Below are 57,671 nucleotides of genomic sequence, written 5' to 3'. Positions count from 1 at the left end.
GCCTGGACGACTACTCTCTCTGCTATCCAGGCTTTCAATATTTATGTACCTACCTACTCGGCAAAAAAATGCTCCAGGACCTCCCCTCCCATAAGCTCAATGTCATCTCGGCACATTTCGGCATCCGGCTGAAGCACCATGATGCCCTGGAGGATGCCAGAGCTTCTGCACTGATTCTCCTGAAATTGATGGAGCAGTGGCAGCAGTTCGATCCGCTGCTGTTAGCCAGTAGCCAGGGCTACAAGGCCGGGACGATGTATGACGGCGGGTATACGCCGTTCAAGGCAGCGCCCAAGAAGGCCGCGAAGAAGCCGGCCGCCGGGAAGAAGGCTGCTGCCAAGACAACCAGCAAGGAGGCCAGCACAACACCGATGCCCGCAGCATCCGGCCTGCTGGATAGCGAGGCTCCCGTTGTAGCTGCTCAGGATGTCACAGCTTCTGTGACTCACCCGGCTACAGTCAAGGAGCCTACTCCTGCAGCTCTGCTGGTCCCTGAGCTGGTTCGCGGCCAGCGAGTCGATATCGGCGACAAGCTCAGCGCCTCCAGACTCCTTGCCGCTGTGGAGTGGGACGCTCCGGCTTCGCACCTGGAAGTCAGCCAGCCGGAGACCGCTGCCTTCCTGCTCCGGGAGAGCGGACGCTGTGAGCAAGAGCGGGAGCTTATCTTCTCTGGGAATATGGAAGACCCTAGCGGCTCCGTCTTCTGCTCTAAGCCCGCTGCGCACATGGGGCATCTGTATCTTCAGCTGACCAGCCTGCCTGCAGCCATCACGCGGATTGCGCTGGCCTTTACGGTTGCGGAGTTCAGCGGTGACCGGAATCCGGGCCCGATCTGGAACGCTTCCGTATCCCTGATTGATTCCCGGACGGGAGTCAGACTGGCCGTATTCCCCTTCGTCCAGAACATTATGCCAGGCATGTCCGTTGTTATCGGCGAGTTCTACCGCTACAAGGACAAATGGAGATTCGCTGCTATCGGAGAGTTGCTGCCGGGCGGCCTTCCGGCCCTGTGCAGCCACTACGGCCTGGAAGCTGACAGCGTCACGAAGGCACAGGCGGAGTCCGCCGCAGCGGCGGACTGAAGATCCCAAATAAAGCAATCCCCCCAAACCGCAACTACGGGAGGGGGGGATTGCTTTATTTTCAGCGATACCAGTGTCTCAATCGTTATATCTTCAGCCGGTAGACGGCCTTATTCTCCAGTCCACGGATGAATGGCGTCCATTCCTCGGTCTCCGGAGTGGTATCAAGGGCGTCCTCCACCATTTGCAGCTTCGCATCCATCGCATCGATATGATGCAGGGCAACTGCTTCAGCCGTCTGGGGCTGGACCGGGCTTCCCCACTCGCCCAGATTATGATGGGATAAGACGAGATGCTGAAGCGCCATGACCTTCTCGGATTCCAGATCAATGCCGGTGCGGATGGCCGCTTCTGTAATCCAGCTTGAAGCCATCGAGATATGTCCAATCAGTTTTCCGTGCACACTGTAGTCTGAGACAATGCCGTACTGCGAGATCATCTCTTCCGGCTTGGCGATATCATGGAGGATAATGCCCGCTCTCATCAGATCAGGATTCAGGAACGGACGCTGCTTACACAGGAAATCACCAATCTCCAGCATGCGGACCATGTGATAAGCAAGCCCGGCGAAATAGGCATGATGATGGGTCTTGGCCGCCGGATAATGCATCAGCTTCTCCTCAACCTTCCCTACACAGAAGTTCACAATCGCTGCAATCTCCGGATCGGCAATACTCGCCATCTCGTTCTTAATCGTATGGACCAGGTCCACAGGACGCACCGGGGCTGAGCGGATGAAGTCGGTCAGCGATACGCCGTCGGATTCATTGACCAGTCTTAGCTTGGTGATTTTGACCTGAAGCTTCTCGCGGTACGTATGAGCCATCCCCCGGACCTTCACCAGCGCCATCGGGAAAAAAGTCTCCTTATCCGTCACGCTGACGTCCCAGTATTTCGCCGAAATCTGGCCGCTGGCATCACCTAGTACAATATCGAAGTAATCCTTGGGAGGAGTCCCGTTCGTCTGTTTCAGCACCAGTTCTCTAAGCAGATAGAAGCCGGTGAATTCATCCTGCGGGGCTAGCTGTTTGATTAATGTCATTGTGAAGCCTCCTATGACTTACAGGCCTGGGCCTGCTGGGTATATTAGTGTGTATATTAGAGGTTTGACACTCCCTTCCCAAATCCCTTTAAATTACTATACGATTGGCATTCCTATTTATGTCCACACCTGCAAAAAGGGCTGTCCCGGCCATTTGCATGACCCAAGACAACCCTTAGTGAATGGATTCTGTTATTTGCCGGCAGATTCGAGCGCTGCTTTGATCGCTTCTACCGCTTTGGCGGAGATGGCTTTCTGGGCATCATTCGCTCCGAAGGCTGCTGCACGGTACCCATACTTATGCAGTCCCTTGCCGTTCGAGGTATTCTCTATCTCGTATTTCACCAGCAGCTCATCATCCGTCAGATTATATCTTACTTTACCTTTATCATCCAGGTAGTACACAGCCATAGTTACAGGAACATTATACTTAGTAGTAACCATGACATTTACAGTCTTATCCACACTTGCACCGATGAAAATGCCATCGAAATACGCAGCCTTATCCGTTTCCGTAACTTCCGCTTTACCATAAGCTCTGTCAACGGCTGCCTTCAGCGCATTGCTGCTGCTGGTAGCGCCGGATACGGCATCCACATCCTGAGCGCCTTCTCTTGTGCCTGCGGCCAGGAAGCTGGCGGTCAGCACCGGAATAGCTTTTTGCACCTCAGCATATGCGGATTTACCCAGATCCACCATGTTCATGCCTACACGGGAAAGGGCCACATTTACGATCTTGCCGTTACGCAGTGTAACATCTGCTTTGTTCGTGCCTTTGTCATAAGCATCACCATAAGCGGTGAAAGTGCCGTCTTTATAAGTGCCTTGTACCTTGGACGCATTGGTCAAAGCATCCGTCAGTGCTGCCTTCGCTGCAGCCGACAAGGCTTCCTGTCCGGCGATATCTGGAGCCTGCACGCCGCTTGCGAGCAGTCCTGCGGTCAGCTTGTCGACCAGTGATTTCTGTCCTTCGGTCCGCTTGTCATCTGCAATCAGCTTACCGTCTGCGCCGAACAGGCTCAGCTTGATGCCCGTTACCTGATCCGCATCGATATCAACCAGCAGCATAACCTTGGACTGATTATCCACACCGGCAAATTTACCATCGAAGGTTTGACCTTCACCCGGAGTCTTCAAGGCTTTCTCAAAAGCGCGCTCTACGGCCTGGTTCCAGCCATGGCTGCTCTCCGTAGCGCCGGAGATTCCATCTACCTTCTCATTATAGTTAGCGATAAAGAATCCGTTAGCCAGCAGTTTGGCGGTCATCGGAGCATTCGCCTTCACAACTTCCGCATAAGCGGTTGCCCCTCTGTCGATCAGGTTGCTGCCCAGTCTGAACAACTTCACATCTACCAGCTTACCGTTACGGATCACAACATCCGCTCTCTCCACGCCCACACTTCTTGCTGTACCGTAGGAAGAGTAGAATCCGTCAACATAAGCAGCCTTGTTGTTGATGCTGGCATTCTGTTCGGCATCCCAGAAGGCGTTCACTGCGGCTTTGGTCTCTGCCTCGAAGCCGGCTACCGGCTGCGCACTAGCACCTTTGGCGAGCAGTGCAGGAGTGATTGCTGCAATCGCTGCAGTCTGTTCAGCCGTATATGTCTTCTCATCCACGAAATCTCCGGTAGCGCTCAGCGGATACAATTTCACCGCAGTCAGCTTGTTTGCTTCATAGGTAGCGAACACTGCATATTTGGCCTCAGGGTCGACACCCATGTGGACTCCATTGAAATAAGTAGCGTCAGCCGCTTGGTGCGCAAGCGATCGCTCAAAAGCTCTGTCTACGGACAGCTTCCAGCCATTGCTCGTACGGGTTGCGCCGGATACAGCGTCAACCGCAGCCGCGCCGTCTCTGGTTTTGCCCATCAGTCTGTCTTTCATCAGACCGTAAGCTGCCCATACGCCGCTGTAATTCTCACGGGCATTGCGGTCGATGATCTTCGGGCTGGTTCTGAGCAGCTCGATATCGGCAATCTTGCCGTCTTTAATCGTCACCTTAGCACCCTCTGTACCTTTGGAATACGCATCTCCATAGGCCACATATACTCCGTCCTGATATACATCTTTGTGCACAGTAACGGGTGCTGCTGTTGCTACAGGCTTTGCAGTTGCCGCTGGCTTCGCAGAAGCCTTGGCGGATGCTGCCGGTGCTGCTGTTGCTTTAGCCGATGCTGCGGGTGCAGCTGTCGCTTTCGGAGTGGCTGCCGGTTTGGCTGTCGCCTTCGGGGTTGCTGCCGGTTTGGCTGTTGCCTTCGGGGTTGCCGCCGGTTTGGCTGTTGCCTTCGGAGTGGCTGCCGGTTTGGCTGTTGCCTTCGGAGTGGCTGCCGGTTTGGCTGTTGCCTTCGGAGCTGGTTTAGCAGTCGCTGCCGGCGCTTCTTCCGAGGCTGCTGAAACCGCATCCACCTTCAGGTTCAAGGCCGGTGCGTTAATCGTGTAGGCTAATGGCGCGAGCAGCAAGGCTGCGCTTACAGTCAAAGAAATTAATTTTTTCAAATGCGTATTCTCCTTTATTATTCCCCAGTAGTATGTAGCGTTTTCAAACCGTCTTGTTCCGTATCATTTCCTTCTGATTACGAAGAGCAGCCAACTCTTCCTGAACGTCACCCACTCCTTCCTTCATTCCTGCTCGGCCCAGCCCGTGTAAGAAAAGATTCATCTATATATACAATCTTTCAAAAGGTGAAACAATTCACATAATGGAGTGAATTAATTCACATAAGTGGACTTCACGCTGCTGGTGAATATTTCTGGCTTGATGGTAACAAAATTGAAACTCTTTTCTCTGTGTAGAAAATCACATACCCTATAAGAAACATCACTTTTTTGCAATAGCACAAAATATATACTCCTCCAACCTCTCATAATCTCCCATATCCTCCTTCATATGATAACGGTGAGATATATTATATTGTGTGATTGGGCTTGAATATGATATTTTAAAACGATGTCATGTTCATGGAAGGGAGTAACAGCTGCTGATGAATCAGTCGTGTATAGGCGTTATTCTTGCTCAGATCGGAACCCCTGACGCCCCGAGCGCCAAGGCGGTCCGTCCTTATCTGAAGCGGTTTCTGTCTGACCGCAGAATCATTGATTATCATCCGCTGCTCTGGCAGCCGCTGCTGCGCGGCATTATTCTGCGTACCCGTCCGCGCCGGTCCGCGAAGCTCTATCAGGAGATCTGGATGGAAGAGGGATCACCGCTGCTCGTCCATTCCAGAGCTCAGCAGGCAGCGCTCCAGGCACTGCTGGGCAGCAGTTATCAAGTCGAGCTGGGGCTTGCTTACAGCACACCCGGCATGGCCGAAGCCTTCCGCAAGCTGGAAGCTTCGGGAGTGACCCGTATCATAGTTCTTCCGTTATTTCCCCAGTATTCCTCAACAACAACAGCTTCCGTCTATGAAGCTGCAAGCTTCGCCGCTCTGGGACGGCATAGCCGCTACGGGCAGGTATCCAAGCGTTTCGTACCGGCGCTGCGGTTCGTAGAAGCCTACCATGATGCCCCCGGCTACATAGCAGCAATGCAATCCTTATTGCAGCGGCAGATCCGCGCGATGAGTGAAGAGCCGGATTATTATGTCCTGTCCTTCCATGGCATTCCCCGCCGTTATGCCGAGACCGGAGACCCCTACCCGCAGCAGTGCCAGGAGACAGGCCGTCTGCTCGCAGAAGCGATGGGCTGGACCCCGGAACGGTGGCAGCTCTCCTTCCAGTCCCGTTTCGGGCCGGAGACCTGGGTAGGGCCGTCGACTGCGGACACGCTGAAGGAGCTTCACGGACGCGGAATCCGGCGGCCGCTGATTTTCTCACCCGGACTTGTCACAGACTGCCTCGAAACACTGCATGAGTTAGCCGTAGAAGGCCGGGAGCTTTTCGCAATGGGCGGCGGGAACGCTGAGATGCTGGAGGTGGCCCCTTGCCTGAACGATACGGAGGAATGGATCAGCTTCCTTGCGGAACGGGTAGACTGCTCGGCCCAGGGCTGGCTGTCTTCCGCCGAATGAAGATAACAAGAACGCCCGGTCTCACGGATGCCATCATCCTGTGAGCCGGGCGCGTTTTATTTTAATAGTACGGCTATTGAACCGTGAGCTGTTTATATTTGGCAGTCAGTTCCTCGAACCACTGCTTATCCTGCAAAGTCAGGGCAAAATCGATCAATTCGGCAATTTCATCAGGCTGCAGATCCGGGGAATCCTTGAAGCTGATCTCAGCCGAAGCCGCCGCATTCCCCTCCGAGCCCTCCGCAAAATCATAGGAGAACATCAGCTTGATGTCACTTTCCAGAAACTCATTGCGCAGGAAGTAGAGCACCTCACACATCAGAACAGGTCTGACATGGTTCTCAAACACACAATCCATAACCTTAGCCCAATAATGCTGGTTGCTGAGATGCAGCTTATCGTTGGTCAGCAGATACTGCTCACCCTGATAATCATTGACAAATTTCAGTTCAACCGGCTCCATTTTAAAAATACCGGCAATTTGCTTCCTGGTGATATTCAAGATGTCCTGTGTTTCTAATCTCAACATTCTCATGCACCCCGTTCCTCAGGTTTGGACGATCTGTATATGCTGAATTTTCATGATTCGACAATAATTTTAACTAATTTAAAAGTATTATCGTCTTTTCCGCCCCTATTGTTAATGCTTTTTCATTAAAAACTTAAAATTTTCTGTTTCACACTGCAAAAAATCGGTTAATTATTATCTTTTTTATGCCCACAGAGTAAGGACAAAGCGGTGCAGGATATGGAGTATGAATTACGGCGGCGCTTAGGAGCACGCTCCGCAAACGGAATGTTGTTCCAATCGCTCTTGTATCCAGATTTTTCTCATTCCCCTAATCGGTGAAAATCCGGATACAAAGGCGACCGCTCCACTTTTTCACAATCATTCCGCCCGCTCCGCTGTTTAAGAGTGGGAGTATCAAACCCTAATACAAGTGCACTTCTGCTCTTTACTTACGTTCGCCCACCTCCGGCGAGTTTAGGTGAACTATACGTGGATCCAATGTTGTCTCTTCCTTTCCTGGCGGTGCTCCGCCTATCTCTTGCCAATTCTAAGTGTTTTCTCTCACCGCCCGATTGTATGGATAGCATTGTTGCATTTTTTGCAGGAATTCTCTCCAAATGTTACTGGCTGCGGTACAATGTTGCATTATTTGCACAAATTTCGGTGTTTAGAGCAAGTTAGCGCTGGCTTTGTTGCATTTGTTGCAGGATTTCAGCATCAGCCGCTTCCATGGGGCAGTATTGTTGCACTTCTTGCAGGATTTCTTTATAAATGTTATTGGCTGTGGAGCATGGAGCCATACGTCATCGCAGCAGCACCGATTGTACTCAGTTTTTCGCATAATTTCCTAAACAACAAACAAAAAGCCACCCAGTCTGTGAAAGACTGAATGGCTCAAGATTAGAATACTAGTATATCTTCCCCGACAGGATGTCCCGCTGCCTTAGCTGACGAACAACGGTACCAGCTGAATTCCCTCTTCGGGGGAGATCCGCACCAGGCCTTTATCGGAGATCCGCAGTGCGGGAATAACCGCCAGGGCCAGCAGAGACAGGGTCATAAAAGCATAGTTCAGCGTACAGCCCGCATCATGTAGCGCTTTGCTGATGGCAGCGGATTGCGCGGCGGCAATCTCAAATGGCTCTGCGGACATCAGTCCAGCAATCGCCAGCGGGAACAAGGTGGTCCCGGCAGCGGTAATCACCGCAACACCACCCTGCGCTTCCGCCACGGCAGCCGCCGCCTGCGCCATCAAGCCATCATCATTGCCGATGACCAGCACATTATGGCTGTCATGAGCTACAGTCATCGCTATAGCCGCAGGCTCGCGGAAGCCAATGCCCTGCACAACCCCTACGGATTTGTTGCCGGTTCCCTTGTGCCGCTCCAGAACAGCGATTTTGCACAGACCGCCCTGCACAACCAGCTCCGATCCAGCCACTGGCAGGCTCATGATCAGCTCGCCGGTTTCCACATGGTTCTCAATGACCTGGATGACCCGCGTAGCTAGAACACCTTCCTCAATGGGCGCGTGGATCACGAAGTCTGCCGGAACCGGAGGCTGCTGCAGATGCACAGAGGCCAGTACTTCATCCGGGTAGGTGTAAGGACTCAGCTCAGCCGTCATGCTGCCGTTCTCAGCCACAACAACGCCAGCCGCAATTGTCATGACCACATGAACATCGGCCAGATTACCGTCCAGCAGAATGATATCTGCGCAGGAGCCCGGCGTGATGGAGCCGATATCGCGGGCTACGCCGAAGCGCTCGGCTGTGTTGATCGTTGCCATCTGAAAAGCCGTGACCGGCTTCACCCCCTGGGAGATCGCATGGCGCACGACAAAATCCATATGCCCCTCATCGCGCAACGATTCGGAGCTGCGGTCATCTGTCACCAGCATCATCCGGCGCGGGTCCAGCCCGTGCTCGGTATGCGCCGTGATGGTTTTGGCGACATCATGCCAGGCAGAGCCGCGGCGCATTTTGGCATACATCCCCAGACGTACGCGTTCGATCACATCCTCCGCTGTCACACACTCATGATCCCCAGTCACCCCTGCTGCGACATAGACCGGAAGTCTCCAGTCACTCGCCGGCCAGGTGAAATGCCCGTCAACATACCGTCCCGCGCGCAGCGTGGCCTGGATCTCTCCGATCATCTTCTCATCGCCGTAGACTACACCCGGGAAGTTCATGACTTCGCCGAGCGCGATCACATCCTCGCCCCAGGTGTAGGCTTCCGCTACTTCCTCCGGTCCGATGGACGCGCCGGTTGTCTCAAATTCTGCGCCCGCAGAAGGGACACAGGAAGCCACCTGCATATAGGCAGCCAGCGGTGTTCCCCGCATCTCGTCCAGCATCAGCTTAATTCCCTTAAGCCCGAATACATTGGCTATCTCATGGGCATCGAAGAAGCCTCCGGTCGTCCCTAGCGGCAGCACTGCGCGGGCGAATTCAGTCACCGTCAATTGAGTGCTCTCGATATGGCAGTGTCCGTCAATCAAGCCGGGAGCAATGTATCTGCCCGCCGCATCAATAACCTGCGTTCCCTCCCCGATCGTATGAGAGACATCCTTGCCGACATAAGCAATGCGCCCGCCTTGTACAGCGACGGACATGCCGTCCAGAATCTCCCCGGAGCATACATTGACCAGCTTGCCGCCTGTAATTACCAGTGTAGCCTTCTGATCTCCGCGGGCTGTAGCTACCAGTTCAGGCACGCAGTCTGCCAATGGTTGTCGTGTATAAGTCATCATGTGCACTCCCTTCCGGTTATTATATAAATTGTACTTGATTGTTTTCCGTTCTGGGATGGCCGTGACTCCAGAGAATGTTTGGCCCTCCGGCCGCTGTTGTCCCCAGATTTCTTTAATTCAAACCACTAATCGCGGTAGAAATCCGGGGACAAAGGCGGACGCTATCGCTCCTACAGTTCCAAAATTCTCTTCCGCCACTTTTCCCTGTCTGTTTTTTTCAAGTTCAATCTATATTTTTTCTTTTCTTTTAGAAAAAACGGCCCTGACACCCCTTTAGGGGGTGCAAGCCGTCACTTAAACAAATCGCATTGTATGATTATCTTACTTTTGAATCATATACGTCAAGTGCCGCCTGAACGCCCTGTCCGGCAGGTACCGCGTACCCGTGGCGGATAAGCACCGCCTCCAGCGCACCAAGCAGACGCAGCACATTATTCTCCCGGCAGCTGAAGCCCATGGTACCGATCCGCCAGATCTGGCCTTGTAACGGCCCGAAGGAGCTGGCGATCTCAATACCGAAACGCTGCAGCAGCATGGAACGGACGGCTTCCCCGTCTATCCCCGCCGGAATGAGCACACAGGTGACTACCGTCAGCTTGCTCTCCGCCTCCCCGTACAGCGCAAGCCCCATAGCTGACAGTCCGGCAGTAAGGGCTTGCTCATGGAACCTGTGCCGGGCATGCCGCGCTTCCAGCCCTTCCTCCAGGACCAGCCGCAGGCCTTCACGCAGAGCATAGAGCATGGAGGTCATCTCCGTATGGTGATTGAGCCGCCGGGGACTCCAGTAATCCTGCAGCATACTCAGGTCGAGGTAATTACTGCGCACTACGGGCAGCTCGCTGACAGCAGCGGCGTCAGTTCTAAGTCCACGCTCAACCTGCTTGCGCCTGAGCAGCTTGGCCTCGGCCCGGTCATTATACGTCACCGGGGCCATGCCCGAAGGGATGGACAGGCATTTCTGCGTTCCGCCGACCACGGCATCCAGCATCCAGGCATCTGTCTCTACCGGCACCCCGCCGATCGTCGCCACCGCGTCTACAATCAGCAGCGCATCCTGCTCCCGGCAGGCTTGCCCGATCCCGTCCAGCGGCTGCACACGGCCTGTAGAGGTCTCACCGTGAACCATCGCCACCACATCCGGCTTGAAGCTCCGTATAGCCGCAATTACCTCTTCCGGCGGAAAGACACGGCCCCAAGTCTGTTCAATCGTGAGCACTTCAGCGCCGCAGCGCTCAGCAATCTCATGGAGCAAATGGCCGAAACGGCCAAAGACTGGAACCAGCACCCGGTCCCCCGGCGCAATCAGGCTGACCATCACCGCTTCAATGCCGGAACGCGAAGTCCCGTCTACCGGATACGCCCACTGATTCTTGGTGGCGAACAGCTCACGCAGCATCTCCATCGTCTCATTCATGATCTCTGTGAATTCAGGATCGAACTGTCCCAGCACCGGATAAGACATCGCCCGCAGCACACGCGGATCAACCTCCACGGGGCCGGGGGTCATAATGCACCGCAAGGACGGCGACAAATCTTCGTACCGCTTCATGATTCTCTCCCCTCCAGACTTTCAGGTGATCAGATCTCGCGATTTATAGCGAAATTAAAATTACAACTCCAAGCTTGGTCGTCGCTGCGGTGAACAGTGTCTCTTATTCGTAAGCTAATCTATATAATATGGCTGTCAGCACTTCCAGTCCAGCAGCGAGTTCCTCCGGGGAGGTATACTCCCCGGGGGAATGGCTGATCCCGCCCCGGCTCGGCACGAAGATCATCGCAGCCGGGCAGCGCGGGGCGAACAGCTGGGCGTCATGCCCCGCACCGCTGACCATGCTCAGATAAGGCTTCTCCTGCTGGAGACAGATCTCTTCAAGAGCCGCTCGCAGCTCCTGGTCCATAGGAGCAGGGGCTGTCTCCAGCAGCATCTGTACCTCAAGCGTAAGGCCGCGCCTGCGGCCAAGCTCTGCGAACTCCGCCAGGACCGCTGCGCAGAAGCGCTCCAGCACCCCAGCTTCGCTATGCCGGATATCCAGCGTGAACTGCACTTCGCCGGGAATCACATTGGATGTACCCGGATAGACCTCTAGCCGCCCCGTTGTGGCTACCAGCGGATCACCCTCCACCAGAGCGGAGCGCTCCAGCGCCAGCAGCATCTCCGCACTCCCGGCGAGTGCATCCTGTCTTAACCCCATCGGCGTAGTCCCTGCATGATTGGCCGTCCCGCCGACCTTGACAAGATACCGCCGCTGTCCGGCGATAGCCTGCACGACCCCGATTCTCCGGGACGTCCGTTCCAGAATGATCCCCTGTTCAATATGCAGCTCGACATATGCGGCAATATCACTGCGCACAGGACTATTATTACGCCAGAAGCTTCCCTCCAGACCTGCCATAGATTCAACTTCTGACCCCTCACTCCCACATCCGCCACTCCTACTTCCGCCACTCTGCTCCAGACCCGCCGCAGCTTCAGCAGCCAACCCTTCATCCCCTGCCAGGCCACAGGCCGCCATCGCTGCCCCCAGCGTGATACCATCCGCATCTGTGCAGTCTATACATTCCTTCCCGCTATACAGCCCGGTCACATTCCCCGAGCCCCAGAACGTCAGCGGAAAGCGGCTGCCCTCTTCCTCGCAGAAGGATACCACTGCAAGCGTCCGCAGCGGCGGACCGAAGGTCTCCAGAAGATAGTGCAGCGCAGTTACAGCTGCCGCTACACCATAAGCACCGTCATACCGCCCGCCGTTCACCACCGTGTCAATATGCGAGCCGGTCAGGATAACCTTGTCGCTTACCTGAGAACCGGCCAGTGTGCCATAGACATTCCCTACCTGATCCATCCTGACCTCAAGCCCGAGCCCGGCCATTCTCTCCTGCAAAAAATGCTGAACCCCTTGCCACTCCGGCGTATACAGCAGCCGGGTAACTCCAGGACCCGGAGCGCTGTAGGCTGCGAGTTCATCCAGCAGCTTCAGCATCTCCCCGGCGGGGACATGCGGGACCGGCGGCTTCATATCCCCGGCTGGCTGTGCCGGATACGCAGCCATTCTCCTCCGCCGCCGGCAACTACGCCTTCCGCGGCAGTATAGACAATTTTGCCCCGGCAGATCGTTGCCGTTACCTTGCAGGATAAGGTCATCCCGACATAAGGGCTATGCCGGTGGCGGTACAGCAGATCCTCTGCACGCAGGGTATAGGCCGCATCTGGATCAAGCAGCACCAGATCGGCATCCAGCCCCGGCGTGATGGAGCCCTTGCGCCCCTCCAGCCCGAACCGCCGGGCAGGAAGTCCGGAGATCAGCGCTGAGATTTGCGTAACCGGCAGGCCGCGCACATGAACGCCTTCATGGAACATCAACTCCAGACTGCTCTGGGCTCCCGATATCCCGCCCCAGGCTTCCATGAACGACAGCCCGGGCGCCAGCTTCAATTCAGGCGGACAGGGGGAGTGATCGGAGGCGACCAGATCTACCCGGCCCGCAGCCAGCGCCGCCCACAGCCGGTCCCGTTCACTGCTGCTGCGCAGGGGCGGAGCGCATTTCGCCAGCGCCCCGAGAGTCTCCATGCTGTCTTCATCCAGGATGAGATAATGAGGACAGGTCTCTGCGGTCACATCCAGACCGCGCAGCTTGGCCTCATGAATCAGCTCCAGGGCTGCCGCTGTGCTGATATGGACAAAATGCAGCTTACAGCCGGTCCGCTCACTGTACAGCAGTGCCCTGGCTACAGCCTCCAGCTCCGCTTGCGGAGGGCGTGAAGCCGCAAAATCCCGCGCACTGCTGCGCCCGGCACGGAGTGCCGCCGCCCCCAGCGCCGAGGTTATCGCTTCGCTCTCCGCATGCAGGGCGAGAATCCCGCCGGTTGCAGCGATCCGAAGCATCCCCTGATACAGGGTATCATCGTCCACCTCACGGAACCGCCCCTCGCCTTCACCGCCGGGATTCGAGATGAACGCCTTGAACCCGGTAACGCCCGCTGCCGCCAGTCCCTCCAGCTCCTCCAGATTCCCGGGCATAAGGCCGCCCCACAGCACATAATCCACCGCCGAGTTCCCGGCTGCGGCCTCCGCCTTCAGCCGGAGCGCCTCCAGATTCACCGTCGGCGGATTGCCATTTAGCGGCATATCTGCATAACAGGTGCAGCCGCCAGCCGCAAGAGCAGCCGACCCGCTGCGGAACCCCTCCCAGTGACCGAACGCAGGCTCATTGAAGTGAACATGCATGTCGATCATGCCGGGCAGCACATATTGTCCTTCCGCATCCAGAATTCTGGTCCCGGGCGATGCCTGTAAGGCTTCGCCCAGTGCAGCGATTTTGCCATCCTTCACCCCGATCTCAAGCCTGCGGACTTCTCCGGGCAGGACCACCTGTCCGTTCCTGATGATAAGCTCATAACCTTCTTCCTTCATGATAGGCCCACCTCCGGTCTATTGGCTTAAGATTAGATGCAGCGGTACAGTGAATTGCCACGTTAACTCCCGCGATAAGTGCTATATCCTCCAGGTGCAACCAGCAGCGGTACATGGTAATGGGCGGAGGGGTCCGGCATATTGAAGCGGATCGGAATCTGGTCCAGGAACGGGACTACAGCGCCTGCTCCCTCCTCCTCAGCCTCCGGTTCCCCGGCACCAGCCTGAGCGCCCCGGAAATAATCCCCTGCCATGAACAGCAGCTCATAGCTTCCGGCCTGCATTTCTTCTCCCGCCAGCAGCGGAGCGTCCAGCCTGCCATCCTCATTCGTCACCGCCTCACGCAGCAGTACAGGCCCTCCGGTACTCAGCCGCCAGAGCTGAAGCGACAGGCCCGCAGCAGGCTTGCCCTGTGACAGATCCAGCACATGAGTTGTCAGCCGTCCGTTCCTTCCAGACATTTGCGTCACCCTCCTCCTATAATATGCAGTGCCCTGCTCTATTCCGCCCCCAGCAGATCCTCCAGCCGAAAACGAGTAATCGCACCAATCTCCAGCAGCGCCTGTTCCTGCTCCTCTTCAAGCGAACGATCCACACGCTCACCGATGGCGCTAAGGATCTCTTCTTTAGTTTTGCCCCGTACGGCGAAGATGAACGGAAAGCGGAATTTCGCTGTATAGGCGGCGTTCAGCCCGGTGAGCTCCGCGAATTCCTCCGGTGTCAGCCGGTCCAGTCCGGCCCCCTGCTGCTCGGCCGCCGACAGCGGACTGACCGCAAGCCTTGTCGCCAGATCCGGGTGAGCTCTCAGCAGTGCCAGCACCTGGTCCGGCTCCGCCTGCCGTGCTATCTCCATCATGGCAGCATGCAGCTCCTGCACGGAATCGAACGGACGCCTGCTGTACACCTCCTCTGCAACCCAAGGGGAGTGCTCGAAGATGCCGCCGAGCTGCTCCACGAAGTCTTTTTTTACCATCGAGTTCATCTGCTCCAGAGTCAACCGGTCCGCCGGTATAGTCATAGGCCAGCCCCCATCCCTCTAATTTGTATATTTCCGCCTGCGCCCTTCCGGCCTAGAACCGCTGTTCGCGGATATATGGTGTTCCCAGTGATTCCGGCGTACCGGAGGGCTTGTTGCGGTTGCGGTATCCCAGATACATCAATACGAGAATCGTTACGACGTAAGGAATCATTTTCAGAAAATAAGACGGCACCGCACTCCCCAACAGCTGAATACGGAAGCCCAGCGAGTCGAGTGCTCCGAAGAAGTAGGCGCAGAAGAGAGCGCGCAGCGGATTCCATCTGGCGAAAATCACCAGACCCACGGCGATCCAGCCCCGTCCGGCGGTCAGCCCTTCATTCCAGGTCGGCGCATACGCCAGCACCATATCCGCACCGGCCAGACCAATCAGCGCCGCCCCGGCAGTAACATAGCAGTAACGGATCAGCTGCACACGAATCCCCATGACGTCCGCAGTAGCCGGATTGTCGCCGACCGCCCGCAGATGCAGCCCCCACGAGGTATGGTGAATCAGCAGATGCAGCACAAGGACGAGCAGAAGACTGAACCAGGTCAGCAGATCCAGCCTTCCAAAAAGCTCCCCGAGCACCGGCACCGGCTTCAGTATATCCAGATCCAGCTTGGGCAGACTGCCGGGAAGCGGAATGCCGCTGATCGACTTGCCCACATAAGCGCTAAGGCCGCTGCCGAACAGCGTCATAGCCAGGCCCGACATCGTCTGATTCGCCCTCAGCGTGACACACAAGAACGAATGAACCATACCCAGAAGAGCGGTAATGGCTACCGCCGAGAGCAGCGCAAGGATCAGATTCCCGCTGCGGATGTAGACGATGCAAGTCGTCACTGCCCCCATCAGCATCAGCCCCTCCGCGCCGAGCTGGATAATGCCGGCCCGTTCGGTCAGAATGCCTCCCAGCGTAGCCAGCAGCAGCGGTGTTCCGGCGGAGATAGCGGCGATTAATAACTGTGTAGTGAAATCCATGAGTGAACTCCCTCCTGTACGAGAATGCTGTTATGCGCTCCGGCGGATGCGGAACCGGTGAATCATGTCGCCGGCAATCAGGAAGAACAGGATCGCGCCCTGCAGCATTTCCGATATGGACGAAGGCAGTCCGATAGTCTGAACACTATAGCCGCCCACAATCAGGCCGCCGAACAGAATCGAAGTCACAATCAGGCCCAGCGGGTTCAGCTTGGCAAGCCAGGCTACGATGATCGCCGTATAGCCATAGCCCGGAGAGATCCCCTGCATCAGCTTATGCGTAACCCCCGACACTTCAGCCATGCCGGCAATCCCGGAAAGACCGCCGCTGATCAGCATGACGATGATAATATGCTTCTTGATATGGATGCCCGCATAACGGGCTGCTGTGGGATTGGCGCCGATCAGACGCAGCTCATAGCCCCAGCGGGTGAACCGGATCATCAGATAATAGATCAGCACAGCCACAAGGCCGAAGACCAGCCCGATATGCAGCCGGGTGCTGCCAAGCACCGGCAGGGACTGGGCGGCCGTGAACATCGGCGAACCCGGGAAGTTGAAGCCCTTCGGGTCCTTCCAGGGGCCGAACACTACATAATCCAGAGCCAGCAGGGCCACGTAGTTCAGCATCAGCGACGTAATCAGCTCATTGACACCGAAATGGGTTCGCGGCACTGCCGTCATCAGACCCCACAAAGCTCCGGCTGCTGTACCGAAAACCAGCATCAGCATGATGGACCAGAAGGAAGACAGGTCCGGGAAATAGATCGTTACCGCAGTAGCCGCCATAGCGCCTACTGTCAACTGACCCTCTGCCCCAATATTCCACACAGAGATCCGGTAAGCTACAGCAATACCTAGCCCGCAGAGCAGCAGCGGAATAGCCTTGACCATGGTTTCAGTGAAGCCGTAGGAGGTGCCGAAGGCTCCCCGGAACATTTTCTCGTAGACGACCAGCGGACTCATTCCATTAGCGGCGATGAACACCGCACAGAGCAAGAGTGCCAGAACAACGGACAGGATGGGCGTCCACCACGGTGAACGGGTACGGCTTGAATCATATTCCAGCCTGAGGGAGTACCACCTCCCGCTGCGGCCCGCCATCGGCGTAAACGTTGCAGATTGATTTCCAGGCTTCGGACTCATACGGCACTTCCCTCCCTGCTCCGGATACCGGCCATCATCAGGCCGATTTGTTCCCGGTCCGCCTGCTCATGATCGCTCTCGCCTATAATTGAACCGCCGTAGATCACCAGAATACGGTCGGATAACTGCAGCAGCTCATCCAGATCCTCGGAGATCAATAGCACTCCGCTACCGGAGCTGCGCAGCTCCATCAGCAGCTCATGCACCCCTGCCGCTGCGCCGACATCCAGCCCTTGCGTCGGATGCACGGCCACCATCAGCTTCGGACGGTGGCTGACCTCGCGGGCGAACAGCAGCTTCTGCTGGTTCCCGCCGGACAATTGCTGCACGGGGGTATCCAGCTCAGGCGTCTTCACATTGAAGCGGCGGACCAGCTCCTGCGACCAGGAGCGGTTCCTCGCCGCCTTCAGGAAGCCGAACCGGGAATGCTCCCCGCTGCGGTAAGACTTGAACAGCAGGTTGTCAACGGACCCCAGCCGTCCGGCCAGACCGCTCTTCATCCGGTTCTCCGGCACATGCGAGATGCCCGAATCGATCGCTCCTCTTACCGAAGCTGTTTTTACCGGACTGCCGTCAAACCGGATCTCGCCCGTCCTCCATGCTCTTAGCCCTGTCAATACCTCCGCCAGCTCCTTCTGCCCGTTGCCCGCGACACCGGCCACGCCCACAATTTCGCCTTCATGAACCGTAAGCGACAGGGCATCCAGCGCCTTGCGGCCATGATCCGCAGCCACCTCCAGATCGCGGACGATCAGCAGCGGCTCTCCGGCCGTCGCCGCGCGCTCCTGACGGCTAATCGTAACCTCCCGGCCCACCATCAGCCGGGCCAGCTCCAGCTCATCCGTCTCGCCCGTCATCAGCGAAGCAATCATTTTCCCCTTGCGCATCACGGAGATCCGGTCCGAGGAGGCCATGACCTCCTTCATTTTATGCGTGGTCATGATCACTGTCTTGCCCGCCTGCTTCATCACCTGAAGGGTCTCGAACAGCTGCTCCGCCTCCCCCGGCGTCAGCACCGAGGTCGGCTCATCCAGAATGATGATATCTGCCCCCCGGTACAGCGTCTTGACAATCTCAACGCGCTGCTGCTCTCCGACAGACAGCTGCCAGATCGGCCGGTCGACGGGAAATTTCAAGCCAAACCGTTCTCCAAGCGCCTCTATCTCTTCATGCTTATGTCTAATCCATCTGCTGCCGCGCCAGAAAGACGACTTTTCGCCAAGCACGATATTCTCCGCCGCTGTAAGGCTCTGCACCAGTCTGAAGTTCTGAAAGACCATGCCTACACCGAGCAGTGCCGCATCCTTCGGGGAACGGATTCTGGCCGGTTTGCCATGAATGAGAATCTCCCCGGCGTCCGCCCGGTACACTCCTGACAGCATGCTCATGACTGTGCTTTTCCCTGCCCCGTTCTCCCCGAGCAGCGCGTGAATCTCCCCCGCATTTGCCGAAAAATCAACTTGATCGCTGGCCGTCACAGCACCGAATGTCTTCACTATCCCGCGCATTTCAACCGAAGGGTCCTGCATAATACTACGCTCCTTTCCGGGTAGTTATAGTACAGGTGGGGAAGGCTCCGGTATCCGGAACCCGCCCCACCCGTAAGGCCGTGCTGTATTAAGATGTGTAGTAGCAGCTGTTACTGCGGAATCGTACCCTCAACACCCTTGACCAGCCAGTTCATGCCAAGCACCTCTTCAAGGGTCAGCTTCTGGCCGTCCTTAACGGTTACATTGCCCTTGTTGTCCGAGATGGGTCCGGTGAAGACCTCCAGCCCGCCGCTGATGATTTTGGCCTTGGCGTCCTCCACCAGCTTCTTCACATCCTCGGGAACCTTGTTGCCGAATGGCGCCAGCTCCACCATGCCGTCCGCCATATCGCCGGAATACTGCTCACTTTTCCAGGTTCCGTCCATCACAGACTGTACAGCTTTTACATAATAAGGACCCCAGTTCCATACAGGGTTGGTTAAGTAGTTGTCCGGTGCATACTTGCTCATATCCGAGTCATTCCCCCCGGCAAAAGCTCCCCGTTCCGCCGCAGCCTGAAGGGTAGCCGGTGAATCCTGATACGCCAGCAGGACATCCGCCCCTTTGTCGAGCAGGCTGATGGCCGCCTGACGTTCAGTGGCAGGGTCATACCAGGTATTCGTCCACACCACATCCACCTTAACCGCCGGGTTGACGCTCTGCGCGCCCAGCGTGAAGGCGTTCAGATTATAGATCACCTCGCTGATCGGGAAGGCTCCCACATAGCCGAGATGGTTTTTCTTTGTCATTTTGCCTGCCGCGATCCCCGACAGATAGCTTGCCTGATAGTTTTTGCCGAAGTAGGTTCCCATGTTCTCAGCGGTCTTGTAGCCGGAGGCATGCAGGAACTTCACGTTAGGAAATTTGCCGGCCACATTCAAGGTGAAATCCATATAGCCGAAGCTTGTGGTGAACACGATGTCATGGTTTTGCGCAAGCTCTGTGATGATCCGCTCGGCATCGGCGCTTTCCGGTACATTTTCTACGAAATCCGCCTTAATCCCGAGCTCCTTCTCCATATACAGACGGCCCTGGTCATGCTGATACGTATACCCGCCGTCACCCGGAGGCCCGATATAGACAAAAGCAACCGTCGGCTTCTTTGCTGCCGGCTCTGTCGTTGCCGCCGCCTCGCTGCCTGCCGGTGTACTGGCCGCCGAAGGCTCTGCCGTTGCTGCCGCACCCGTATTAGACGCCGTATTATTCTTCGCGCACCCCGTCAGAACCACCGCCAGCAGGAACATCGTGATGATGCTGAATTTGAATGCCTGACCCCTTTGTTTCATAATTCTCCTCCTCCAGGATATCTCTTCTAATGGCTACAGCCATTAATGTATCTCTACTATACTGAGGCGCAGCACTTACGTAAATTTATATAACATAGCTTTGTGTGGTTGGATAAGAAGAGGGGGCCGATTTTGTGCTTCATGCACGAAGTCATCTCAAATTAAACTTAAATACTGTGATATTACCTTACATAGCTTTAAAAAATAGCGAATTCACTGTCTATTCCCGCTCCGCACGCTCCATTCTCTGCTGTACTCTCCGAAGCTCTCCGGCAGCCCGGTCTCTGTGAAGGCCTGAACAGACTCTTGCGGCAGGATGAGCCCCTTATACTCCTTGGTCCGCATAATGGCAGCTATCCCCTCTTCATCGTCCAACTCCTGAAGTCCGCCGAACAGCGTGCTTGAGAAAAGGGTAGGCGGCATCAGCAGCCCTTCCTGTGCACTCGTGACATAATCAAGCTCCGGGTGCTGCTCATACGCCTGGATGAACCGGCGGATCTGAGCCGCTGTCACAAACGGCTGATCTGCCGCCGCAATGACCACCGCATCCGGCTGAAGCGAAGCTACAGCATTCAAGCCGCAGCGCAGGGAGAAGGACAGGCCCAAATGGGCCGTCAGGCAAGTCTCAATCCGCCGCATATTCTCCGCCTTCCCGGCCGGCGGCAGCCAGCCTAAAGGATCATCCGCACGCACCACTACAACCAGCGGCGCGAGCCCGCAGGTCTCCAGCTCACTGAGCATCGCCGCACCGGCTGAACCCGCGCCCGCCCTGTTCTGAGAACCTTCAGAGGCCCCTGCTCCATTACTGCGGCCTGCCGCCAAAAAGATTCCGGCCACCTTCATTGTTCTCCACTCCTTTTTTTGGGCAATCTGCTGATGGACGGCTGTTATTCGCGCTCCAGCATTCTGCGGAACAGGAATACCAGCTTCAGCTTCATGAGATCATTGATTTTTTTGAAATCGACATCCAGCAGCTCACTGAGCTTCTCAATCCGGTAAGTGGCCGTATTGCGGTGAATGAACAGCTTCTTGGCCGTCTCGTTCACATGGCCGTCATTCTCCAGGTAGACCTCCAGCGTGTGGAGCATCTCCTTAACATATTCCGGTTCCCGGCTAAGCAGCCCCCGCAGGCTGCCGTTATAGTAACGCTCCATGGTCTCCGCCGGAATCTTGCTCAGCAGCAGATCAAGCTCCAGCTGGCGGTAATGCACCACATTTCCGTGTGCGCCCCATTGCCGGGCCATGCCCATACATTCCTTAATCTCGGCAAAAGCTTCCTTCAGCCCCTCCGGCTTCAGCTTCACGCTGCTGACAGCCGCCTGCGGATAATACCCTTTATCGAACTTCAGGCTGTCGAAGCATTCCTGAATCAGCGCCCGGAACTCCTCCGGCTGATGCGGCCCGGCCGGATACAGCGACACCAGTCCCTCCTCCACCAGGAAGTGAACCGCCTGCAGGCCATGCAGCACCGGATGCTCCGAATACTCCTCCTTCAGCCGCAGCAGCTCTCCCTGCCGGGCTTCTCCCACAACAGCCACATCGGTAAGCAGCAATTGAAACGGGGACTGGAGCAGCGTAATCTCCAGCCGGAGCGCTGCCTGCGCCAGCTCAGCGTATTTCAGCCCGTCATTCAGGAAGCGCCGCAGCAGCCCGCTGAATTCCCGGTGTCCGGCCTGCTCGAAATAATCCTCCAGCCCGGTATGCATATGATAAGAAATCAGCTCTGCCCCCTGGACGAACAGACTTTCCTCCACCGGCAGCAGCAAGGGATCAATATCGCAATAATGAAGATAACCCAGACATTTCCCGGCCTGTAGCAGCGGGAGACGGTAGCCGGTGCCTCCGCTGAGACGGAAGCGCTGATTGCGGGGCGGCCAGGGCCACCCTTCCAGCTGCTCACTCTCGGTATATCCCGAGTTGTTGAATACTACCGCCCCCCGGTTGCTGATTACAGCCAGCGGATAACCGATGATCTCAGAGACGGTGTCCAGCAGCGGACGGCTGCGACCGGAACGCAAGGCAAGACGCATCAGCAGCCGCTGCTTCTCCATCATGCTCTGCAGGGTGCCCACGCTGCGCGACAGCTCCGCGCGGAACAAGCCGTTCATCTGGTCGGAGAAGGTGAACTGGAACGGCAGCTCGATCAGCGGGAAATTCAGCTGCTCCGCTTCCGCAATCAAGAGTGGCGGCACAGCCTCCCAGAACCGGCCCAGCTTAATGCCCAGCCCTGCTGACCCGCGCCGGTTCAGCATCTGCAGCAGTGCCGAGGCATCCTCCGGGCTGTCCTTGATCAGATAGGCTGTGGTCAACAGCATTTCCCCTTCCTTGATCCAATCCGAGATATCGGGAGCATCCATGACATTAATCGATTTCACGATCCTGTGCTTCCCCTTAGACCCGGCAATCAGCTTCGCTTCGGATAAAGGATAAATGGACAACGCTTCTTCCACCGTAAGATGCATAGCCACCCCTCCTTCTCTACCTTCATAATAGGTTTATTCGAGTCATATGTTACTTTATGTAACATTATAGATAAAATGACCGCTGTTGGAAAGAGAAAAGTTAGAATTAGGCTCAACTATGTTAGCTAATATTACACATTGGGCGGCAGTGACTCTCATTTGGTCCCTTGAAGCTGCATAATTGCCCACGTATCTTTGCAGCTGCCGGATGTATGCTGTTTTTTGCATACATTTGGCCCGCTCACCTCGCATCCGCCCATTGTATGCTGTTTTCCACATACATCCGGACCACTCACCCCGCACCGGCCAAATGTATGCTGTTTTTCGCATACATCCGGACCACTCACCCCGCACCGGCCAAATGTATGCTGTTTTTCGCATACATCCGGAACACTCACCCCCGCACCGGCCAAATGTATGCTGTTTTCCACATACATCCGGACCACTCACCCCCGCACCGGCCGGATGTATGCTGTTTTTCACATACATCCGGACCACTCACCCCCGCACCGGCCAAATGTATGCTGTTTTCCATCTACATCCGGACCACTCACCCCCGCACCTGCCGGATGTATGCTGTTTTTCACATACATCCGGACCACTCACCCTCGCTGCTGGGTATTGTATTCGGTTTTCCGCATACATTTGGCCCACGCACCTCGCGCAACTGACGGATCTCCTAACGATCAGCAAAAAGCCCTGGTTCTCTTCGTCCAGAGAACCAGGGCTTTGACTTCCTACTTCCATACCTCCTGTATCCAGGACAGGAGCCTCAGATCTTGTCCATGCCCGCCGATGACGGACAGCCCCAGCGGCAGTCCACCGGGGCCGGGCACCGGCAGCGTAACCTGAGGCAGCCCGGCCAGTCCGGCCAGGCAGCTGAGCATCATGGCGCTGCTGCGGCTCCGCTCCCGCTGCCCGGGTCCCGCACCGCGCAGCGGGGCCGGACCCGGCACGGTCGGAAGGACGAGACAGCCGTCCTTCCCGAGCAGCGCCCGCAGCCGCTTAGTGATCCGGCTGCGCAGCATAGCGGCCGGGCTGTGATCCGCCCCGGCCAGCCCCGCCGCCCAAGCGAACCGGGCGGCAATATCCGGCCCGAAGACCGGCTGCTCCCGCCCGATCCACTCCCCATGGGTTGCCCAGATCTCGGCACCCTGCAGCTCGCGGAAGGCATCCATCCAGCTCTTCAAGCCTTCAGGGGCAACCACGGCTTCAGCAGCCTGTAGCGAAGCGCCTGCCTGAAGCTTGTCCAGCCCCCGCCTCAGGTAGTCTGCACAGTCCTGCTCCACAAGCGCCCAGCCTTCCGGGAGAATGAACATCCGGGACATTCGAAGATCACCAGCAGACTCGTCAACCGCCTCACCGCCGCTCTGCTCCATACTATTCTCCATGCTCTGGGCACCTACGCCGCTGTCCGCAGACCCGAGCAAATCGCCCGCCTTCTTCCTATTTTCCCCGTCACAGGCAACTACGCCGCTGTCCACAGACCCGGACAGATCGCCCGCCTTCTTCCTATTCTCCCCGTCACAGGCAATATCGCCTCTGTCCACAGATCCGATTAGAACGCCCGCCTTCTTCCTATCCCCCCCGCTACAGGCATCACCGCTTCTGTCCGCAGACCCGAACAGATCGCCCGACTTCTTCCTTTTTTCCTCGCACCGGGCATCTCCGCCGCTGTCCACAGCCCCAAGCAGAATGCGCCCCGTCTTCAGCAGCAGCTCCGTGCTTCCCGCGATCCAGCCCACCGTGTCAAAAGCCGGGGCCAGCGGAATAACCCCCTCCAGGGATACCGCCCCATGAGTCGGACGATAACCGAATACACCGCAATAAGCGGATGGAACCCGAACAGAGCCGCCTGTATCCGTTCCGAGGGCAAAATCCACGCTCCCCGAGGCCACCGCCACCGCCGACCCGCTGGACGAGCCGCCGGGAATCCGATTCTCCCCGTGCGGATTCACCGGCGTACCGTAATGATAGTTCTCTCCGCCAAGGCTGTACATCAGCTCATCCGTATGGGCAGCCCCCCGCAGCGTAGCTCCGGCTTCCAGCAGCCTGCGTACCGCAGCTGCATGGGAGTCCGATGGTCCATGGCTGCGCAGCCAGTCCGGGTTACCGGCGGAAGAGCGGTGCCCGGCCACTGCGAAGACATCTTTTACCGTGAAGGTCAGGCCGTGCAATACCCCGTGTCCGCTGCCGGGGATCTCCAGCTCCGGGACCCGGAATGCGCCGTGCCGATTATCAAGAACCATGCTGCTCCACCCTCTCCCTCCCGGACAAACCGGGTTACTCTCACCCTGCCTCTTACCTCCTTAGCTCCCTATCTCCCATTCCCCTTATCTCCCTATTTCCTTGTCTCCCACTCCCCTTACCTCCCTACCTCCCTATCTCCTTGTTTCCCTATTTCCTTGTCTCCCACTCCCCTTACCTCCCTACCTCCTTACCTCCCTAATCTCCCTAATTCCCTATCTCCTTGTCTTCCTATCTCCTTATCCCCTTATCTCCTTACCTCCCTATCTCTCACTCTCCCATTCCCCTTGTCTCCCTATCTCCTTACCTCCCTATCTCCCACTCTTCCTATCTCTCACTCTCCCATTCCCCTTATCTCACTATCTCCTTATCTCCTTGACCTTCCCGCCAAGAATCCAAATCGCTTACCACCCGATAGCAGCTCCATCAGAGCGGGGGTCCGTCCCCCCGCTGCGGTAGCCGTTACTGTCAATCGAGATGGCGTGGGCGTGACCCATCACCCCGTCATAGCTCTCTGCCTCACGGACCAGATGCCCCGCCTCCGCCAGCTCCGCCCGCACGGCTTCCGTCACCCGGTTCTCGATCCGCAGCTCCTGAGTCGGCTCTCCCCAGGTTCTGCCCCAGACAAAGCGCGGTTCACTCACCGCAGTCTGCGGGTCCATCCCGTAGTGAAGCATGCGCGTGAGCAGCAGGGTCTGCGTCTGCGGCTGTCCTTCACCGCCTTGTGTGCCATAGAGATAAGCCGGCTTCCCGTCCCGGCAGGCCATCGCCGGCATCAGCGTGTGGAAGGTGCGCTTGTGGGGCTCCAGCGTATTGACATGGGCGGGATCAAGCGAGAAGAAGGACCCGCGGTTCTGGAGCAAAATCCCCGTATTCCCGGCCACCACCCCCGACCCGAATTCGAAATACAGACTCTGGATGAACGACACCGCGTTACCCTCTTCATCTACAACCGCCGCATAAGCCGTATCTCTTCCAACCGGTTCGCTGCTGAGAGCAAGCGCCTTACGGGGAGAAATTGCCGCCGCGAGTTGAGCCGCATAAGGCTTACTCAGCAGACGGTCCAGCGGAATGCTGCTGAAGGACGGGTCAGTGAGCACCTGATCACGGTCACGGAAGCTCAGCTTCAGCGCCTCCACCAGCAGATGATAATATTCATAGGAGCCATGCCTGATCTCCGCGAAGTTAGAATGCTCCAGGATATTAAGCGCCATGAGCGCCGTGAAGCCCTGCGAGTTCGGCGGAACCTGATAGACGGTATGCCCATGGTACTCCGTCTGGAGCGGCTCTTCCCAGCTTCCCTGGTGGTCCGCGAAATCATCGCGGGTCAGGTACCCGCCGGAAGCCTGCATATAATCACTGATCTCTTCCGCAATGCTCCCTTTATAAAAAGCATCCCGGCCTCCCACCGCAAGCGCCCGCAGCGTCCCCGCCAGCTGCCGCTGCACAAACCGCTCTCCCGCCGCCGGTATCTGGCCGCCGGGAAGATACACCGCCGCCGCTTCAGGCGACAGCGCGGCTCCGGCCAGTACGCTGCCGCCATGCTGGTCCGGCGACAGCGGAAAGCCCCCGGCGCTGTAGCCGATAGCCGGCTCCAGCACCTCGGCCAGGGTCAGCCGTCCATACTCCCGCTGGACGGCCTCCCAGCTATCCGCCATTCCGGGCACCGTAATGGCGCTGCGCACACCCCGCCGGGGAATGGCCTCTTCCCCGGCATAGCAGTCCCGGCGGACGGCGTAGCCCGAGCGTCCGCTGCCGTTGTAGGCCCGCACACGCCCTTCGCTGGCGCTGTACCCCAGCCAAAAGGCGTCGCCGCCGAGCCCGGTCATATGCGGATAGACTACAGCCAGCGCCGCGCTGACTGCAACGGCCGCATCATAGGCGTTGCCGCCTTTGGCCAGGATCTGTGCGCCCGCCGCCGAGGCCAGATAATGCGGGCTGACCACCATCGTTTTCGTTCCGGTCACCGGTCCTCTCCTCATGTTCCGCCTCCGCCTCCCTTCCCTGCCGCTTAAGTTAGTGTCATTTAACAGCAGGACCAGAACCCCTGTCAACGGCTTCCGCAGGACCATACATTTGCTGCCGCTAATTTTGTGAGCCATGCACAAATTTCAGAATGGAAGCAGGCCCAGGCCTGGCATCCTTCCATCCGTCTGTCTGGCAATCTTCTATCCGGTCTGCCTGGCATCCCTTCTACCCGTCTGTTATATGGAGCTGCAGCAGGCTACAGCCTTAGTACGCCCTCTGTGCGCCCCCTTACTTCAGGATATATTGCGACAGCACAGCCTGCACTTCGTAAATATCGACCGATTTGTTGAAGGTTTTCTTCAGGGGCAGCCCCGCGCCCGAGATATACAGACACAGCTCCGCATCCAGATCGAAATGCCCCGCCGTCTCCACAGAGTAATGGGTGATGCTTTTGTAAGGAACAGAGTGGTATTCGGTTTTCTTGCCGGTCATCCCCTGCTTGTCTACAAGAATCAGCCGCTTGTCTGTGAAAATAAACATGTCCCGGACCAGCTTATAGGCGCGCTCAATCTTTTCATTCGGAGCCAGAATCCGTCCGTATTCCCGCTGCACCTCCCCCAGCTCCACCTGAGTTGCATTGCCGAGCAATCCGTTAAAAATCGCCATAACTCTCCTCTTTTCCCGCAGCCGTTATAAGGTCAACGCCCCTTCGCCACACTCCATACTACTTGCAGTGCCATGCATTTATGTCTCTGCGGGAACAATTCTCCCTTGCTTATTTCGGGATTTTTGGTTACACTAGCTTTAAATTTATCAAAAAGGAGGTGTAGGAGAATGGATCACAATCGGACCAACAGTGTTAGCAGCCGGCTGATTAATATTATGGCTGGCGTTATTCATGCAAATCTGGACAACGGGAGAAGTCTGTCCATTTACATGAATTTAATAACACTACAACATTGTGAAATGCCTTTCTCGCCTACACTTCAACGGATATCCTAACCCGAAGAATACTCAGGCCGCAGGGAAATTTCCCTGCGGCCTTTTTATGCTGTTTTGACCGGAATCCGCAGAAGCCAAAGGACGGCGAAGGAGAGTGCATTCCTAATTAAAGGAGAAGAATAACGATGATTATCTCATGTCAAAATATCCAAAAATACCACGGTGCCCAGCTCGTCCTGAGCGATGTCACCTTCGATATCCGCCAAGGCGAAAAAATCGGCCTGATCGGCCGCAACGGCTGCGGCAAAACCACCCTCTTCCACCTGCTGAGCGGAGAAGAACGCCCGGACCAAGGGCAGCTCTCCATCCGCCGGGGCAGCGTCATCGGCCTGCTTGCCCAGATTCAGGAGGTGAACGAGAGCGACACGGTCTATGCCGTCCTGCAGCGCAGCTTCGCCGAGCAGCTCGGCTGGCAGCGCCGCCTGCGGGAGCTGGAGCAGGAGATGTCTTCCTCCGGCGCGGGCGAAGACGGGCAGGCCTGGAACCGGCTGCTTAAGGAATACGGCACCCTGCAGGAGAAGTTCGAGGCCGCAGGCGGCTATGAGCTGGAAGCCTCGATCCAGCGTGTAGCCTCAGGGCTGGGGATTGGAACGGAGCAGTACGACCGCCGCTTCTCCTCCCTCTCCGGCGGGGAGAAGACCAAGGTAGGGCTGGCCGAGCTGCTGCTGCGCCGTCCCGACATCCTGCTGCTCGATGAGCCGACCAACCATCTGGACATGGAGGCTATCGAGTGGCTGGAGCAGTTCCTCCAGAGCTATGACGGCACAGTGCTGGCGATCTCCCATGACCGTTACTTCCTGGATGCCGTGGTGAAGAAGGTCATCGAGCTTGAAGACGGGGAGGCTTTCACCTTCCATACGAACTACAGCGGTTATCAGGTGGAGAAGGAAGCCCGGCTCCTTCAGCAATTCGCTGACTACCAGGAGCAGCAGAAGAAGATCAAGCAGATGCAGGAGAGTATCAAAAGGCTGATCGAATGGGGCAACCGCTCCAATCCGCCGAACCCTTCCTTCCACCGCCGTGCGGCGTCCATGCAGAAGGCGCTGGACCGGATGGTCAAGGTCAAACGCCCGATCCTGGAGCGCAAGTCCATGGATCTGCAGCTTCAGCAGGAGGACCGGACCGGCAACCAGGTCGTCATCCTGGACCGGATCAGCAAGTCTTACGGGGAGCGCAGGCTTTTCTCGGCCGCCAGCGATATTCTGAGATACGGCGAGACCACGGCACTGATCGGCGGCAACGGAGCAGGCAAAAGCACCCTGCTGAAGATTATCCTCGGCCAGGAGTCACCGGACAGCGGGAGCTGTACGCTCGCTTCCAGAGCTGTCGTTGGTTATCTTGCCCAGGAAGCTGTGCCGGAGGAGGGCGGCCACTCCGTGCTGCGGTATTTCCGCGAGGAGGCCGGCCTTGAAGAAGGCGAAGCCCGCGGCCAGCTGGCCCGCTTCCTCTTTTACGGCAGCGATGTCTTCAAGAGCATCACCAACCTGTCAGGAGGAGAATGGACCCGGCTGCGCTTCGCGATCCTGATGCACAAGAGGCCGAATCTACTCATTCTGGATGAGCCTACCAACCATCTGGATATTGATTCCCGCGAGGCGCTGGAGGAAGCGCTGGAGGAGTTCCCCGGCACCGTGCTGGCGGTATCCCATGACCGTTATTTCATCAACCGCTGCTTCGGCAAGCTCTGGCATATTGACGGCGGACACTTCTCCTCCTTCCCGGGCAACTATGAATACTATAAGGAAAAGCAGGCCGAAGCCGCCCAGCGGAAAGAGGCCACGCAGCCGGAATCTTCCGGGGACAGCACCGGCAAGCCCCGCTCCTTAAGCGGGCAGGTAGACCGCTCCCCTTCTGCCTCTTCCTCTGCCTCAGCAGGTTCGGGTACGGAATCCGCTTCCTCCCGCCGCAAGAATACAGGGGGATCACCCTCCGGCCCTGCCAGTCCGAACCGCAAGCCGCGTCCGGCAGCTTCGTGGGAGCAGGACATTGCCGCAGCGGAAGCGCAGCTTGCTCTTATTGATGCCGAGATGCTGGACCCGCAGCTGTCGAGCAATGCAGAGAAGCTGGCCGAGCTGCAAGGAATGAGAGATGCTGCACAGCAGAAGCTCGATGACCTGTATAGCGGCTGGTTGAGCGAAGCGGAGATGTGAATTGTAGACAGACTAAATACTAAATCTAAGGTAGAGGTGACCGTAATGACATTAACTCCGGAAATTGCGAAATATTGGGAGAGTTATCTGGTGAAGCATCCGGAAGCGGCAGACAAATTCGACAGCGCCTGGGCGTTCGGCGACAATTCCCGGCTGGCAGATGAGCTGCTGGATCTGGTTCTTAGAGGAATCAAGACCGGGACCGCGCAAAATTATGAGTTGATTGAAGCGCAAGGGCTGACCATGCCTTTTACAGGCGGGTTATCCATCCTGCTGGACAGCACAGGGCAGCCGCGCGCGATCATCGAAACAACGAAAGTGGAGGTCGTTCCATTCGCTGAGGTAACCGCTGAATTCGCCTACTCCGAAGGGGAGGATGACCGCAGCCTTGAATCCTGGCGCTACGAGCATGAGGTGTTCTTCACCAGGGAGCTGGGGCGTGAGGGTAAGCCCTTCGACCCGGATATGCGGGTGGTCTGCGAGACCTTCCAGCTGGTGCATATCAACAACGACTTGTAATTTCAGCATAAAAAGGCTGCTTCTTCACTTCGAAGAGGCAGCCTTCATTGTATATGTGCAGTTAGTAGTAGTGAGACTTAGCTATTGCTGCGGACGGGTCCTAGAAATTCCAGATGCCCATCATCCAGCCGATCAACGAGATCCATAAGGGAATACTAATCAGGACACCCCATACCAGGCCCGTGGCGATATTGCCCTCTGTAGGCCGGGTCATCCCCTCCTGCGCAAGCGGAAGTCTTAGCTCTTCTTGTTCCATGCGATCCCCTCCTAAAATTCTTATCGTCAAAGCAGAGGAAAAAATGTAGACCGCCAGGCCCAAAAAGAGATGTTTTCGATAAATTTTTTAGATATAAAGGCTCAGCGGATCATCACTGTAAAGGCTTACATAAATAACATTAACCAAAAAATGTATTCATAAAACTTATATACACTCTTGGTTATCTATTATATGCAGTGCTTTAGTCCAATATTACTTCTTTTTCGGGATGATGTAAATATTGGAATAGGGTGTGCAGCTGCTCCGCCGTATTGCGCTCTTCAGACAATTCGGGCAATGCATCCTCGGCAAAAAATCCAACACCGCTCGTTTCCACACCACCCGCCGCCTCCCCGCCGGTAATTCTGCACAGGATGAACATTTTATAGGTATGGTATGGCTCCGGCGGATGCTGATGGAACTTCTTATCCAGCACAGCAAGCAGACGGACTGCTTCCGCCTGGTAGCCGGATTCCTCGGCAATCTCCTTCACTACTACCTCGCTTGGTGACAGGCCGATATCTGCCCACCCTCCGGGCAGTGCCCATTTCCCGTCGAGCTTCTCGTGTACGAGCAGAATTTTATCCTCCTGAAAAATCACTCCCCGGATATCCACCTTAGGTGTGCTATACCCGCCTTCGCCCGCAAAAGAGAGCCGGATACGCTCCTTGCTCTCATACGTATAATTCGCCAGAATATCCACGCTCAGCTCGCGCAGTGCCTGATAACGCTCAATATCATATACATCCTTGGCATACGTCAGTCCTGTCTGGGCAATCGCTTGAATATCTTTGGCCCAGGTTAGCCATTTCGGTTCCATAAGCACACCGCCTTCACTCGGATTTAGTTACGCCCTTAATTCAAGGGGTCTACTCGCACAGCATCAGATGACGGGAGAACGCACCTTTTCGCGCCACACAACGGTCTATAATTGTAAAACCGGCCGCAGCAATCATCTCATCCACAGCCTCAATCGCTACAATGACCACTCTGTCCGCAATCCGCCGCGTATGGCTCAGAATCGCAAACTGCTCTTCGGGGGTAATCCGTGAATACAGATTATAAGGCATATCCACAATGGCTGCATCGTAATGCTCCTGGATGTCTGCGATATCTCCGAGCGTAACAACGCTCTCGAAGCCGAAGTGAGCAATGTTCGTCCGCGCACCTGCCGCTATGAGCGGGTTAATATCACGGCCGACGACATCGATTCCCATCGACAGAGCTTCCACCATTACTGTGCCAATTCCGCAGCAGGGGTCGATCAGCTTCACACCGGGTATGCGCGGAACCGCCATATTGACCGCCGCCCGGGCTACCCGTGTGCTGAGCGCTATGGAGTAGCTGCGGGGCTTGTGCATCTGCCGGAACCAGGTTGCATTGTTCTTATGATAAGGGCCGAAGTACCAGCGTCCACCGAGCGTTACAATCCCGTACACCAGCTCCGGATGGTTCACATCCGCCTCTCCCTCAATCCGCAGGCCAATTTCCCGCTCAATCACTCTGCGCTCACCGTATTCGATTTTGTGTTCAGGAGCCAGATCATTAGTCTTCACAAAAATAACCTTAAAGCTCCGCCCCCCCAGCTCTACCTGCTCTGTCTGCTTGTAGATCTCCGGGAGCGTGTCCCCTTCGTACATCACATCTATCCGCTCTTTGATAAAAGGGCTGCGGCTGACATCCGCCTCTACCCCGCTTGCAAATATAGCCGGAGGGATCTCCCGGCCGAACAGGCAGCGCAGCTCCATCCCGCACAATGAGGTCTCATCCGGCGAATGGGCATACGTATAAATATATATCGGTTCAACACTTGCAGGCATATTCGTTGACACTACAATTTCGCTCCTGTCGCTTCCGCCGCGCTCGGCGGTTCCTTTGCTTAAACTAAGTAAGTCTATCACGGTTACTGCCAGTAATCAACAGCCTGCAAGGAACTGTATCCCAAGCTACGCAGCTCCAGTCACCCTCTGATGAAGGGCCGGGACAATCCTTTTTTTGATCCATCGGGATATCTCCAGTATAATGAATGCATTACACTGCCGAACCTGAGCCGCAGAGACCCTCCGTTATGCCTTTCGCCGCATAATACGGGTAGCTGTGGTATTAAGCAGCGAATTCCAAGGAGGTACATAACCACAATGTCATACGAAACTTACTTTCAGGCTGAGCGTGAAGCCCAGCTCACCGAACTCAAGCAATGGCTGGCTATCCCCAGCATTTCAGCCCTGTCCACCCACAAAGAAGATATCAATACCGCTGCCGGCTGGCTGGTAGAGACCCTGAAGCGTGCAGGCCTTGAGAATATCGAGCTGCACCCTACAGCCGGTCATCCGGTGATCTATGCAGACTACCTTCACGCTCCCGGCAAGCCGACCATTCTGGTCTACGGCCATTATGATGTACAGCCGGTGGATCCGCTGAACCTGTGGACTACGCCTCCGTTTGAACCGGAGATCCGTGACGGCAAGCTGTATGCGCGGGGCGCTACAGACGACAAGGGCCAGGTATTCATGCATATCAAAGCTATCGAGGCTATCCTCAAGCAAGAGGGCACGCTGCCAGTCAACATCAAGCTCTGCATCGAAGGGGAAGAAGAGATTGGCAGCGTCAACCTGCCGCCATTCCTGGAAGCCAACCAGGACAAGCTTGCGGCAGATGCCGTTCTCGTCTCGGATACCTCCCTGCTGGAACGCGGACGCCCCGCCATCTGCACCGGGCTCCGTGGTCTCTGCTCGATGGAGGTCACAGTGAACACCGCCTTGACTGATTTGCACTCCGGCTCCTACGGCGGCGGCGTTCCCAATGCGCTGCATGCGCTGGTCTCGCTGCTCAGCACCCTTCACGATGACAAGGGCCGCGTATCTGTAGAAGGCTTCTACGAAGGTGTGCCTGCCCTGTCCCCGCTGCTGCGCGAAGAATTCGCCAAGCAAGGTGTGGATGAAGACAAAATCCGGACCGCCCTCGGCCTGGAGCAATTGTACGGCGAAGAAGGCTACACCTTCGTGGAACGGGTCGGCGCGCGTCCAACGCTGGAGCTGAACGGCGTATACGGAGGCTTCCAAGGCGAAGGCAGCAAGACAGTAATCCCGAAGGAAGCCCATGCCAAGATTACCTGCCGCCTGGTCGGCGACCAGGACCCGCAGCACATCCTGGATGCCGTTGAAGCCCATCTGAAGGCTAATATCCAGAGCGGCGCCAAGGTTCAGGTGAAGCAGATGGAAAAGGCACGCGCCTTCAACATCGATCCGTCGCACCCGATCCTGCAGACCGCTGCCGATGCTTATGGCAAGGTCTACGGCACACGTGCCCTCTTCACCAAAGACGGCGGCTCCATCCCAATCATGGAGAGCTTCGCCCGCATCCTGAAGGCACCGGTCGTCCTGATGGGCTTCGGACTCGATGACGAGAACCTGCATGCGCCGGACGAGCATTTCAATCTGGAGAACTTCGACAAAGGCCTGCTGACCCTTGTCGAGTTCCTGAAGACCGTCTAACGTCCAAGGCAGACGGCTTACCTGTCACATCATATAAGTAAGCCAGGCCCCCGAAGGATCGGAGGCCTGGCTGCTTTTTGTTTTATTTTCGCCTACATTTGGCCCACGCGCCTCGCGCCTGCCCATTGTGTCCGGTTTTTCGCCTACACTTGGTCCAATCGCCCTCATTTTCACAACAAAAAAACCCTTGCGGACAAGGATTTCGGAAGTTAAATATGGAGCGGGTGATGGGAATCGAACCCACGCTATCAGCTTGGAAGGCTGAAGTTCTACCATTGAACTACACCCGCGACTCGAATTGAGTACAAGAAACATTGTAGCATCACTACGAATAAATTGCAACCCTATGAAATTCAGATACCGGAGATTATGACGGCATTTCCAGCAGAGGCCTGAGGAAGGACTGCTCGAATTCGGCCGCCTTCACCGGCTTGCTGAACAGAAACCCCTGGGCTTCATGGCAATGCTGCTGACGCAGAAAGTGGAGCTGCTCCTTGTTCTCCACACCTTCGGCGGTGACCTTGAGCTTCAAATGGTGGGCCATCGAGGTAATCGTAGAGACAATCGCGGCATTGTTGCTGTCCTCCATGACATCGGATACGAAGGAACGGTCGATCTTCAAGCGGTCAATCGGCATATTTTTCAGATAATGCAGCGAGCTGTAGCCTGTGCCGAAATCATCGATGCTGATGCATACGCCAAGTCTTTTGAGGCGGTTCAGCTGGTCGAAGGCGGTCTCCTTGTCGAGGGTCATACTCTCGGTAATCTCCAAATCCACGTAGCAGGGATCTAGACCGATATCCTTCAGGATGGCATCAATTTTGCCGGCCAGATTGGGCTGCAGGAACTGGCGCATCGAGAGGTTAATGGACACGCAAATCGGATGATAGCCGGCATCCTGCCACATTTTATTCTGCATACAGGCCGTCTTAAGCACCCATTCCCCAATGGGGACAATTAGCCCGCTCTCTTCAGCGATAGGAATGAAATCCACCGGAGAGACCAAGCCGCGTTTGGGATGGTTCCAGCGCAACAGCGCCTCCATGCCGACAATCTCTTCTGTCTCAAGCAGGACCTGGGGCTGATAGACCAGATAGAACTCCCCCCGTTCCAGCGCCCGGCGCAGATCGTTCTCCAGCTTGAGCCGTTCCTTCGCCTTCATCTGCATAGCCGGAATATAGCGGCGGATCTCCACCCCCTGATCCTTGGCATTGTGCACCGCTGTGTCTGCATTCTGTATCAACTGCTCTGCCGTATCACCATCCCCGGGGTAGATGCTTACCCCCAGACTCAGCGAGATATGGTATTCGCCCGACTCCAGGCCTATCGGTGTCTCGAACAGGCGCAGCAGCTCACCCGCCCGGACCAGACAATTCTCCAGACCCGTCCGCTCCGTCATCAGAAAAGCAAACTCGTCCGCTCCCATACTAAAGAGCTCTTCATTGACTCTAACCTCATCCCCGATCCGCCGGGCGACCAGCTGCAGCAGCAGATCTCCTGCATAATGGCCAAGAGAGTCATTGATATTCTTGAAATGGTTGATGTTCATAATGACCAGCCCGGCGAAGCCGCGGCTTTTGTCCTGCTCACTCTGGAGCACCACCTCTTCCATGCGCTGCATCAGGCGGCGTCTGTTCGGAAGACCTGTCAGCTCATCGTGGTACGCCAGATAATTAATCCGCGCTTCCGCCTGCTGATTCTCCTGAAATGGCTCCTCAATCGTCAATCTGTAGACCCCGGTCAGCAGAAGATAATAGGCCGCTGCGCTGCTGAGCATCCCGAAGAGATAATCCAATTCTCCGACACTGAACAGATTCATGAAGAAGACCTGAGCCAGTGAGAAGAATACAAGGGAACGGATAATAATCAGCAGAGAGGCTGACTTTTCGCTTTTGCCAGGATAGATAATAATCGCAGCACCAAGCAAATAGACGAACAGTATCGCCATGTTCATCAGGTCTCTTGCCGTTTCTGCCCATGGTTCGTCCGCCAGCCCGGAGACAATCAGGTTGCCGAGACCAAACACAGCCAAAGACAGCAGAATCACCACAAAAGCATTCCGAAACACCTTCCCCTTGGCGCCGTTTCCTACAAGCTGGTCTTCTCTGCTGAAAATAAGCATAATCCCCAGTGCACTGGCCAGCCGGGAGAACGTCAGGAGCCATAAGGACTGCTCCGGGCTGATATACGAGGTGATTCCGGGAATACCTACAAACCCGAGTACATGCAGGAAATCAAAAATGCTCACCCCCAGGAACAATGCAGAGGTGTACAGCCTGGCCTTAGATAAACTATTGGCGAACAGCAGCCAGCCCTGGGCAAAAATCGCAAAACCGAACGCGACAGTACAGCAGCCCAAAATAAGGTAAAAGGCTATCAGTAAATCCTTGTCCTCGATTCGGCCCAGCGGTGTACGAAAAATCTGGATCAGAAGGAATAGCACAGCCCCCAGAATAGCCGCATGAATCGTCTTTCTCTCTTCTTGTCTCATAAGTCCCTCGCGTCTAAAAATAATATCTATAAAGTCAGATGGATGTGTATGATGTCCTATGTATAAATATCGGCTAGATAGCTCTGTAAAGTTACATTGATCACCTACTAATATTGTAAGGAAGCAGATTCGGCAGAAAAAAAGCACCTGCCTACAAACAGAGGCCAGTGCTTTCTCCTTCCAGACGGTTATTTGTCCCCGAAATTGACCTCGGGTGTTGTCAGTGTGTCATAGAAGTCAACCGCCTTATCTTTATCGGCCGAAGATCGCAGCGCCATTGCCGAGCGGGGATGCTCGTCCAGCGTTCCTGTAATCATATACGGAATGATATAGCCCCACTCTTCCTTCTCCCGCAGAGGGATCATCAGGTTCTCAATGATATCCAGAACAGGCCGGAGCGTATAATTCGTATTCTTCAGATGGGTAACCAGCAGCTCTGTAGGACAGTTGCCTGCGGCGCGGCCCATTCCATAACAGGAAGCATCCAGCAGCTCTACCCCCTTCTCGGCTGCAATCAGCGTATTGGAGAAGGCCAGCTGAAGATTGTTGTGGGTATGCACACCGAGCCGCTTCTCCGGAAGATGTGTCTTGAACTTCTCTACCAGGTAATGAAAGTCATTATGATCCAGGCTGCCGTAAGAATCCACGATATAGACTACATCAACTACGCTCTCACGGATCTGCTCGAAGGCTTCCAGCAGCTCATTCTCCATCACATTGGACAGGGCCATAATATTAATGGTCGTCTCATAGCCCAGGTCATGGAAGGTCTGCACCAGCTGAAGGGCCTTGTCCACATCCTTGCTGTAACAGGCCACACGGATCAGATCGAGCATGCTCTCGCTGCGCGGCAGAATATCATTCTCGTCCACCCGGCCGATATCGACCAGAGCCGACAGCTTCGTATGCCCCTTTTGCGGAATGACCTTGCGCAGGAAGTCATCATTCAAAAAGCGCCAAGGGCCTGCACCCTCTGCCCCTTTGAGCAGCTTCGGCGAGTTCTTATATCCGATTTCCATATAATCAACACCGGCTTCATTCAGTCCGGCATATAATTTCTGAACAAATTCAACACTGAAATCCCAGTTATTTACCAATCCGCCATCACGGATGGTACAATCGACAATTTTACTATGATTAGTCTTCACAATCTGTTCTCCCTTCGGGGTATCTCTTTAGTACTATGCTTATATTATCGTTCAATCATACTTTAATGAAGAAGATATTGTAAAGAAAATTTCAGTAATCTTCATATCGATTTTCGCTAACAGAAACAATGACATTAATCACAGAATAAATGGCAGTAAAATGCTACATTACAAGAAATCATTGAGATTGATTATCAGTCTCTTTCGGAGGGATAACAATGGCTCTAACATCCTGCTCCTTGCTGCGTTTGCAACCAGGCACTACCGGCTCCATTCAAAGAATTGAAGGCATGAATCCAATTTTGCGCCGCCGTCTGGCCGATCTGGGAGTATCTGAGGGTGTAATGATCCGTCTCAAGGGCAAAGGGCCGTTCATGGGTCCGATTACGCTTGAATGTAACGGTCAGCTATTTGCTATCCGGCGGAAGGAAGCATCTATGATAGAGGTGAAGGTATCATGAGCTCCATCGCACTTGTGGGGAACCCCAACACCGGGAAAACCTCGCTGTTCAATACCCTGACTTCCTCCTACGAATACGTAGGGAACTGGGCAGGCGTTACGGTTGAGAAAAAAATCGGCAGTCTAAAAAACGGAGCCGGGAAGCTCATCGATCTGCCTGGAATCTACTCCCTTCACCCCCTCTCCCGTGATGAGGGCGTAGCCGCACAATATCTAATCGAAGAAACCCCTGAAGCACTTATCAATATTGTCGATGCCTCGCAGTTGGAACGGAACCTGCTGCTTACCCTGCAGCTGCTGGAGTATGGCAAGCCGACGATCCTCGGACTGAATATGACCGATGTCGCCAAGGCGCGCGGCATTCAGGTGAACCCCGACATTCTTTCGGAACAGCTTGGTATTCCCGTGCTGCCGCTGATCGCCCGGACAGGCAAAGGTACCAGTCAGGTGCTTAGCGTGCTGGAGCAGCCCTCCCATATCCCGCCTGTTACCTTCCAGTTGAATTATGGCGAACTCGCTGAAGAAGCCATAGCCTCCATTGTTACACATTTGCAAAAGATCCCTGGTCTGCCTAATCTCCGCTGGGTTGCTCTCCAGCTGCTGGAGCAGAACCCGGTAATCCTGGAGCTGCTTAAGAAGCGGACGGATATTTCCGGCTTGCTGCTGATTGCAGATACCGCTCAGACCCGGCTGCAGCAGGAGAAGCTCGCCTTGACGCTTCCCCAGTGGATTCGCTCCGTCCGCATGGACTACATCCGCAAGGTGTGCGCTGAAGCGATAGACTCCACCCTGCAAAAACCGCATAATCTGACCGAACGTCTGGATTCCATCCTTACCCACCGTTTTCTCGGACTGCCCCTGTTCATCCTGTTTATGTATGTCATGTTCAAAACTACCTTTGACTGGATTGGCGGGCCGTTGTCAGATCTCTTGGATGGCTTCATCGGCGGTCAGCTCAGCGATTGGACGAATTCGCTGCTGGGGGCCATCGGGGCTTCGGAATTCACGCACGCACTGATCGTTGATGGTCTCATCGGCGGTGTGGGCGGCGTGCTCGTATTTGTCCCACAGATATTCATCCTGTTCCTGATGATCTCCTTCCTGGAGGATTCCGGGTATATGGCCCGTGTCTGCCTGCTGATGGACAGCACGATGGAACGGATGGGACTGAACGGCAAGGCCTTCATTCCGTTCATCATTGGCTTCGGCTGCAACGTACCGGCGATTATGGCGGCCCGAAGTATTGAACAGCCCAAGGACCGGATGCTGACAACACTGCTTATGCCGCTGATGTCCTGTTCTGCCCGGCTTCCAGTCTATCTGCTGTTCGCAGCGGTCTTCTTCCCTGCCCAGCAAGCTGCAGCTGTACTCTCTATGTATGTCATGGGTGTTGTATTTGCCCTGGTTCTGTGTAAGTTCTTCTCCAGGTACCTGTTCAAGAATGAGGCGTCTATCTTCATTATCGAGCTGCCTCCTTACCGGATGCCGCAGCTCAAGACACTGAGCCGCAGCACCTGGGAGAAGGGCAAGGGCTTCCTGCGCAAAGCAGGGACCATTATCCTGGCCGGCTCGGTCCTGATCTGGCTGATGTCCTACGCTGGTCCTGGCGGTCTCAATGTGGACATGGATCACTCCTTCCTGGCCAAATTCGGTGGCTTCATTGCCCCGCTGCTGCAGCCGCTCGGCTTCGGAACATGGCAGGCGGGATCTACTCTGGTGCCCGGCTTCCTCGCTAAAGAGGTTGTGGTCTCTACCATGAACATCATCTACCATGCCCCGGATACAGCGGGACTGGAAGGCCAGATTGCATCAGTCTTTACACCGCTTAGCTCGATCAGCTTCATGGCCTTTATCCTGCTCTACATTCCTTGCCTGGCCACTGTCGGCGTTATCAAGAAAGAGACTGCGTCCTGGAAATGGACATTCTTCTCCATGGGTTACTCTCTGGTATTGGCCTATGCGGTGTCACTGGTGATCTATCAAGGAGGACGTTTGCTCGGATGGTCGTAGCCCCCGCAGCAAGTCCAAGTTATTAAGAGAGGAAGCGATGACGGCAATGATCGTTAATATTGTGATTGTGGCGCTAATATTCGGGTATTCCGGCTGGATAATCTACCGCCATGTGCAGAAAGGCAAGCAGGGGGCCTGTGCGGGCTGTGACAAGGGCAAGACCTGTCCCGCAGCAGCGATGGATTCACCTCTGTCCTGCGGCAGTGCTTCACTGGGCAGCAAGCGCTAGGATGCAGTTCTAGCGGATACAGACTTAGTATTCTTTCGTTTAGAAACCTTGGCATGCGGGTATGTTAGTTATAAGCTTTTAACAACCAGACTATTGCCAAGGAGGAATAACCATGAACACCAAGAAGACTTTGTTTACAACGGTAGCCTTGGGAGCCGCCTACTTGCTGAAGAATAAGAATACACGGGATAAGATTATGAATGGCGTCCAATCCCTGACGGCCCAGATGAAGGCCCGTAAATAGGCTGCTATTCCCGCAGTTATGAGAAGCAGGATTCCAAATGAACAAAGAGCCGCAGGTCTCAGGAAAATGAGAATCTGCGGCTCTTTGTGCCTGTTTGGACGATTCGATCTAGGCCTCAGGGGAGCGGCGATCTGGTTCAGCCGCAGCGCTCAGCAGATATTCCAGCAAGGTGCGGACCATGATGCCCGTGGCGCCCTTAGGATTCACACCCCGTTCCGCAGACAGAAAGGCAGTCCCTGCAATATCGAGATGCACCCACGGCAATCCCTCGGCGAATTCTCCGATGAACAGCCCCGCCGTGCTGGCAGCCCCATATCGTCCGGCAGCATTGCGGAGATCCGCAACCTCGCTTGTCAGCATCTCCCGGAATTCAGGATAGACAGGCAACGGCCAGATGTGCTCCCCTGACAGCCTTGAGGCTGCCAGAAGCTCTTCCAGGAATGCTTGATCATTCGTTACTGCCCCTGTAGCCACATCTCCTAGAATCGACACCACAGCTCCTGTCAGCGTGGCTACGTCAATGATCCGCTGTGCGCCCCATTCCCGGGCATAGGTGAGCGCATCTCCCAGAATGATCCGTCCCTCCGCATCAGTATTGATGATTTCGACCGTTCTTCCACTGAGGGTAGTAATGATATCGCCCGGTTTATAAGCATTCGCTGCCGGCATATTCTCTGCCGCCGGAATCAGCATGACCACATTGACCTTGGGACGCAAATGCCCAAGCGCATCCATAACCGCCAGAACGGCTGCGGCCCCGGCCATGTCACTGAACATGCTCTCCATGCCCGGTGCCCGCTTCAGGGAGATGCCCCCGGTATCGAAAGTGATTCCTTTGCCGACCAAGCCCACTGCGTTCTCCCATTGATTCGTCCCCTGATAGCGGATAACAATCATGCGGGGAGGATTCACACTGCCGCTGCCGACCGCAAGCAAGCCGCCCATTCCCTTAAGCGCAAGCTCCCGTTCATCCAGTACTTCAGCCGGAAGCCCGTGCCGCTGTGCAATTTCGATAGCAGCCACTGCAAGACCCGAAGGAGTCAGCAGATTCCCCGGACGGTTGGTCAGATCACGGGCAAGGTTGGCAGCCTCCCCGAAAGCCTTCCCCCGCTTGATGCCTTGTCTCCAGGCTTCCTCTTCTGCTGCTTCGCTCTTGCCTTCCGTACGCAGATGTACCGTATCTATACCCGTATAGGCTGCCTGGTCCAGCTTATAGTGTCTTCTGCGGTACGACCCCAGGACCAGCCCTTCCGCGATGGCCTGGCCGGCCTGCTCCGCCTTCAGCGCCCCAGTCAGCCCGCCCGGTACCGCCAATATCTGCACAACCAGCGTAGCGGCCTTCAGCCTATAAGCTGCCCTGGCGGTCTGCGCCATCAGCTGCCGCAGCTCGTGCATACCCATCTGGCCCTTTCCGCTTCCGGCCAGAATGACCACAGGCTGCTCAGGCTGCTCCATTACGGGCAGTATATACACTTGCCCTTGTTTGCCACTGAACAGGCCCGCAGCGGACAATAGGCGGACTCTCGCGGCCCAATCTGCCGGAAGTCCTTCTCCCTGTGCCTGTGCCTCTGAGATGATTAGACATACAGCATCTCCTTGCGGTGAAGCTTTACCGGCATCACTGCTCCATTCAAAGATCAAACTTCATCCCTCCGACTAACGCAGATAAGGCTGATCTCCCGCACTTGTTCGTGCATTGCAGGAATCAGCCCTTACATATTGATTATAACCCGAATGCACTCCACCGAGAACAACGGGCTTAAGATAGCATTAGTGAGTAAGCGGAAGCGAAATGACGAACCGGGTTCCTTCATTCAGCCGGCTGCTGACCGAGATGCAGCCGCCATGATTCTTGATGATCCGGTCACTGACGGAGAGTCCGAGTCCCGTCCCATTCTCCTTCGTGGTGAAGAACGGATTGAACAGTCTGTCAAGCGTGCAGATATCCATTCCCTTACCGTTGTCAGAGATGAAGATGCGCACCTCTGTTCCTTCTTTACGTGCGCCTACCTCAATCCGGCCTACAGAATCATCCACCCGCTCCGAGATCGCTTCCATCGCATTTCTGATCATATTCAGCACAACCTGCTTCATTTGCTTAATATCCCCTGAGATGACCAGGTCCTCCTGGAGCACCTGCAAGTTGATCTGGCAGCCCTTCATCAGCGCCTCGCTCTCTGTCAGCAGGACCACTTCCTTCAGCAAGGCAGAGACAGGAATCATGCTGATCTGCGGCACAGAAGGCTTGGAGGAAGTCAGAAATTCATGAATAATGTCATTGGCACGGTCAATCTCCGCTAATATAATCTTCGCATATTCTTCTTTGCCGAGCAGATGCAGATGGGGATGAAGCAATTGGATGAACCCCCGGATAGCCGTCAGAGGATTGCGGATCTCGTGGGCGATGGAGGCCGATAACCGGCCCAGCATGGCCAGGCTGTCGTTCTGGTAGGCCGTCTGTTCAATCAGCTTGTAATCGGAGATCTCTTTGAATGTGAACAGATAGCTGCCCTTCATTTCCTCTCCGCTGGACAGGGTTGCGCGCCAGTACCGTCCATATTCATCCACAAATTCATAGCTTGGCTTACCTTTGAGCACCATTTCACGATAACTCCTGAGTACCTGTTTCTTCTTGAAGCGGCTGAGCTGAATATGGGATAACAGATGATGCAAGGTGCAGCCCAGAAGAGAGTGACGGTTAAGCTCCAGAATGCCGTACATCTGCTTGTTGACGAAAGTCAGCACACCCTCATCATCAAAAAGCAGAATCCCGCTGTCGATGTGCTCCAGCACATCCTCAAATGTGGTATCCATCGGACCAGATTGAAACGTTCTTGCCGATAATAGCAAGCTTTCCTGATATTGGCTTATCACGATACGAAGTTCCCCCTTTTACTGCAATTGACGAAGACGCTTAAGCGACATCAAATTACTATGTATCTGAGTATATGACGAAGCCGCCAGAACATTCGAAAATCGTATTGTATTATCCAACCGTTTCAACTATATTCCAATCATATCCAAGAGAAGAAGACAACGCAATCAGAGAATCTGTCGAATGGCAAAAATATTCCTAAAATGATTCTTAAGACACATTTAAGTGGGAGGGGAATGATTTGTTTCCTGCAAATACATTGAAAAGAGCCCCCGCCAGGCGGCGGGAGCTCACTGATTTATAACATGATGGTGGCAGGATCAAGACAGATATTCAAGCCTTCTGCTGGAGCCGGTGACGCCGCTGGCTCATGACAGCCAGACGCTTCTTCAGCTCACGTTCCCATTTGGAGTCGCCGATCTGTTTGGCAACCGCCAGCAGGTCCAGCGACATATCGATCTGGCTGCGTATGATCGCGAGCGGGTCCTCGCTCTCCATATTGATGACGTTCTCGAAGATCGCTTCCTCTTCCTCCATCACATAATCCTGGAAATCCACATCCGTGACGCCGTCGCCATGGGCATATTCCGCCAGAATTTCATATTCATTCTCGACTTTGTAATGTACCTCTACCCGGTGGCATACCGGACAAAAAAGCAGGGGAACATTATGGACTTGCGTGCGATAATGCTTTAGGGTCCCCTTCGTTCCAACCATACTCGCTCCACAGCAAAAGCTCATTTTTGTTCACCCTCCTTGAGTGTTGTCGTTGATTTGATTTCCTATTAGTATATTACAAAACAGCGGGAGAGATTCCTCTCCTTACAAGCTATATATTAACCTTTATGCCCATTTTCAAACGCCATTCCATATCTTTGCAAAAAACCTCCTTGAAGGGAATAATGCTTCCCGCAAGGAGGTCCTCTTAGTATATCAAAGATCGCGGTTCATGAGGCCCGGAAGCCTACAGGTTCTTGTCGCCTGGCTTCCAGTTCATAGCGCACAGCCCGCCGGATTGGAGAGCCTGCAGCACACGCAATGTCTCTTCAACGCTGCGGCCCACATCGTTATGGTTAACAACCTGATACTTCAGTTCACCTTCAGGATCGATGATGAACAGTCCGCGCAGCGCAATGCCTTCTTCTTCAATCAGGACGCCATAATCGCTGGCAACCTTCTTCGTGATATCAGAAGCCAGAGGGAAGTTGATCTGGCCAAGACCGTTCATATCCTTAGGTGTAGACAACCAAGCCTTGTGGCTATGGATGGAGTCGATGCTCACACCTAGAATTTCTGTATCAAGCTCTGCGAAATCAGCAGCAGCATCACTCAGGGCTGTGATTTCAGTTGGACATACGAAGGTGAAATCAAGCGGATAGAAGAAGAATACAAGCCATTTGCCGCGATAGTCGGACAAGCTTACCTTACCGAAATCCTTACCGTCGCCTGTTACTGTCTCCATGAAGAAGTCAGGAGCGGGTTTACCTACCAAACGTTCTGCCATTGCTTAAATCCTCCTTTTGATTATGTAAGAAAAACAGCTACCGGACCGTTGCCGGATGCAATATGCTTTTCTTGATTTTATTGGATGGTTACATTCTTACGGGTACAGACCAAATGTTATCATCGTACAAAATCAAAGTCAATATTACATTGATTACTTTTTTATAATAATTATAAATAAGCAACATTTTGTGAAGTTTTTCTTCATTCTGCGTCAAAAGGGATACATGTGGTAGAACTAGGCTTTGCGGATAGCGGCTACAATCAGGTCGCCCATCTCTGTGGTGCTGATCGCCTTGCTCTTATCAACTGCGATATCGCTCGTCCGGTGACCGGCATCCAGTACCTCCGCAACTGCGGCTTCAATGGCTGCGGCTGCATTCTCGTAGCCGAAGGTCATACGGAACATCAGTGCAAGCGACAGGATCGTAGCGATCGGGTTCGCCAGCCCCTGTCCGGCAATGTCAGGCGCGGAGCCGTGAACCGGCTCATAGAGGCCGTAGCTGCCTTCTCCCAGTGAAGCGGAGGCCAGCATACCAATGGAGCCTGTCAGCATCGCTGCTTCATCGCTCAGGATATCACCGAACATATTCTCAGTCACGATGACATCGAAGCTCGAAGGACGGCGCAGCAGCTGCATCGCACAGTTATCCACCAGCACATGCTCAACTTCAACCTGCGGATATTCCGGCGCCAGTCTGTTCACCACTTCACGCCACAGACGGGAGGTCTCCAGAACATTGGCTTTGTCGACACTCGCCAGCTTGCCCCGGCGCTTCCCGGCAATCTCGAACGCCTGGCGTACGATCCGTTCCACTTCAGTGACGTTGTAGACACAAGTATCTACCGCTTCTTCCCCATGCTCACCTTGACGGCGCAGCTTGTCCCCGAAGTAGATCCCGCCTGTCAATTCACGCACGACCATCAGGTCTGTGCCTTCCAGGACCTCCGGCTTCAGCGTCGAAGCATCCTTCAGACAATCGAAGACCACCGCCGGACGCAGATTGGAGAATAGGCCAAGCGCCTTACGGATACCGAGCAGTCCGGTCTCCGGACGCAGTTCCTTCGGATTGTTATCCCATTTCGGTCCGCCTACGGCTCCAAGCAATACAGCATCGGCGTTGCGGCAGATCGCAAGCGTATCCTCAGGCAGCGGAGTTCCGCGTTCATCAATGGCGATTCCGCCGAACAGGGCGTGCTCTGTTTCAAATGTATACCCGAACAGCTCTTCCGTTCTTTTCAATACCTTTTCCGCTTCCGCCACAACTTCAGGTCCGATACCGTCCCCGGCAATTACGGCGATTTTTTTGACCTCGCTCATTCCTGTCACTCCTTAGGTAGTCCTGCTGGTCGCAGACATAGTTCTTCTGTATATTGTTGTATCATAACGAAGGACAAAGGACAAAGATATAGATTCTATCACGTTCATAGATATAGCCTATAAGTGAGACAAATCCCTAATTTGCCCTTGTCCCGCCAATTGATTACAATTAATGGGTAGGTGAAATTATCGGATCTCTAATCATATGGAAGAGGAGTGATCTCAAGATGCAATACGCGAAGCTTGGCAAGTCTGGTATGAAGGTAAGCCGCCTCTGTCTGGGAACGATGAACTTCGGTCCCATCACCGACGAGAAGGAAGCCTTCCGGATTATGGATGCGGCGCTGGACGCGGGAGTCCAGTTTTTTGATACCGCCAATGTGTATGGATGGGGTGAGAACTCGGGTCTGACCGAGACTATTATCGGCCGCTGGTTCAAGCAGGGCGGCGGACGCCGTGAGAAGGTTGTCCTGGCGACCAAGGTCTACGGGGCGATGAGTGACAAGCTGGATGGACCCAATGATGAAGGCGGCCTCTCCTCCTACATTATCCGCCGCCATCTGGAGGGCTCCCTGCAGCGTCTGCAGACCGATCACATCGAGCTCTACCAGATGCACCATATCGACCGTAACGTGTCCTGGGACGAGCTGTGGGGCGCCTTTGAGCTTGCGGTCAGCCAAGGCAAGATCGGCTACACCGGCTCCAGCAACTTCGCCGGCTGGGATATTGCCGTTGCCCAGCAGGAAGCGAAGGCCCGCGGGTTCCTTGGACTGGTATCCGAGCAGCATAAATACAGCCTGACCTGCCGTCTGCCGGAGCTTGAGGTTCTGCCTGCGGCGCAGCATCTGGGCCTCGGCATTATTCCGTGGAGTCCGCTTGACGGAGGGCTGCTGGGACGCAATGCGCTGAAGAAGATCGAGGGCAGCCGCAGCGGCGGCAACGCGGAGCGTGTGGAGCAGCACAAGAAGCAGCTTGAGGCCTTTGCGGAGCTGAGTCTGGAGCTGGGCGAGCCGCAGGATAATATCGCACTGGCCTGGCTGCTGGCCAACCCTGCCGTAACAGCGCCAATCATCGGACCGCGTACGCTGGAGCAGTTCGAGAGCGCGCTGCGCAGCCTGGAGGTCGTTCTGGACGAGTCCGTGCTGAAGCGTCTGGACGAGATTTTCCCCGGACCCGGCGGTGCGGCTCCCAAGGCTTATGCATGGTAATCAGGACTAACTGGCTGCAGCCGGCATAACCTCCCGATATCATTTCTTCTCTTACAATAAAGAGCTGTTCACCGGCATAACGTATCCGGTGAACAGCTCTTTATGCTTCTATGTCTTTTATTGCGCCGTATCCACTGTTATAGAACCATTGCTGGTGGACAAGGTGACCTCATGGGTGCCTTTTCCAAGTACAGCCGTTCCATGGTCCTCATCGTCGCCGCCCCAGTCCACGTTGCCTTTAAGTGATCCGTTACTGGTATCTGCCGTAATCTTGGCATCCGTTACCGCCGGAAGACCCAAGACAATCTTGCCGTTGCTGGATTTCAGTTCCCATGCACCTGTGATTGCCGAATTGACTGTAATCTTGCCGTTGCTGCTTCTGGCCGACACAGCGCCGTCAATATTCCCCAGCGTAATCGCACCGTTCGAGCTAACCAGGTCTGCTCCGCCCTGTACATTCTTTACCGTCAGCGTTCCGTTGCTGCTATGAGCCTTCACACCGCCGGTGACATCATGGATATCCATGGTTCCGTTGCTCGTATCCACATTAATGCCTGCGGCCAGCCCACCGGCTTCGATGGAACCGTCACTGGTCTCTACCTGAGCGGCCAGATTCTGCGGAATGCCGACATTCAGATATGGTGCATTGTTGTTGAAGCCGATCTGGATATTGGAGAGCCAGCCTGAATCTCCTTCCAGCTCCATCACAAGCGTGTCGCCCTCGGTCGTCACTTTCCATTTACGCTCCAGGGCACTTGCCGCTTCATTGTCTGTATTGCCCGGCAGCTCCAGCTTTCCTTCATACGTCAGCGTGCTCCCATCCACACCCTGGAGCTTAACCTTGCCTTGGGGCAGATCAATCCGCACATTCTTAATATCCTGTTGCACTTCTACCTTCCCGTTCACCGGCACCAGCTTGGTATTGCCGAAGATACTGCTCAGCGAGCCTCCAGCCAGCACCGTCTGTGCCCCGCTTGCCGCGATAAGCACAATGATCAGCAGAATGGCCCAGCCGCTTACGCGGCTTTTGACATCTGATTTAATGAAGAGCCTAAGCAGCATCTCCAGGCCGAACAGGATAAGCAGGGCCGGCCAGATATAACCCAGCACATCGTACGTGATTACACCATATTGAGCCATGACTACAATAACGCCTACTATTATGCACCCTATTGCGGCGGTAAAGCTGCCGATTTTCCATCTCCCCATCGTTTAATTCCCCATTTCACTATACTTTTGAATTATTCTTCAGCATTCTGAATCCATACCCGATCAAGGCAAGCGACAACAGAATCGCTCCGATATTCATATCGCTCAGTATTTCCCACAGAGCGGGAAATGCAGTGATGAGCAGCAGCAGGATGCCTGCGATAACACACCCAATACCGACCCACACCGGGTTCACATCATCATGCGGATACATCGGGGGCGCAGACATTCCCATCGTCCAGGGCGCTCCAAAGCTATCCGGATGGAACATCATCCGCTCTTGCTCGGCAGCCGACACCTTCATCCAAGCCGCCTTTTGCAGCGCATCGAATAATTGATAGAACCAGAGCGCAGCAAGCGCGAACGGAAACACTGCGGGCATGGACGGAATGAATATAATACAGAGCGATGCTCCAATCATATACTCCAGACCCATTTTTTTAAAGCCCAGATACATGTGGCCCAGTCCCGGAACCATAGCCAGGAGAAACGTGAGCCAGCGTCTTTTCTTAATCATATGTTACCCTCCCAAAAGTTTTGTTGAAATAAATTAGATAACCGGCGAAGCCGCTATGGATTTATTTATTGTTACCTTGCGGGCCGAACCAGGAGCTGACCGATGTGGACATATGCCCGTTGATTTCAGTGATGCCATAGGCCAAATTCTCAAATACGCCAAGCTGCAGCAGGAGAAACGTCAGACCTACCGCCACGCCGTAATGCATCCAGGAGGTTCCCCGGGTCGTACGCCGTCTGGACATGGTTGATTTCACGATCCGTTCTCTGCGTCCGTTCTCCAGCTGGCCGATCCTTGCCATAACATCCCCGGTCAAGTCAGGGAAGTCATGCGGCAACACGGGCTCCTGCCCGTTAAGATCCAGCCCGGCTTCCATCTCGCTCCACATCGCCGCAAGCTCCCGCGCCTCCTCCAGCCATTCCGCGCAGCCGGGACAGGTCTGGATATGCAGATAGATCGCCTGCTGGGCCTCAGGTGACAACTGTCCATCTATATAATGCGGCATCCACTCTTTTACTGTTGAACAATTCATCGCCATTCCTCCCCGCTTTTGCGCATCATCTGTCTGGCCCGATAGAGCTGCGATTCAACCGTTTTAACCGAAATTCCTTTTTGCTCCGCGATCTCCTGATAGGAGTGGCGCTGAAAATAGTACAGCTGCACAACCGACCGGTACGGTTCCGCCAGACTATTCAGGTTCTCACCCAGCTCCCGGGAAGCCTCCTTGCGAAGCACTGCCTGTTCAGGTGTCTGTGAAGTCACCCAGTCATTCTCAGTGTAATCTGCTGCACTCCGGTGCCGCCATTCCCGGTCATTGGCCCGTTTCCAGTCCAGACAGGTGCGGTAAGCAATCCGGTACAGCCAGGTGGAGAAGGAAGATTGTCCTCTGAAGGTGGGAAGGGCTTTATAGGCTTTGATGAAGACTTCCTGAGCCATATCCTTGGCAGACTCGGCTTCTCCTGTAATTTTGATGCATACGCTATATACCATGCCTTGATAACGGGTCACCAGATTCCCGAAGGCCTGATGCTCCCCGCTTAGCACAGCACTGATCCACTCCGTCTCTTCCAAGTCTTTCTTCCCTCCTTCAGCTACATAACGTTAGACGTCTGACTTTAAGGTTCCCCTGCATAGTTTTTTAAATTATTTTAGAATAGCAGCATTTCTATTCAAAATCAGCCTCAAGTGCAAGCTCAGAGGGAGGATAACCCGCATCCTTGTCGAATTATCCTTAAACAGCCTATGACAAGACAACATTCCTAAATGAAGTGGTGGGATAGACATGATTCAGGCCTTGCTGGTAGATGATGAACGGCTTGCTCTTATGAAGCTGAAAATGATGCTGGAGGAACTGACAACTATAAATATAATCGCTGCTTATACTGATCCTTCCGAGGCGGTCAAAGCAGTGCCGCTGCTACGCCCTGATGTGATTTTCCTCGACATTGATATGCCTGAGATGAATGGCGTCCAGGCTGCGGAGGCCATGCAAAGGCTGTGCCCGCAGGCAAGCATCGTATTTGTGACTGCACATAACAGCTACGCCATCGAGGCGTTCGAGCTTTATGCGCTTGATTATGTTCTTAAGCCTGTACAGCGGGGCCGTCTGCTGAAGACCATCGAGCGGCTGGAGGAGCGTCTCAGCCAGGCACAGGAGGATTCGCGCAAGCCTGCACAGACGGTCATGATCCGCAGCTTCCAGTCCTTAAGGTTCGAACGGGGCGGACAGCCGCTGCCCAATATCCGCTGGCGCACCTCCAAGGCACAGGAATTATTCGCTTATTTATTTCATAACCGCAACCGGTTCGTAAGCAAAGATACCCTAACCGATCTGCTGTGGCCCGATTTCAATCTCAAGAAGGCCTCCACTCATCTTTATACAACGATTTATCAGGTTCGGCAATGCCTGAAGCAGGCGGAGATCGATCTGCAGATCAGCAATGCCAGCGGAGGAGAAGGCTACACCCTGGAGACCGGCAGCCTGCTGATAGACAGCTACGAATGGGAGAAAGGGATTCTTACCCTGGATGCCATCAATAAAGACAACTATGAGGAACATCAGCGGTTATTCGAATTCTATTCCGGCGATTATCTGAACGATTACGATTACCTCTGGGCGGAAGGGGAACGGCAGCGTCTGCGGACCATCTGGCTGCATCATGCAATGAATATCGCCGAATTCTATGTCGGCAGCGGCCGGATACCGGAAGCGGTGACCGTGTACCAGAGAGTGGTGCAGCTCCAGCCTTATTTTGAACAGGGGCATCTCGGGCTGATGAAGGTCTACGACAGCATTGGAGAGCGTTCAGCGGTAGAGGAACAATATCATATTCTGACGGATTTGCTGAAGCGGGAGCTCGGCGTGAAGCCGCCCGCGAGTATTAAGCGCTGGTATGAGGAATGGAAGCATCTTAACCTCAGAAGCATGTGATTCTCCGTAAATAGAAGCGGCAATGCTGACCTTTCAGGGGACGGTATGATTTCAGCGACTTTATATTTATAAGAGCAAAGACACCCGCAGCCTGCTGCGGGTGTCTTTGTGTATGCTGCCATATTAGCTGGTTAATACCTGCTAAGGTGCATTCTCCTACATTTTCTTGCGGGCATTAAATCTTCTGGCCAGTACAGCTCCCAGAATAATCAATCCGCCGCCAGTCAGATACAGCGGGAGAGGACTTTCTTCTCCGGTCTGCGGAAGCTTGCCGGGAAGTCCGCTGTTGTTTCCTTTGTCAGTTGGTTGTGTAACCGTACCCTTAGGCACTTCATCGACTCCAACTTCAATTGTAATCTCTTCCTCATTGCCGTCTTCATCTGTTACGACAATCGTGAATTTATCCTTGCCGGTGTAGCCTGGATCAGGAGTATACGTCCATTTGCCATCCGGTGTAATAGTTACCGTACCATGCGCCGGCTCTTCGCCGATGCTAGGAATACCTCCCAGCGGGATCTCGCCGTCGATAGGCACTTCCTCAATCGTAGTGACCTGTGTGGCTTGCGGCGTTGGAGTACTAACCGTTCCTGGCTGGACCGGTGTTGCTGCTGGCGTCACCTGTGGTGTTGCCGTTACTCCTGGCGTACTGGAAGCAGCCGGAGTCCCCGTTGGTGCTGGCGTTACTGACGGTGTCGGTGTTGGTGTACCGATAACTCCAGGAATGCTTGATGGTTCAGGTGTCGGTGTGTAGTACACCGGCGGTGATGTTGGTGCTGGTGTTGGTTCTGTTGTTGGTGCTGTAGTTGGTTCTGTTGTTGGCGCCGTAGTTGGTTCTGTTGTTGGCGCCGTAGTTGGTGCTGTCGTTGGCGCCGTAGTTGGTGCTGTCGTTGGCGCCGTAGTTGGTGCTGTTGTTGGCGCCGTAGTTGGTGTTGCTGTCGGTGCTGTTGTTGGTGTTGCTGTCGGTGCTGTTGTTGGTGTTGCTGTCGGTGCTGTTGTTGGTGTTGCTGTCGGCGACGGTGTTGCTGTCGGCGATGGTGTTGGCGTTGCTGGTACAGGCTTCAGTTTGTTGCTAACTTCTAGTTTAAATCCTGTTGTTGAATTAATTTTCACTGCATGCGGCGTTGAATCAAGTACAAAATTCTCAGGAGCCTTTGTTTCAATTACAACGTAATTCCCGCCAATCAGTTTCGTAAATTCGATTATTCCCTGTTCATTCGTAGTTCCATCTTTGATCCAGATCCGATCCTCACCAACGACACGGTAGAGATCAAAGCTTGCTCCCTGGAGGAGATTGCTGCTCTTGCCTTCTTCGATTTTGGTTAAGGTTAATGTGCCTCTAATCCCGCTGCCGGTACCTGAACCGCTGGAAAGCTTGACGGTGATCACTTCGCTATCGTTCTTAGTTATCTCTTTTACATTTTTGCCGTTCAAGCTAACCTTGTTGGAGACTGTTTCATCATTTGCCGCAGTAATCAAGGATTGATATTTAAGGACATATGCTTCCGAAATATCCTTCAGGAAGCTTAGCTTAAAGCTTTCCTTCCCGTCACTGTCTGCTGTGATTTCCAGCTTATAGTCTGTATCTCTAACCAGTTCCTCGTTTGTTTCTTTTACATCTCCATTTCCTGCAACTGTAGTCTTAAACAGGTGGAAAGTATTGGACAAGAGAATCTGATTGTCACTTGGTTCATCTGTTAGGACGGCTTCCTTGATAAGCGACTGGTTACGGTTGATAGAAATCGTCCAGTTGATTTTGTTACCGTTCTGCGCTCCAGTTTTAACTACATATTCTCCGGCGTTAGGAATATTTACGGAGGCTTTTAAATCCTTCGATTGCTTAACCAGGCCGTCATACAATACGGCCGTATTATTAACAGAACCTGAATCTATAGCCTGATTAGCAAATGTTGTATTAAAGGTTACGTAAAATGCATAATCAATCTTTTTGTTAAAGGTAACCTTCAGTTTATTTCCATCCAGAGTGACCTTGTAATCAGCTTCATTCACACTGGCAGCAGCAGAAGGGTTTCCTGATTCCTTGTACTCCAATTTGTTGACTTTTACAGACGTCAAATCGACGATTTGACCATCTGTAATGGTATCCACTAGTTCGGCGGCATCCAGCGTCTTGAAATTATAGTTTGCTCCTACCGTCCAGGAAATTTTCTTGGTCGTGGCATTATAAGAACCATATTTCAGGCCGTTATTCTTCACTTCGTCTCTCGGATTAAATTCAGCCGAGACTTCTTTTTTCTGCCAATCGGTGCTACCGTCTATTTTCCATTTTAATGCTGCTGTATTCACAAATCTGTCTTTGCCTGAATCCAGCCAGTCATAATTAAAACTTGTAGTATAGGTAATTGTATAAGGTTCATTAATTATTCCATTAAATGTGATCACGAATCCGTCAGTTGCAGCCGGTGGAGTAGATTCATTATAGACTACTGAGTGAACTGTTGGTGTTCCTCCGCTTTTTGGCGTGATTTTTAGTGAGCTGCGGTCAAGCTTAAGTCCCGCATTATTGAAGGTATCCGTTACAACCAGATCTTTCATCTTCTGGCTGTCATCATTAATGTTAATTGTCCACTGCACTGTTTTTTTGGAGTAGTCCACATTGGAGTACGTCTTGTGCAGAATCTGCTGTTTCACATCACGAGTAGCTTCTTTCGATTCCCCGTCATAGGTAACCGTGTTGGTAATTTGACCATCATCAAAAACCCGACCGTTTGCTTGAGTCTGATATTCAATCCGATATGCGCTATTGATTTCGTTATTGAATTTCAATTCAAATCCGTTTGATGATGTTGTATCGGTCTTGGTCACTGTATATTGACTGGAATCAATCACAGCACCCTTTACCCCTTTGCCGCTATTATCAATAGTAACCGGGTATACCTTAACAGAGTTTAAGATTAAATCCTGCGATTTGTTAAAGGCATCCTTCAATACAGCCTTAGACGCTGGAATGGTCTTGACATTGTAATTATAATTAATAGCCCACGAAATTATTTGGGTAGCTTTATCATAACCAGTAGTGGACTTCTCCAGAGGTTTGCCGCGTCCCACGGTGACAGTAGCCTTTGCCTCTTTGGAATAACCCTCATCACCGGAAAGTACCGCAGTATTCTCATATGCTGTTTCGTCTGCACCGGCAGCATTAATTATGGTAGAGAAGTTAATGCGATAAGCTTTCGTAATCGGGCTGTTCACAAAGCTAAGCTTCAAGTTCTCCGCTGTGGAGTCTGTTGTTACATATTGACTGCTGCTGACAGGACTGCCTTGCGATACATCGCCGTTAACTTTCACTTCAAGCTCATGAACAACAATTGAACTTGGATCAAGTGACAACCCATCTGGCAATTTATCAGTAACTACTGCATGCCCCACACTATCTAACGACTTATTCACATCAATAGTCCATTCGATGTTTTTCGGGTTGTAGTACGGCTGAGGAGAACCTTTCTTCTCTATCGTCTTACTGACATTAGGCTTAAAGTTAAGCTCAATGAATTGAGAGCCGCCTTTTACTGGAAACTCAAGGATTTGCTTCGTTGAGCCAGTAATTTTTTTAGAGCTAAGCAAGGATTGAACCTTAAATGTTCCCCCTACTTTGTCATAATTAGTGATAAACTCATTGAAAGTAAATACAACCTCATTTGTATCCTTGTTTACAGTGTAATTTGCAACAGTCTCTCCCTCAAAATCAAGCTGGCCTTCTAAATTGTTAAAAAGCTCAAATTGTGAAGGAAGATTAAATCTATACGTGGAGCCTGCAGAATAACCATGACTGTCCTCAAGTTCCCACGTATAGTTCAGTTCAGCGTAGGAATCTAACTGATACACATTTCCTGTAACTGTCTCCGTATAATTAGTATCTTTATACACTGCAAGTGATACACTCGTAATCAGCGGGGCCGTTATCTCCGTCCCATCCGCCTTAACCTTCGTCATGAACCCGAAACCGTTGGCAAACTGTGTAATCAGCATTACAACAACCAACCAGGCGCCTATCGTCTTTTTCTTCATGTAATTATAACCTCTCTCTCTTTCTGCAAAATGATTGTTCCAGCGTCGCAATTACCCGTTCCGGCCTGCTTCTTTCCGATCGTCCCCCTGTCACTAGTATGTATGTGGGCCTTCGATTTCTCTTTTACTGTACTTCCGTAACTTTACTTGCCGCCTCTGAACAATTTCTGAACAGATTATGAGATAAATCATAGATAACTTAAAAATAAAATATTTTTATCGACAAAAAAGTGGTTTCAAACGCTGATAATGTGGAATCCACTCTGGATTATGAACTATTTTTCATTTTTCCGACTCATCTTGTTCATTCTTTTCATTTAAAACTTGTTTCAAATCCCCTTCAGCTGGATTCTACCCCGGAATGCTCAGCGTCAAAAAAATTTCAGCAGATTATTGAACAAAAAAAAGAAGCCTCCCCGGACAAAATGAACTGGTCCGGTGAAGCTTCTTTTAAATAGTTAAATTATAGATTGGCATGCTCCCGCTTGGTGTAGGTCTTGCGCTTCTCAATCAACTTGTTCAGTGCATCCAGATAGGCTCTGGCACTTGCTTCCAGAATATCGGTGCTAAGTCCGCGGCCCTGTGCAGCCACCTCGCCTTGGGAGAGCACGACATGCACCTCACCCTGAGCATCCTTCCCTCTGCTGACGGCTTTGATCGAATAATCACCAAGTGTGACTTCTTCTCCTGTAGCCTGGTCAATGGCATTGTAGATCGCATCTACCGATCCGTTGCCTTCGGCAACCGCCACAATCGGCTGCGGGTCCTGGCCATGAATAATCACCTTGGCGGTTGGAGTAGCCTCATTGCCATACGTAACATAGATCGTCTGCAGGCTGAAGGTCTCCGGCGTATCGATCAGCTTCTCTTCCAGAAGCGCAAGGATATCCTCGTCTGAGACTTCTTTTTTCTTATCTGCGAGATCCTTGAACTTGGCAAAAGCGGCATTGACCTCTTCCTCAGAGATGTCATAGCCCAGATCACTCAGCTTATCGCGGAAAGCGTGACGGCCCGAATGCTTGCCGAGCACCAGCTTGCTTTCTTTGAGGCCGATGGTTTCCGGTGTCATAATCTCGTAGGTCGTCTTCTCCTTCAGCATGCCATCCTGATGAATCCCGGATTCATGGGCGAAGGCATTCGCGCCGACAATCGCCTTGTTCCCCGGCACAACCATCCCTGTCAGCTTACTGACGAGGCGGCTGGTACGGGAGATTTCGGATAGGACCAGAGAGGTCTTCGCGCCGAAATACTCACTGCGGGTCTCAAGCGCCAGAGCCACCTCTTCAATCGCTGTATTGCCGGCACGTTCCCCGATCCCGTTGATTGTACCCTCAATCTGGTCTGCGCCATTCTGAATGGCAGCCAGCGTATTGGCAGTAGCCATCCCCAGATCATTATGACAATGGGCGCTAAGCTGTACCCGCTCGATATCCGGCACCGTATCCTTCAGGAATTTGAAGATGGCACCGTATTCCGCCGGATTCAGGTAACCGACCGTATCCGGAATATTCACCACATTCGCACCCTCGCGGATCGCCATGGATACCATTTCAGCCATGAAATCACGCTCGGTACGGCCGGCGTCCTCCAGGGAGAATTCCAGCTTGGGAAAATACTTCTTGGCATAGCGGATCGCCGATTGTGCCGTTTCCAGCACTTGTGACTTCTCCATGCGCAGCTTATGCTGACGGTGTATCGGCGATGTAGCCAGGAAAATATGAATGCATGGGTCCTGTGCCCCCTGCAGCGCTTCCTTGACCGCATCAATATCGCTCTCTCTGGAACGGGACAGACCGATTACGGTGACGTTCTTGACCGCTCTGGCCACTGCGTTCACCGCAGCCAGATCTCCTGGCGAAGCGGCTGGAAAGCCTGCCTCCATCCGGTCAATTCCCAGCTTCTCCAGCTGGTAAGCGATTTCTACCTTCTCACGTGTATTGAGGTTCACACCCGGCGACTGCTCCCCGTCACGCAGTGTCGTGTCGAACACATGAATTTTCCGCATGCTGAGCACCTCCTGAAGATTGTCCATAAACCCTCAAATGCGGCCCGCAAAATTACGGCCGCATCTGAGAATCACACTATGGTTACTTGTATTCTGAAGTATATGATTTTATTTCTTAATCCAGTGCATC

General features: G+C 54.2%; 46 protein-coding genes and 1 tRNA gene (2 of these 47 running past the window's edge). 11 read left to right on the top strand and 36 right to left on the bottom strand.

The window, feature by feature from the left end; genetic code table 11:
• A protein-coding gene (locus tag MKY12_RS05415) for a TerD family protein (RefSeq protein ID WP_339254432.1) crosses the window boundary here: on the top strand, positions 1 to 1,082 show its 3' portion. Its footprint begins 289 nt before the window's first position; 1,082 of the gene's 1,371 nt are visible here — the last part of the coding sequence; the start codon falls outside the window, past its left edge; it ends in the stop codon at positions 1,080 to 1,082.
• 85 nt (positions 1,083 to 1,167) lie between these two features.
• Here MKY12_RS05415 and MKY12_RS05410 read toward each other — a convergent pair whose 3' ends face one another.
• Positions 1,168 to 2,124, bottom strand: coding sequence for an HD domain-containing protein (locus MKY12_RS05410; RefSeq protein ID WP_076076858.1), 957 nt, complete (start codon positions 2,122 to 2,124; stop codon positions 1,168 to 1,170).
• Positions 2,125 to 2,316: 192 nt separating this feature from the next.
• Positions 2,317 to 4,620 (bottom strand): FMN-binding protein, encoded by a 2,304-nt coding sequence (locus MKY12_RS05405; RefSeq protein ID WP_339313122.1) that lies wholly within the window; start codon positions 4,618 to 4,620, stop codon positions 2,317 to 2,319.
• 485 nt (positions 4,621 to 5,105) lie between these two features.
• Here MKY12_RS05405 and hemH point away from each other — a divergent pair, with 485 nt between their 5' ends.
• Positions 5,106 to 6,131 (top strand): ferrochelatase, encoded by a 1,026-nt coding sequence (hemH, locus tag MKY12_RS05400; protein ID WP_036727724.1) that lies wholly within the window; start codon positions 5,106 to 5,108, stop codon positions 6,129 to 6,131.
• A gap of 73 nt (positions 6,132 to 6,204) precedes the next feature.
• Here hemH and MKY12_RS05395 read toward each other — a convergent pair whose 3' ends face one another.
• The 16 genes from MKY12_RS05395 to MKY12_RS05320 all read right to left on the bottom strand — a co-directional run bounded on the left by MKY12_RS05395 (position 6,205) and on the right by MKY12_RS05320 (position 27,109).
• Entirely contained in the window at positions 6,205 to 6,633 is a 429-nt protein-coding gene (locus MKY12_RS05395; protein WP_245368284.1) for an IDEAL domain-containing protein, read from the bottom strand.
• A 952-nt stretch (positions 6,634 to 7,585) separates the two neighbouring features.
• The gene (locus MKY12_RS05390; RefSeq protein WP_339314791.1) at positions 7,586 to 9,394 is read right to left on the bottom strand and encodes an adenine deaminase C-terminal domain-containing protein; all 1,809 of its coding nucleotides are present in this window, start codon (positions 9,392 to 9,394) and stop codon (positions 7,586 to 7,588) included.
• Between the two features lie 319 nt (positions 9,395 to 9,713).
• Complete coding sequence (locus tag MKY12_RS05385) at positions 9,714 to 10,946, bottom strand: alanine--glyoxylate aminotransferase family protein (RefSeq protein WP_339313121.1); 1,233 nt, start codon at positions 10,944 to 10,946, stop codon at positions 9,714 to 9,716.
• 103 nt (positions 10,947 to 11,049) lie between these two features.
• Positions 11,050 to 12,411, bottom strand: a complete 1,362-nt coding sequence (locus MKY12_RS05380) for a Zn-dependent hydrolase (RefSeq protein WP_339313120.1) — start codon at positions 12,409 to 12,411, stop codon at positions 11,050 to 11,052.
• Positions 12,408 to 13,805, bottom strand: a complete 1,398-nt coding sequence (gene allB / locus MKY12_RS05375; protein ID WP_339313119.1) for an allantoinase AllB — start codon at positions 13,803 to 13,805, stop codon at positions 12,408 to 12,410. Before allB ends, MKY12_RS05380 begins: the two co-directional genes overlap by 4 nt.
• 62 nt (positions 13,806 to 13,867) lie before the next feature.
• Positions 13,868 to 14,266 (bottom strand): hydroxyisourate hydrolase, encoded by a 399-nt coding sequence (uraH, locus tag MKY12_RS05370; RefSeq protein ID WP_339254416.1) that lies wholly within the window; start codon positions 14,264 to 14,266, stop codon positions 13,868 to 13,870.
• Between the two features lie 38 nt (positions 14,267 to 14,304).
• Positions 14,305 to 14,823 (bottom strand): 2-oxo-4-hydroxy-4-carboxy-5-ureidoimidazoline decarboxylase, encoded by a 519-nt coding sequence (uraD, locus tag MKY12_RS05365; RefSeq protein ID WP_036727716.1) that lies wholly within the window; start codon positions 14,821 to 14,823, stop codon positions 14,305 to 14,307.
• 52 nt (positions 14,824 to 14,875) lie between these two features.
• Complete coding sequence (locus tag MKY12_RS05360) at positions 14,876 to 15,805, bottom strand: ABC transporter permease (protein WP_036727714.1); 930 nt, start codon at positions 15,803 to 15,805, stop codon at positions 14,876 to 14,878.
• A 30-nt stretch (positions 15,806 to 15,835) separates the two neighbouring features.
• Complete coding sequence (locus MKY12_RS05355) at positions 15,836 to 16,909, bottom strand: ABC transporter permease (RefSeq protein WP_051478234.1); 1,074 nt, start codon at positions 16,907 to 16,909, stop codon at positions 15,836 to 15,838.
• Positions 16,910 to 16,947: 38 nt separating this feature from the next.
• On the bottom strand, positions 16,948 to 18,480 hold the full coding sequence (locus MKY12_RS05350) for an ABC transporter ATP-binding protein (RefSeq protein ID WP_036727711.1): 1,533 nt from the start codon (positions 18,478 to 18,480) through the stop codon (positions 16,948 to 16,950).
• Between the two features lie 110 nt (positions 18,481 to 18,590).
• On the bottom strand, positions 18,591 to 19,766 hold the full coding sequence (locus tag MKY12_RS05345; RefSeq protein WP_036727709.1) for a BMP family ABC transporter substrate-binding protein: 1,176 nt from the start codon (positions 19,764 to 19,766) through the stop codon (positions 18,591 to 18,593).
• Between the two features lie 213 nt (positions 19,767 to 19,979).
• Positions 19,980 to 20,609, bottom strand: coding sequence for an NTP transferase domain-containing protein (locus tag MKY12_RS05340; protein ID WP_051478194.1), 630 nt, complete (start codon positions 20,607 to 20,609; stop codon positions 19,980 to 19,982).
• 44 nt (positions 20,610 to 20,653) lie between these two features.
• On the bottom strand, positions 20,654 to 22,228 hold the full coding sequence (locus MKY12_RS05335) for a PucR family transcriptional regulator (RefSeq protein ID WP_036727707.1): 1,575 nt from the start codon (positions 22,226 to 22,228) through the stop codon (positions 20,654 to 20,656).
• A gap of 737 nt (positions 22,229 to 22,965) precedes the next feature.
• On the bottom strand, positions 22,966 to 24,477 hold the full coding sequence (locus MKY12_RS05330) for an amidase family protein (RefSeq protein ID WP_339313118.1): 1,512 nt from the start codon (positions 24,475 to 24,477) through the stop codon (positions 22,966 to 22,968).
• 402 nt (positions 24,478 to 24,879) lie between these two features.
• The gene (gene ggt / locus MKY12_RS05325; protein ID WP_339313117.1) at positions 24,880 to 26,457 is read right to left on the bottom strand and encodes a gamma-glutamyltransferase; all 1,578 of its coding nucleotides are present in this window, start codon (positions 26,455 to 26,457) and stop codon (positions 24,880 to 24,882) included.
• 274 nt (positions 26,458 to 26,731) lie between these two features.
• Entirely contained in the window at positions 26,732 to 27,109 is a 378-nt protein-coding gene (locus MKY12_RS05320; RefSeq protein ID WP_036696174.1) for a PH domain-containing protein, read from the bottom strand.
• Between the two features lie 461 nt (positions 27,110 to 27,570).
• Between MKY12_RS05320 and abc-f the strand changes: the two genes are divergently transcribed.
• Complete coding sequence (gene abc-f / locus MKY12_RS05315) at positions 27,571 to 29,595, top strand: ABC-F type ribosomal protection protein (protein WP_339313116.1); 2,025 nt, start codon at positions 27,571 to 27,573, stop codon at positions 29,593 to 29,595.
• A 45-nt stretch (positions 29,596 to 29,640) separates the two neighbouring features.
• Positions 29,641 to 30,114, top strand: a complete 474-nt coding sequence (locus MKY12_RS05310; RefSeq protein WP_339313115.1) for an ASCH domain-containing protein — start codon at positions 29,641 to 29,643, stop codon at positions 30,112 to 30,114.
• A 100-nt stretch (positions 30,115 to 30,214) separates the two neighbouring features.
• Here the strand turns inward: MKY12_RS05310 and MKY12_RS05305 are convergent, their stop codons facing one another.
• From MKY12_RS05305 to MKY12_RS05295, 3 genes are all read right to left on the bottom strand, one after another.
• Positions 30,215 to 30,370 carry a hypothetical protein gene (locus tag MKY12_RS05305; protein WP_155991586.1) on the bottom strand — a complete coding sequence of 52 codons (156 nt, stop codon included), beginning with the start codon at positions 30,368 to 30,370 and terminating at the stop codon, positions 30,215 to 30,217.
• Between the two features lie 202 nt (positions 30,371 to 30,572).
• The gene (locus tag MKY12_RS05300; protein ID WP_339313114.1) at positions 30,573 to 31,190 is read right to left on the bottom strand and encodes an NUDIX hydrolase; all 618 of its coding nucleotides are present in this window, start codon (positions 31,188 to 31,190) and stop codon (positions 30,573 to 30,575) included.
• Positions 31,191 to 31,239: 49 nt separating this feature from the next.
• Complete coding sequence (locus MKY12_RS05295) at positions 31,240 to 32,190, bottom strand: RNA methyltransferase (RefSeq protein ID WP_339314789.1); 951 nt, start codon at positions 32,188 to 32,190, stop codon at positions 31,240 to 31,242.
• A 318-nt stretch (positions 32,191 to 32,508) separates the two neighbouring features.
• On the opposite strand from MKY12_RS05295, the gene MKY12_RS05290 reads away from it, so the two are divergent.
• On the top strand, positions 32,509 to 33,864 hold the full coding sequence (locus MKY12_RS05290) for a dipeptidase (protein ID WP_339313113.1): 1,356 nt from the start codon (positions 32,509 to 32,511) through the stop codon (positions 33,862 to 33,864).
• A 216-nt stretch (positions 33,865 to 34,080) separates the two neighbouring features.
• Here MKY12_RS05290 and MKY12_RS05285 read toward each other — a convergent pair.
• From MKY12_RS05285 to MKY12_RS05275, 3 genes are all read right to left on the bottom strand, one after another.
• Positions 34,081 to 34,154, bottom strand: a tRNA-Gly gene (locus tag MKY12_RS05285).
• Between the two features lie 77 nt (positions 34,155 to 34,231).
• Positions 34,232 to 36,355, bottom strand: coding sequence for an EAL domain-containing protein (locus tag MKY12_RS05280; protein ID WP_339313112.1), 2,124 nt, complete (start codon positions 36,353 to 36,355; stop codon positions 34,232 to 34,234).
• 188 nt (positions 36,356 to 36,543) lie between these two features.
• Positions 36,544 to 37,503, bottom strand: coding sequence for an aldolase catalytic domain-containing protein (locus MKY12_RS05275; RefSeq protein WP_209874765.1), 960 nt, complete (start codon positions 37,501 to 37,503; stop codon positions 36,544 to 36,546).
• A 218-nt stretch (positions 37,504 to 37,721) separates the two neighbouring features.
• Here MKY12_RS05275 and MKY12_RS05270 point away from each other — a divergent pair, with 218 nt between their 5' ends.
• The 4 genes from MKY12_RS05270 (at position 37,722) to MKY12_RS05255 (ending at position 40,446) form a co-directional block, all read left to right on the top strand.
• Entirely contained in the window at positions 37,722 to 37,964 is a 243-nt protein-coding gene (locus tag MKY12_RS05270) for a FeoA family protein (protein WP_036696155.1), read from the top strand.
• Entirely contained in the window at positions 37,961 to 39,973 is a 2,013-nt protein-coding gene (gene feoB / locus MKY12_RS05265; protein ID WP_339313111.1) for a ferrous iron transport protein B, read from the top strand. The genes MKY12_RS05270 and feoB overlap by 4 nt, the downstream gene beginning before the upstream one ends.
• A 37-nt stretch (positions 39,974 to 40,010) precedes the next feature.
• The gene (locus tag MKY12_RS05260; RefSeq protein WP_339254387.1) at positions 40,011 to 40,202 is read left to right on the top strand and encodes a FeoB-associated Cys-rich membrane protein; all 192 of its coding nucleotides are present in this window, start codon (positions 40,011 to 40,013) and stop codon (positions 40,200 to 40,202) included.
• 112 nt (positions 40,203 to 40,314) lie between these two features.
• On the top strand, positions 40,315 to 40,446 hold the full coding sequence (locus MKY12_RS05255) for a hypothetical protein (protein WP_256707444.1): 132 nt from the start codon (positions 40,315 to 40,317) through the stop codon (positions 40,444 to 40,446).
• A gap of 108 nt (positions 40,447 to 40,554) precedes the next feature.
• Here MKY12_RS05255 and MKY12_RS05250 read toward each other — a convergent pair whose 3' ends face one another.
• From MKY12_RS05250 to leuB, 5 genes are all read right to left on the bottom strand, one after another.
• Entirely contained in the window at positions 40,555 to 42,087 is a 1,533-nt protein-coding gene (locus MKY12_RS05250; RefSeq protein WP_339313110.1) for a leucyl aminopeptidase, read from the bottom strand.
• Positions 42,088 to 42,216: 129 nt separating this feature from the next.
• A complete protein-coding gene (locus tag MKY12_RS05245) occupies positions 42,217 to 43,320 on the bottom strand; it encodes an ATP-binding protein (protein ID WP_036727689.1) in 1,104 nt (367 codons plus the stop codon).
• A 334-nt stretch (positions 43,321 to 43,654) separates the two neighbouring features.
• Positions 43,655 to 44,062: a hypothetical protein gene (locus tag MKY12_RS05240; protein WP_036727687.1), complete on the bottom strand. Its 408-nt coding sequence runs from the start codon at positions 44,060 to 44,062 to the stop codon at positions 43,655 to 43,657.
• A gap of 223 nt (positions 44,063 to 44,285) precedes the next feature.
• On the bottom strand, positions 44,286 to 44,825 hold the full coding sequence (locus MKY12_RS05235; protein WP_036727686.1) for a peroxiredoxin: 540 nt from the start codon (positions 44,823 to 44,825) through the stop codon (positions 44,286 to 44,288).
• A 237-nt stretch (positions 44,826 to 45,062) separates the two neighbouring features.
• On the bottom strand, positions 45,063 to 46,145 hold the full coding sequence (leuB, locus tag MKY12_RS05230) for a 3-isopropylmalate dehydrogenase (protein ID WP_339254381.1): 1,083 nt from the start codon (positions 46,143 to 46,145) through the stop codon (positions 45,063 to 45,065).
• Between the two features lie 227 nt (positions 46,146 to 46,372).
• Here leuB and MKY12_RS05225 point away from each other — a divergent pair, with 227 nt between their 5' ends.
• Positions 46,373 to 47,353, top strand: a complete 981-nt coding sequence (locus MKY12_RS05225; protein WP_036696143.1) for an aldo/keto reductase — start codon at positions 46,373 to 46,375, stop codon at positions 47,351 to 47,353.
• A 117-nt stretch (positions 47,354 to 47,470) separates the two neighbouring features.
• Here MKY12_RS05225 and MKY12_RS05220 read toward each other — a convergent pair whose 3' ends face one another.
• The 4 genes from MKY12_RS05220 to MKY12_RS05205 form a co-directional block, all read right to left on the bottom strand.
• On the bottom strand, positions 47,471 to 48,562 hold the full coding sequence (locus tag MKY12_RS05220) for a DUF4097 family beta strand repeat-containing protein (RefSeq protein WP_339254378.1): 1,092 nt from the start codon (positions 48,560 to 48,562) through the stop codon (positions 47,471 to 47,473).
• A gap of 19 nt (positions 48,563 to 48,581) precedes the next feature.
• Positions 48,582 to 49,079: a hypothetical protein gene (locus MKY12_RS05215; protein ID WP_339254376.1), complete on the bottom strand. Its 498-nt coding sequence runs from the start codon at positions 49,077 to 49,079 to the stop codon at positions 48,582 to 48,584.
• A 61-nt stretch (positions 49,080 to 49,140) separates the two neighbouring features.
• On the bottom strand, positions 49,141 to 49,611 hold the full coding sequence (locus MKY12_RS05210) for a zf-HC2 domain-containing protein (protein WP_339254374.1): 471 nt from the start codon (positions 49,609 to 49,611) through the stop codon (positions 49,141 to 49,143).
• Entirely contained in the window at positions 49,608 to 50,150 is a 543-nt protein-coding gene (locus MKY12_RS05205) for an RNA polymerase sigma factor (protein ID WP_036727677.1), read from the bottom strand. The genes MKY12_RS05210 and MKY12_RS05205 overlap by 4 nt, the downstream gene beginning before the upstream one ends.
• A gap of 211 nt (positions 50,151 to 50,361) precedes the next feature.
• Here MKY12_RS05205 and MKY12_RS05200 point away from each other — a divergent pair, with 211 nt between their 5' ends.
• Entirely contained in the window at positions 50,362 to 51,510 is a 1,149-nt protein-coding gene (locus MKY12_RS05200) for a response regulator (protein WP_209874748.1), read from the top strand.
• Between the two features lie 156 nt (positions 51,511 to 51,666).
• Here MKY12_RS05200 and MKY12_RS05195 read toward each other — a convergent pair whose 3' ends face one another.
• The 3 genes from MKY12_RS05195 to ilvC all read right to left on the bottom strand — a co-directional run.
• Positions 51,667 to 55,536: a collagen binding domain-containing protein gene (locus MKY12_RS05195; protein ID WP_339313109.1), complete on the bottom strand. Its 3,870-nt coding sequence runs from the start codon at positions 55,534 to 55,536 to the stop codon at positions 51,667 to 51,669.
• 463 nt (positions 55,537 to 55,999) lie between these two features.
• Positions 56,000 to 57,541, bottom strand: coding sequence for a 2-isopropylmalate synthase (locus tag MKY12_RS05190; protein ID WP_036727673.1), 1,542 nt, complete (start codon positions 57,539 to 57,541; stop codon positions 56,000 to 56,002).
• Positions 57,542 to 57,649: 108 nt separating this feature from the next.
• Positions 57,650 to 57,671, bottom strand: the end of a protein-coding gene (gene ilvC / locus MKY12_RS05185; RefSeq protein WP_036727672.1) for a ketol-acid reductoisomerase. Its footprint extends 971 nt past the window's final position; only the last 22 of its 993 coding nucleotides appear in the window; its start codon lies off the right edge, out of view; it ends in the stop codon at positions 57,650 to 57,652.

The organism is Paenibacillus sp. FSL M7-0896 (assembly GCF_037975415.1).
GTDB lineage: Bacteria > Bacillota > Bacilli > Paenibacillales > Paenibacillaceae > Paenibacillus_AQ > Paenibacillus_AQ silagei.
This window is presented reverse-complemented; position numbering and strand designations above follow the sequence as displayed.

Excerpts from the sequence above, each read along its gene's own strand:
- MKY12_RS05355 (WP_051478234.1), bottom strand. The coding sequence starts at position 16,909 with ATGGCGGGCCGCAGCGGGAGGTGGTACTCCCTCAGGCTGGAATATGAT.
- MKY12_RS05225 (WP_036696143.1), top strand. The coding sequence starts at position 46,373 with ATGCAATACGCGAAGCTTGGCAAGTCTGGTATGAAGGTAAGCCGCCTC.
- MKY12_RS05280 (WP_339313112.1), bottom strand. The coding sequence starts at position 36,355 with ATGAGACAAGAAGAGAGAAAGACGATTCATGCGGCTATTCTGGGGGCT.
- MKY12_RS05195 (WP_339313109.1), bottom strand. The coding sequence starts at position 55,536 with ATGAAGAAAAAGACGATAGGCGCCTGGTTGGTTGTTGTAATGCTGATT.
- MKY12_RS05360 (WP_036727714.1), bottom strand. The coding sequence starts at position 15,805 with ATGGATTTCACTACACAGTTATTAATCGCCGCTATCTCCGCCGGAACA.
- MKY12_RS05330 (WP_339313118.1), bottom strand. The coding sequence starts at position 24,477 with ATGGTTCTTGATAATCGGCACGGCGCATTCCGGGTCCCGGAGCTGGAG.
- MKY12_RS05190 (WP_036727673.1), bottom strand. The coding sequence starts at position 57,541 with ATGCGGAAAATTCATGTGTTCGACACGACACTGCGTGACGGGGAGCAG.
- uraH (WP_339254416.1), bottom strand. The coding sequence starts at position 14,266 with ATGTCTGGAAGGAACGGACGGCTGACAACTCATGTGCTGGATCTGTCA.
- MKY12_RS05380 (WP_339313120.1), bottom strand. The coding sequence starts at position 12,411 with ATGAAGCCGCCGGTCCCGCATGTCCCCGCCGGGGAGATGCTGAAGCTG.
- MKY12_RS05260 (WP_339254387.1), top strand. The coding sequence starts at position 40,011 with ATGACGGCAATGATCGTTAATATTGTGATTGTGGCGCTAATATTCGGG.
- MKY12_RS05235 (WP_036727686.1), bottom strand. The coding sequence starts at position 44,825 with ATGGCAGAACGTTTGGTAGGTAAACCCGCTCCTGACTTCTTCATGGAG.
- feoB (WP_339313111.1), top strand. The coding sequence starts at position 37,961 with ATGAGCTCCATCGCACTTGTGGGGAACCCCAACACCGGGAAAACCTCG.
- MKY12_RS05220 (WP_339254378.1), bottom strand. The coding sequence starts at position 48,562 with ATGGGGAGATGGAAAATCGGCAGCTTTACCGCCGCAATAGGGTGCATA.
- abc-f (WP_339313116.1), top strand. The coding sequence starts at position 27,571 with ATGATTATCTCATGTCAAAATATCCAAAAATACCACGGTGCCCAGCTC.
- MKY12_RS05255 (WP_256707444.1), top strand. The coding sequence starts at position 40,315 with ATGAACACCAAGAAGACTTTGTTTACAACGGTAGCCTTGGGAGCCGCC.
- MKY12_RS05385 (WP_339313121.1), bottom strand. The coding sequence starts at position 10,946 with ATGAAGCGGTACGAAGATTTGTCGCCGTCCTTGCGGTGCATTATGACC.
- MKY12_RS05295 (WP_339314789.1), bottom strand. The coding sequence starts at position 32,190 with ATGCCTGCAAGTGTTGAACCGATATATATTTATACGTATGCCCATTCG.
- leuB (WP_339254381.1), bottom strand. The coding sequence starts at position 46,145 with ATGAGCGAGGTCAAAAAAATCGCCGTAATTGCCGGGGACGGTATCGGA.
- ggt (WP_339313117.1), bottom strand. The coding sequence starts at position 26,457 with ATGAGGAGAGGACCGGTGACCGGAACGAAAACGATGGTGGTCAGCCCG.
- MKY12_RS05240 (WP_036727687.1), bottom strand. The coding sequence starts at position 44,062 with ATGAGCTTTTGCTGTGGAGCGAGTATGGTTGGAACGAAGGGGACCCTA.
- MKY12_RS05200 (WP_209874748.1), top strand. The coding sequence starts at position 50,362 with ATGATTCAGGCCTTGCTGGTAGATGATGAACGGCTTGCTCTTATGAAG.
- uraD (WP_036727716.1), bottom strand. The coding sequence starts at position 14,823 with ATGACTATACCGGCGGACCGGTTGACTCTGGAGCAGATGAACTCGATG.
- MKY12_RS05290 (WP_339313113.1), top strand. The coding sequence starts at position 32,509 with ATGTCATACGAAACTTACTTTCAGGCTGAGCGTGAAGCCCAGCTCACC.
- MKY12_RS05335 (WP_036727707.1), bottom strand. The coding sequence starts at position 22,228 with ATGCATCTTACGGTGGAAGAAGCGTTGTCCATTTATCCTTTATCCGAA.
- MKY12_RS05320 (WP_036696174.1), bottom strand. The coding sequence starts at position 27,109 with ATGGCGATTTTTAACGGATTGCTCGGCAATGCAACTCAGGTGGAGCTG.
- MKY12_RS05210 (WP_339254374.1), bottom strand. The coding sequence starts at position 49,611 with ATGAATTGTTCAACAGTAAAAGAGTGGATGCCGCATTATATAGATGGA.
- MKY12_RS05410 (WP_076076858.1), bottom strand. The coding sequence starts at position 2,124 with ATGACATTAATCAAACAGCTAGCCCCGCAGGATGAATTCACCGGCTTC.
- MKY12_RS05340 (WP_051478194.1), bottom strand. The coding sequence starts at position 20,609 with ATGAAGGTGGCCGGAATCTTTTTGGCGGCAGGCCGCAGTAATGGAGCA.
- MKY12_RS05300 (WP_339313114.1), bottom strand. The coding sequence starts at position 31,190 with ATGGAACCGAAATGGCTAACCTGGGCCAAAGATATTCAAGCGATTGCC.
- MKY12_RS05305 (WP_155991586.1), bottom strand. The coding sequence starts at position 30,370 with ATGGAACAAGAAGAGCTAAGACTTCCGCTTGCGCAGGAGGGGATGACC.
- MKY12_RS05270 (WP_036696155.1), top strand. The coding sequence starts at position 37,722 with ATGGCTCTAACATCCTGCTCCTTGCTGCGTTTGCAACCAGGCACTACC.
- MKY12_RS05350 (WP_036727711.1), bottom strand. The coding sequence starts at position 18,480 with ATGCAGGACCCTTCGGTTGAAATGCGCGGGATAGTGAAGACATTCGGT.
- allB (WP_339313119.1), bottom strand. The coding sequence starts at position 13,805 with ATGAAGGAAGAAGGTTATGAGCTTATCATCAGGAACGGACAGGTGGTC.
- MKY12_RS05215 (WP_339254376.1), bottom strand. The coding sequence starts at position 49,079 with ATGATTAAGAAAAGACGCTGGCTCACGTTTCTCCTGGCTATGGTTCCG.
- MKY12_RS05345 (WP_036727709.1), bottom strand. The coding sequence starts at position 19,766 with ATGAAACAAAGGGGTCAGGCATTCAAATTCAGCATCATCACGATGTTC.
- MKY12_RS05390 (WP_339314791.1), bottom strand. The coding sequence starts at position 9,394 with ATGACTTATACACGACAACCATTGGCAGACTGCGTGCCTGAACTGGTA.
- MKY12_RS05310 (WP_339313115.1), top strand. The coding sequence starts at position 29,641 with ATGACATTAACTCCGGAAATTGCGAAATATTGGGAGAGTTATCTGGTG.
- hemH (WP_036727724.1), top strand. The coding sequence starts at position 5,106 with ATGAATCAGTCGTGTATAGGCGTTATTCTTGCTCAGATCGGAACCCCT.